The organism is Pseudonocardia sp. DxW (assembly GCF_058448985.1).
Window position 1 is genome coordinate 1 of record NZ_JBZFLK010000002.1, and the last position, 55,315, is coordinate 55,315.

57 protein-coding genes and 1 pseudogene (1 of these 58 cut by a window edge) are annotated in these 55,315 nt (G+C 72.9%); 34 read left to right on the forward strand and 24 right to left on the reverse strand.

The genetic code is table 11. The annotated features are described in order from the left end of the window. Positions 1–223: helix-turn-helix domain-containing protein (locus ACVJO7_RS02825; RefSeq protein WP_491671579.1), on the reverse strand; the 223-nt coding region annotated here is incomplete at its 3' end. 275 nt (positions 224–498) lie between these two features. Here ACVJO7_RS02825 and ACVJO7_RS02830 point away from each other — a divergent pair. The 3 genes from ACVJO7_RS02830 to ACVJO7_RS02840 are packed head-to-tail and all read left to right on the forward strand — an operon-like array spanning position 499 to position 2,062. Next, positions 499–1,041, forward strand: a complete 543-nt coding sequence (locus ACVJO7_RS02830) for a recombinase family protein (protein WP_491671580.1) — start codon at positions 499–501, stop codon at positions 1,039–1,041. Continuing rightward, positions 978–1,790 (forward strand): recombinase family protein, encoded by an 813-nt coding sequence (locus ACVJO7_RS02835; protein ID WP_491671924.1) that lies wholly within the window; start codon positions 978–980, stop codon positions 1,788–1,790. The genes ACVJO7_RS02830 and ACVJO7_RS02835 overlap by 64 nt, the downstream gene beginning before the upstream one ends. Then, a complete protein-coding gene (locus ACVJO7_RS02840; RefSeq protein ID WP_491671581.1) occupies positions 1,787–2,062 on the forward strand; it encodes a hypothetical protein in 276 nt (91 codons plus the stop codon). Before ACVJO7_RS02835 ends, ACVJO7_RS02840 begins: the two co-directional genes overlap by 4 nt. 60 nt (positions 2,063–2,122) lie before the next feature. On the opposite strand, the gene ACVJO7_RS02845 is transcribed toward ACVJO7_RS02840, so the two are convergent. From ACVJO7_RS02845 to ACVJO7_RS02860, 4 genes are all read right to left on the reverse strand, one after another. After that, positions 2,123–2,560, reverse strand: a complete 438-nt coding sequence (locus ACVJO7_RS02845) for a PIN-like domain-containing protein (RefSeq protein ID WP_491671582.1) — start codon at positions 2,558–2,560, stop codon at positions 2,123–2,125. 4 nt (positions 2,561–2,564) lie between these two features. Further along, positions 2,565–3,281: a DUF433 domain-containing protein gene (locus tag ACVJO7_RS02850; protein WP_491671583.1), complete on the reverse strand. Its 717-nt coding sequence runs from the start codon at positions 3,279–3,281 to the stop codon at positions 2,565–2,567. A 156-nt stretch (positions 3,282–3,437) separates the two neighbouring features. Next, positions 3,438–3,884, reverse strand: a complete 447-nt coding sequence (locus ACVJO7_RS02855; protein WP_491671584.1) for an SEC-C metal-binding domain-containing protein — start codon at positions 3,882–3,884, stop codon at positions 3,438–3,440. Beyond that, the gene (locus tag ACVJO7_RS02860; protein ID WP_491671585.1) at positions 3,881–4,411 is read right to left on the reverse strand and encodes a hypothetical protein; all 531 of its coding nucleotides are present in this window, start codon (positions 4,409–4,411) and stop codon (positions 3,881–3,883) included. Before ACVJO7_RS02860 ends, ACVJO7_RS02855 begins: the two co-directional genes overlap by 4 nt. Before the next feature lie 153 nt (positions 4,412–4,564). On the opposite strand from ACVJO7_RS02860, the gene ACVJO7_RS02865 reads away from it, so the two are divergent. Together ACVJO7_RS02865 and ACVJO7_RS02870 are read left to right on the forward strand one after the other, a co-directional pair. Beyond that, positions 4,565–4,876, forward strand: coding sequence for a hypothetical protein (locus tag ACVJO7_RS02865; RefSeq protein ID WP_491671586.1), 312 nt, complete (start codon positions 4,565–4,567; stop codon positions 4,874–4,876). 393 nt (positions 4,877–5,269) lie between these two features. Next, positions 5,270–5,653: a TOTE conflict system archaeo-eukaryotic primase domain-containing protein gene (locus tag ACVJO7_RS02870; protein ID WP_491671925.1), complete on the forward strand. Its 384-nt coding sequence runs from the start codon at positions 5,270–5,272 to the stop codon at positions 5,651–5,653. Between the two features lie 95 nt (positions 5,654–5,748). Here ACVJO7_RS02870 and ACVJO7_RS02875 read toward each other — a convergent pair. Beyond that, positions 5,749–6,330, reverse strand: a pseudogene (locus tag ACVJO7_RS02875) (transposase); the annotation flags it as partial. A 112-nt stretch (positions 6,331–6,442) separates the two neighbouring features. Between ACVJO7_RS02875 and istA the strand changes: the two are divergent. Beyond that, positions 6,443–7,999 carry an IS21 family transposase gene (gene istA, locus ACVJO7_RS02880; protein WP_491671587.1) on the forward strand — a complete coding sequence of 519 codons (1,557 nt, stop codon included), beginning with the start codon at positions 6,443–6,445 and terminating at the stop codon, positions 7,997–7,999. Continuing rightward, the gene (istB, locus tag ACVJO7_RS02885; protein ID WP_491671588.1) at positions 7,996–8,781 is read left to right on the forward strand and encodes an IS21-like element helper ATPase IstB; all 786 of its coding nucleotides are present in this window, start codon (positions 7,996–7,998) and stop codon (positions 8,779–8,781) included. Before istA ends, istB begins: the two co-directional genes overlap by 4 nt. Here the strand turns inward: istB and ACVJO7_RS02890 are convergent. From ACVJO7_RS02890 to ACVJO7_RS02915, 6 genes are all read right to left on the reverse strand, one after another. Continuing rightward, the gene (locus tag ACVJO7_RS02890) at positions 8,765–9,199 is read right to left on the reverse strand and encodes a transposase (protein ID WP_491671926.1); all 435 of its coding nucleotides are present in this window, start codon (positions 9,197–9,199) and stop codon (positions 8,765–8,767) included. The two genes, istB and ACVJO7_RS02890, sit on opposite strands and share 17 nt — an antisense overlap. Before the next feature lie 157 nt (positions 9,200–9,356). Continuing rightward, positions 9,357–10,502 (reverse strand): acyl-CoA dehydrogenase family protein, encoded by a 1,146-nt coding sequence (locus ACVJO7_RS02895; RefSeq protein WP_491671589.1) that lies wholly within the window; start codon positions 10,500–10,502, stop codon positions 9,357–9,359. A gap of 82 nt (positions 10,503–10,584) precedes the next feature. Continuing rightward, positions 10,585–11,151 (reverse strand): TetR/AcrR family transcriptional regulator, encoded by a 567-nt coding sequence (locus tag ACVJO7_RS02900; RefSeq protein ID WP_491671590.1) that lies wholly within the window; start codon positions 11,149–11,151, stop codon positions 10,585–10,587. A 129-nt stretch (positions 11,152–11,280) separates the two neighbouring features. Next, entirely contained in the window at positions 11,281–11,913 is a 633-nt protein-coding gene (locus ACVJO7_RS02905) for a TetR/AcrR family transcriptional regulator (RefSeq protein ID WP_491671591.1), read from the reverse strand. 399 nt (positions 11,914–12,312) lie between these two features. Beyond that, entirely contained in the window at positions 12,313–13,239 is a 927-nt protein-coding gene (locus tag ACVJO7_RS02910; RefSeq protein ID WP_491671592.1) for an ABC transporter ATP-binding protein, read from the reverse strand. A 28-nt stretch (positions 13,240–13,267) separates the two neighbouring features. After that, positions 13,268–13,720 (reverse strand): universal stress protein, encoded by a 453-nt coding sequence (locus ACVJO7_RS02915; protein ID WP_491671593.1) that lies wholly within the window; start codon positions 13,718–13,720, stop codon positions 13,268–13,270. Positions 13,721–13,996: 276 nt separating this feature from the next. On the opposite strand from ACVJO7_RS02915, the gene ACVJO7_RS02920 reads away from it, so the two are divergent. The 3 genes from ACVJO7_RS02920 to ACVJO7_RS02930 are packed head-to-tail and all read left to right on the forward strand — an operon-like array spanning position 13,997 to position 17,622. Next, positions 13,997–15,496 carry an aldehyde dehydrogenase family protein gene (locus ACVJO7_RS02920; RefSeq protein WP_491671594.1) on the forward strand — a complete coding sequence of 500 codons (1,500 nt, stop codon included), beginning with the start codon at positions 13,997–13,999 and terminating at the stop codon, positions 15,494–15,496. A gap of 52 nt (positions 15,497–15,548) precedes the next feature. Continuing rightward, a complete protein-coding gene (locus tag ACVJO7_RS02925) occupies positions 15,549–15,959 on the forward strand; it encodes an SCP2 sterol-binding domain-containing protein (RefSeq protein ID WP_491671595.1) in 411 nt (136 codons plus the stop codon). 31 nt (positions 15,960–15,990) lie between these two features. Further along, complete coding sequence (locus ACVJO7_RS02930) at positions 15,991–17,622, forward strand: long-chain fatty acid--CoA ligase (protein ID WP_491671596.1); 1,632 nt, start codon at positions 15,991–15,993, stop codon at positions 17,620–17,622. 88 nt (positions 17,623–17,710) lie between these two features. On the opposite strand, the gene ACVJO7_RS02935 is transcribed toward ACVJO7_RS02930, so the two are convergent. Next, positions 17,711–18,076, reverse strand: coding sequence for a hypothetical protein (locus tag ACVJO7_RS02935; protein WP_491671597.1), 366 nt, complete (start codon positions 18,074–18,076; stop codon positions 17,711–17,713). A 125-nt stretch (positions 18,077–18,201) separates the two neighbouring features. On the opposite strand from ACVJO7_RS02935, the gene ACVJO7_RS02940 reads away from it, so the two are divergent. From ACVJO7_RS02940 to ACVJO7_RS03005, 14 genes are all read left to right on the forward strand, one after another. Continuing rightward, positions 18,202–19,395, forward strand: coding sequence for a sensor histidine kinase (locus ACVJO7_RS02940; protein ID WP_491671598.1), 1,194 nt, complete (start codon positions 18,202–18,204; stop codon positions 19,393–19,395). A gap of 188 nt (positions 19,396–19,583) precedes the next feature. Further along, positions 19,584–20,438 carry an MlaE family ABC transporter permease gene (locus ACVJO7_RS02945; RefSeq protein ID WP_491671599.1) on the forward strand — a complete coding sequence of 285 codons (855 nt, stop codon included), beginning with the start codon at positions 19,584–19,586 and terminating at the stop codon, positions 20,436–20,438. Positions 20,439–20,451: 13 nt separating this feature from the next. Further along, positions 20,452–21,312 carry an ABC transporter permease gene (locus ACVJO7_RS02950; RefSeq protein WP_491671600.1) on the forward strand — a complete coding sequence of 287 codons (861 nt, stop codon included), beginning with the start codon at positions 20,452–20,454 and terminating at the stop codon, positions 21,310–21,312. A 51-nt stretch (positions 21,313–21,363) separates the two neighbouring features. Then, the gene (locus ACVJO7_RS02955) at positions 21,364–22,200 is read left to right on the forward strand and encodes an ABC transporter ATP-binding protein (RefSeq protein ID WP_491671601.1); all 837 of its coding nucleotides are present in this window, start codon (positions 21,364–21,366) and stop codon (positions 22,198–22,200) included. 1 nt (position 22,201) lies between these two features. Continuing rightward, the gene (locus tag ACVJO7_RS02960) at positions 22,202–23,434 is read left to right on the forward strand and encodes an MlaD family protein (protein WP_491671602.1); all 1,233 of its coding nucleotides are present in this window, start codon (positions 22,202–22,204) and stop codon (positions 23,432–23,434) included. Positions 23,435–23,442: 8 nt separating this feature from the next. Further along, positions 23,443–24,801, forward strand: coding sequence for an MlaD family protein (locus tag ACVJO7_RS02965; protein ID WP_491671603.1), 1,359 nt, complete (start codon positions 23,443–23,445; stop codon positions 24,799–24,801). Beyond that, positions 24,798–26,096 carry an MlaD family protein gene (locus ACVJO7_RS02970; protein WP_491671604.1) on the forward strand — a complete coding sequence of 433 codons (1,299 nt, stop codon included), beginning with the start codon at positions 24,798–24,800 and terminating at the stop codon, positions 26,094–26,096. Before ACVJO7_RS02965 ends, ACVJO7_RS02970 begins: the two co-directional genes overlap by 4 nt. Further along, positions 26,096–27,412, forward strand: a complete 1,317-nt coding sequence (locus ACVJO7_RS02975; RefSeq protein WP_491671605.1) for an MlaD family protein — start codon at positions 26,096–26,098, stop codon at positions 27,410–27,412. The genes ACVJO7_RS02970 and ACVJO7_RS02975 overlap by 1 nt, the downstream gene beginning before the upstream one ends. Next, on the forward strand, positions 27,409–28,671 hold the full coding sequence (locus ACVJO7_RS02980; RefSeq protein ID WP_491671606.1) for an MlaD family protein: 1,263 nt from the start codon (positions 27,409–27,411) through the stop codon (positions 28,669–28,671). Before ACVJO7_RS02975 ends, ACVJO7_RS02980 begins: the two co-directional genes overlap by 4 nt. Before the next feature lie 9 nt (positions 28,672–28,680). Continuing rightward, the gene (locus ACVJO7_RS02985; RefSeq protein WP_491671607.1) at positions 28,681–29,991 is read left to right on the forward strand and encodes an MlaD family protein; all 1,311 of its coding nucleotides are present in this window, start codon (positions 28,681–28,683) and stop codon (positions 29,989–29,991) included. Between the two features lie 96 nt (positions 29,992–30,087). After that, positions 30,088–32,442, forward strand: coding sequence for an RND transporter family protein (locus ACVJO7_RS02990; RefSeq protein ID WP_491671608.1), 2,355 nt, complete (start codon positions 30,088–30,090; stop codon positions 32,440–32,442). Further along, positions 32,442–33,839, forward strand: a complete 1,398-nt coding sequence (locus ACVJO7_RS02995; protein ID WP_491671609.1) for a peptidylprolyl isomerase — start codon at positions 32,442–32,444, stop codon at positions 33,837–33,839. Before ACVJO7_RS02990 ends, ACVJO7_RS02995 begins: the two co-directional genes overlap by 1 nt. Beyond that, positions 33,836–34,054, forward strand: a complete 219-nt coding sequence (locus tag ACVJO7_RS03000) for a hypothetical protein (RefSeq protein ID WP_491671610.1) — start codon at positions 33,836–33,838, stop codon at positions 34,052–34,054. Before ACVJO7_RS02995 ends, ACVJO7_RS03000 begins: the two co-directional genes overlap by 4 nt. A gap of 82 nt (positions 34,055–34,136) precedes the next feature. Next, the gene (locus ACVJO7_RS03005; protein ID WP_491671611.1) at positions 34,137–34,838 is read left to right on the forward strand and encodes a response regulator; all 702 of its coding nucleotides are present in this window, start codon (positions 34,137–34,139) and stop codon (positions 34,836–34,838) included. 11 nt (positions 34,839–34,849) lie between these two features. Here the strand turns inward: ACVJO7_RS03005 and ACVJO7_RS03010 are convergent, their stop codons facing one another. Both ACVJO7_RS03010 and ACVJO7_RS03015 read right to left on the reverse strand, forming a co-directional pair. After that, positions 34,850–36,130 carry a sensor histidine kinase gene (locus ACVJO7_RS03010; RefSeq protein WP_491671612.1) on the reverse strand — a complete coding sequence of 427 codons (1,281 nt, stop codon included), beginning with the start codon at positions 36,128–36,130 and terminating at the stop codon, positions 34,850–34,852. Beyond that, the gene (locus ACVJO7_RS03015; protein WP_491671613.1) at positions 36,120–36,572 is read right to left on the reverse strand and encodes a hypothetical protein; all 453 of its coding nucleotides are present in this window, start codon (positions 36,570–36,572) and stop codon (positions 36,120–36,122) included. Before ACVJO7_RS03015 ends, ACVJO7_RS03010 begins: the two co-directional genes overlap by 11 nt. A 152-nt stretch (positions 36,573–36,724) precedes the next feature. Between ACVJO7_RS03015 and ACVJO7_RS03020 the strand changes: the two genes are divergently transcribed. Both ACVJO7_RS03020 and ACVJO7_RS03025 read left to right on the forward strand, forming a co-directional pair. Continuing rightward, the gene (locus tag ACVJO7_RS03020; RefSeq protein ID WP_491671614.1) at positions 36,725–37,831 is read left to right on the forward strand and encodes an NDMA-dependent alcohol dehydrogenase; all 1,107 of its coding nucleotides are present in this window, start codon (positions 36,725–36,727) and stop codon (positions 37,829–37,831) included. A 44-nt stretch (positions 37,832–37,875) separates the two neighbouring features. Then, complete coding sequence (locus ACVJO7_RS03025) at positions 37,876–38,868, forward strand: R2-like ligand-binding oxidase (protein WP_491671615.1); 993 nt, start codon at positions 37,876–37,878, stop codon at positions 38,866–38,868. A gap of 147 nt (positions 38,869–39,015) precedes the next feature. Here ACVJO7_RS03025 and nusB read toward each other — a convergent pair whose 3' ends face one another. After that, positions 39,016–39,435 carry a transcription antitermination factor NusB gene (gene nusB, locus ACVJO7_RS03030; protein ID WP_491671616.1) on the reverse strand — a complete coding sequence of 140 codons (420 nt, stop codon included), beginning with the start codon at positions 39,433–39,435 and terminating at the stop codon, positions 39,016–39,018. 1 nt (position 39,436) lies between these two features. Next, positions 39,437–39,997 carry an elongation factor P gene (gene efp, locus ACVJO7_RS03035; RefSeq protein ID WP_344028320.1) on the reverse strand — a complete coding sequence of 187 codons (561 nt, stop codon included), beginning with the start codon at positions 39,995–39,997 and terminating at the stop codon, positions 39,437–39,439. A 202-nt stretch (positions 39,998–40,199) separates the two neighbouring features. Between efp and ACVJO7_RS03040 the strand changes: the two genes are divergently transcribed. Genes ACVJO7_RS03040 through ACVJO7_RS03060 form a run of 5 tightly spaced genes read left to right on the forward strand, consistent with a single transcriptional unit; the run spans position 40,200 to position 45,925 of the window. Then, the gene (locus ACVJO7_RS03040; protein WP_491671927.1) at positions 40,200–40,904 is read left to right on the forward strand and encodes a response regulator; all 705 of its coding nucleotides are present in this window, start codon (positions 40,200–40,202) and stop codon (positions 40,902–40,904) included. Then, a complete protein-coding gene (locus ACVJO7_RS03045; RefSeq protein ID WP_491671617.1) occupies positions 40,885–43,005 on the forward strand; it encodes a sensor histidine kinase in 2,121 nt (706 codons plus the stop codon). Before ACVJO7_RS03040 ends, ACVJO7_RS03045 begins: the two co-directional genes overlap by 20 nt. A gap of 39 nt (positions 43,006–43,044) precedes the next feature. Then, the gene (locus ACVJO7_RS03050) at positions 43,045–43,830 is read left to right on the forward strand and encodes a CPBP family intramembrane glutamic endopeptidase (protein ID WP_491671618.1); all 786 of its coding nucleotides are present in this window, start codon (positions 43,045–43,047) and stop codon (positions 43,828–43,830) included. Then, positions 43,824–44,714 (forward strand): ABC transporter ATP-binding protein, encoded by an 891-nt coding sequence (locus ACVJO7_RS03055; protein ID WP_491671928.1) that lies wholly within the window; start codon positions 43,824–43,826, stop codon positions 44,712–44,714. Before ACVJO7_RS03050 ends, ACVJO7_RS03055 begins: the two co-directional genes overlap by 7 nt. Continuing rightward, entirely contained in the window at positions 44,714–45,925 is a 1,212-nt protein-coding gene (locus ACVJO7_RS03060) for an ABC transporter permease (protein ID WP_491671619.1), read from the forward strand. Before ACVJO7_RS03055 ends, ACVJO7_RS03060 begins: the two co-directional genes overlap by 1 nt. A gap of 18 nt (positions 45,926–45,943) precedes the next feature. Here ACVJO7_RS03060 and ACVJO7_RS03065 read toward each other — a convergent pair whose 3' ends face one another. The 5 genes from ACVJO7_RS03065 to ACVJO7_RS03085 form a co-directional block, all read right to left on the reverse strand. Then, complete coding sequence (locus ACVJO7_RS03065; protein WP_491671620.1) at positions 45,944–46,927, reverse strand: ABC transporter substrate-binding protein; 984 nt, start codon at positions 46,925–46,927, stop codon at positions 45,944–45,946. 16 nt (positions 46,928–46,943) lie between these two features. Continuing rightward, a complete protein-coding gene (locus ACVJO7_RS03070; protein ID WP_344028308.1) occupies positions 46,944–47,729 on the reverse strand; it encodes an ABC transporter ATP-binding protein in 786 nt (261 codons plus the stop codon). Positions 47,730–47,748: 19 nt separating this feature from the next. Beyond that, positions 47,749–48,534, reverse strand: a complete 786-nt coding sequence (locus ACVJO7_RS03075) for an ABC transporter permease (protein WP_344028305.1) — start codon at positions 48,532–48,534, stop codon at positions 47,749–47,751. Then, the gene (locus tag ACVJO7_RS03080) at positions 48,531–49,382 is read right to left on the reverse strand and encodes an ABC transporter permease (RefSeq protein ID WP_491671621.1); all 852 of its coding nucleotides are present in this window, start codon (positions 49,380–49,382) and stop codon (positions 48,531–48,533) included. Before ACVJO7_RS03080 ends, ACVJO7_RS03075 begins: the two co-directional genes overlap by 4 nt. 246 nt (positions 49,383–49,628) lie before the next feature. Then, on the reverse strand, positions 49,629–50,708 hold the full coding sequence (locus tag ACVJO7_RS03085) for a M24 family metallopeptidase (protein WP_491671622.1): 1,080 nt from the start codon (positions 50,706–50,708) through the stop codon (positions 49,629–49,631). A 31-nt stretch (positions 50,709–50,739) separates the two neighbouring features. Here ACVJO7_RS03085 and ACVJO7_RS03090 point away from each other — a divergent pair, with 31 nt between their 5' ends. Beyond that, positions 50,740–51,456 (forward strand): MBL fold metallo-hydrolase, encoded by a 717-nt coding sequence (locus tag ACVJO7_RS03090; RefSeq protein ID WP_491671623.1) that lies wholly within the window; start codon positions 50,740–50,742, stop codon positions 51,454–51,456. A gap of 3 nt (positions 51,457–51,459) precedes the next feature. On the opposite strand, the gene ACVJO7_RS03095 is transcribed toward ACVJO7_RS03090, so the two are convergent. After that, a complete protein-coding gene (locus ACVJO7_RS03095; protein WP_491671624.1) occupies positions 51,460–52,494 on the reverse strand; it encodes a YihY/virulence factor BrkB family protein in 1,035 nt (344 codons plus the stop codon). Positions 52,495–52,585: 91 nt separating this feature from the next. Between ACVJO7_RS03095 and ACVJO7_RS03100 the strand changes: the two genes are divergently transcribed. Both ACVJO7_RS03100 and ACVJO7_RS03105 read left to right on the forward strand, forming a co-directional pair. After that, positions 52,586–53,803 (forward strand): AI-2E family transporter, encoded by a 1,218-nt coding sequence (locus tag ACVJO7_RS03100; RefSeq protein WP_491671625.1) that lies wholly within the window; start codon positions 52,586–52,588, stop codon positions 53,801–53,803. Between the two features lie 18 nt (positions 53,804–53,821). Further along, positions 53,822–54,427 (forward strand): HdeD family acid-resistance protein, encoded by a 606-nt coding sequence (locus tag ACVJO7_RS03105; protein WP_491671626.1) that lies wholly within the window; start codon positions 53,822–53,824, stop codon positions 54,425–54,427. A gap of 134 nt (positions 54,428–54,561) precedes the next feature. Here the strand turns inward: ACVJO7_RS03105 and aroB are convergent, their stop codons facing one another. Continuing rightward, a protein-coding gene (gene aroB, locus ACVJO7_RS03110) for a 3-dehydroquinate synthase (RefSeq protein ID WP_491671627.1) crosses the window boundary here: on the reverse strand, positions 54,562–55,315 show its 3' portion. 380 nt of this gene lie beyond the right edge of the window; 754 of the gene's 1,134 nt are visible here — the last part of the coding sequence; the start codon falls outside the window, past its right edge; it ends in the stop codon at positions 54,562–54,564.

Here is a 55,315-nt window from a genome sequence, read left to right on the forward strand (position 1 = left end):
CCGCGAGCAGGGCGAGTGCCTCCCGCACGTACCGGTAGACCGTCGACGTGCCGATCTCGAACCCACAGGCGAGGTCGGCATAGGTCTCGCCCTTGCGCAGATTGGCCACAACCAGCAGGGCCTGGCGGCCGGCGGAGAGCTTGCGCCAGCGGGCCGCCCGCTGGTTGTGGTGCGCGCGCAGCACGTCGGCAAGCAGGCCGAGCGCGCGGCTGGACACGGTCATCCCGGACGGGTAGGACAACACTCTGAAGCTCCTGGTCAGGCGGATTGATCTAGGCAATCGCCCGTCTACCAGGAGCTTCACTCATTCGAGGTCACGCCACGCCGCATGCCAGCTGACCTGCTCGTCCATCAGGTTGGCATAGGCTCACTGAGCAACGACGCCGAAACATCGATCACGAGACAGGCCCCTCGACCGAGGACAACCAGGACCCGGCGACGTCGCGTGGCTGGCGGTTGGGCAACGCGCAGAAGTTCGTGGAGCCGTTCGGTGGCCGGATGAGTGCTGAGTTCTTCGACGTCGGACAGTCGCGCTCGGTGCCCTGGGACCGACGCCGGGATGCGTCCCGGCTGCTCGCGGCCTTGAAGAACCCGGGACGGACCTGGAACGCGGTCGTGGTGGGGGAGGGCACCCGGTGTTGGTTCGGGAACCAGTTCTCGCTCATCGCGCCGCGGTTCGCCGCCTACGGGGTGGACCTGTGGGTGCCGGAGCTGGGTGGGAAGTTCGATCCGCGCAACGCCTCGCACACGATGTTGATGAACGTGCTCGGCGGGATGTCGGAGTCCGAGCGTCAGCACGTGCAGGCCCGGGTACGAGCGGCGATGGACACGCAGGTCGTCAACGAGGGACGGCATCAGGGTGGCCGGGCCCCGTACGGCTACGTGACCGCTGATGGTGGCCCGCATCCGAACCCGCGCAAGGCGCCGAGGGGTTCCGGCTGCGGGTGCTCACGGTCGACGAGCCGTCGGCCGAGGTGGTGCGGAGGATCTTCGCGGCCTACCTCGACGGTCTCGGTGAGCGCGCCATCGCGACGACGCTGAACCGGGACGGTGTGCCGTGTCCGTCGGCCCGGCGCCCGGAGCAGAACCGGCACCGACTCGCGGACGGTTGGCAGGGCAGCACCGTGCGGGCGATCCTCGACAACCCCCGCTACACCGGATACGCCATCTTCGGACGCTGGGCGCGGCACGAGACCCTGCTCGACCCCGACGACGTCGCGGCCGGACATGTGACCCGGTCCCGGCGGGCGCCGGCGGATCGGATCGTGCGTTCCCGGCGGCCGGCGCATCCGGCGATCGTGTCGGTGGAGACGTTCACGGCGGTGCAGATGAAGCGGCGCGGCAAGAGCGCTGGGGGACTGGCGTCGGCCCGGCGCAGCGAACGCGGCCCGCGCCCGGCGCCCAAGAACACCTACCTCCTGCGTGGCCCGGTCCGGTGCGGGGCGTGCTCGCGTCGGATGCAGGGAGAGGCGGTCCGGAGCCGCCTGTACTACCGGTGCACGTCGCGGACGATGGCGCCTGGTGCCGCCGCGCTGGCCGCTCATCCACCGACGGTGAACCTGCGTGAGGACCACGTCGTCCCGGTCATCAACAAGTGGATCGGAGGATTGTTCGCACCGCACAACCTCGATGCCACGGTGAATTCCCTGGTGGCGACCAGAGGCCCGGTGTCCCGTCGGCGGATGTCGCGGAGGCGAAGGACCGTCGGGCGGATGCCAATCGGCGCATCCGCCGGTTTCAGGACGCGATCGGGTCCGGGGCCGATCCGGCTGCGGTGGTGGAGGCGTTGAACACCGCGCAGGCCGATCGTGTCGCGGCACAGGCGAAGATCGGCGCGGCGGCGCGGTCGCGCACGGTGCTCGACCGGGCCGAGGTGTACGCGATGATCGACTCACTCGGCGACGTCGGCGGAGTGCTTGCCGGAGCAGACCCGACGAGCGTTGCGCGGCTGTACCGGGAACTCGACCTGTCGGTGCGCTATGAGCCGGAAGAGCGGGCCGGCATCCTGACGACCCGCCCCGTGTGGACAGTGAGTGTGTCCGAGGACCGAGTTGCACCATAACCCCACCGTCTTGCACCGCGCTGACCTGCTGCTTTCCGAGTAGATCAACCTGTCTCGGTGCTACCGGCCGCCGGGCAACGGATAGGCGAGTCGGAGGCGGGTCAGGCCGTTCGGGGAGATGGACACCACGTATGGGCCTCGGGCGCGAACAGCCATCCGGAGAAGGCGTTGCTCTGCGTCCAGGAGCAGTGCAGCCATCGCCGGCCCGGTGAGGTCGGCCCGGGCGAGGGCGAACACCCGGGCGTCGTGCATGTAGATGGCCCTGGCCTCAGCGACATTGCGAGCGACGGCTCGGTCCTTGCACAGCAGGATCTCTCCCCGGACGGCTGCGTCCGAGATCCACTCCTCGTCGCCGACGGCTTGGCTCCGATCCGTGCCGTACCGCTCGTCCATCGTGGTGAGGGACCATCCCCGGGCTCGTAGGGTGGTCGGCACGATCTGTGACCCGAGGCCGCGGTCGAGGAAGAACCGCGGTTCGTCGACGGCCGCAGTCGGCATCAGATCACATCCGCGTGGCGACCAGCGCCCGGACCTCGTCGGTGGTCAGGGCGTAGTCCGCCGCGACCTGCGCGGCGGGTTCACCCGCGGCAAGCCGGGACACGACGTCGGCGACACGCAGGCCGCGCCGGGCGATGGTCGGCCTTCCCGAGTTGATCCGGGGGTCGATGGTGACCTCCACCTGCTCGTATCGGGGCAACCGGATGAGCTCCACGTAGCCGTTTCGGTACGAGATCGTCTGCAGATAACGGCTCACGAGTGGGGCGAAGACCCGCTGTTGGTTGCGGACCACGACCAGGTCGCCGATGTCGTCCACGACCCGATCGTCGGTAGCAGCGGACTGCCGGCTGAAGTCGTAGAGGATCTCCGCGCCGTCGGTCTTGAGGCGCTCGCTCGCCAATGCTGCGGGAAGCCCGATGTGTTCGTCGAGCCATTGGATCGCCGGGCGGATCCGCTGCATCGGGACGCCTGCCGCTCGAAATGCCGCGAGTACGTATGCCTCGGCGAGGCCGAGGAAGGGGACTGATGGCGCCCGCCCGCTGCCGCTGCGCGTGGTGGTGATCATCGGGAACGCTTCGACGACCCCGCCGAGGGTCTTGTAGGCGTATCCGCGCGCCCAGTTGCGCAGGGTCTCTGGGCGCACGTCGATGATCTGCGCAGCCTGCGGCTGCGTGTAGAGCGGGATCCGGTACTCCTCCGCTTCATCCGCCACGATCGTCATGCTGCCTCCTCCTTCCACACACTATCGGGGCTTACCGGGGTCGCCGAGGACATACGAGCGGCCGCGGGCACTCAAGTGCCGTCGTTCGATCCCCGGGCGGAGTCACCGGAGGATGGGCAGGCTGATCGATCAGCGACGGCCACCTGCGCGACGGCCTCAAGTCCTGATGTTGCCGACGACCAGGGTGCCGAGCCCGTACCGGCGGCAGCACTGCTTGTACTTGCGTCCCGAGCCGCACCAGCACGGCGCGGTTCGTGCCGGCGGCCACGCCGTCATCGGGGTCGTGACGGTGCGCAGGTCCGGGTAGGCGTTGAGGTCGTCGTCACCGGGTTTCGTGACCTTCCGCGCGGCGAGGAAGGTCACTAAACTGGACACGTCTCCAGGTAGCTGTTGGAAGCGCAGTCCCTCCTGGTCCAGGAACGCGCGGTGCTGCTCGACACGGCGGCGGTGCTCGTCCCACGTCGCGCCCACGCGAGCGGCCAGGTGCGGCCATCGCGCTACCAGGATGCGGAACTGCTCCTCGGGCCAGAACACCGAGAGGGCCGCTGTCGCGTACTGGTAGGTGCCGTCGCTGCCGGCGGGGGACCAGCCTGCCTCACTCATCGCATCGACCATCCGTGACCGAACAGTGGTTCCCAACCCGGCAGGGCATCGACGAGGTCGGCGACCGGAAGGTGCACCGCCAGAGCGCGGCACTGCCGCACGATCTGCTCTGCTCGCTCGTCCGCGAAGTCGGGCGAGTACTCGAGCAGGGACTCCGAGCCGCCGTCCCGGCATCGGTACAGGCCATGCAGGATGCCCACCGCCACCTCCGTGGCGGCGACCGTCATGCCCAGCCGTGCGTGCCGCTGCAGATCGTCGAGGAACGGCTGCAGCAGTTCGTCGAGGATCTCGGCGGCGGCGTCCACCGGATGCAAGTAGCCGATACCCGGTCGGTGTCCCGCCCGGCCGTTGAGTTCGTCGATCTCCACGAATCGCAGCGCTGACTCCACGCCGTCGGCGACCCCGGTCGGGTCCACCTGTGAGAGCCGCCGGGTTGCGAGCTCCTCGGCTTGCCCTCGCAGTTCGGGTCGCGCGGTGAGCAGAGCGTCGAGCAGCTCAGCCTTCTCCACCGGGGACAGGGCGTTCACTGCCGGTGATCGTGCTGGCACGGATCCTCCACCCGCTGTGGCTCGACTGCGGCGGTCGGTTCTCGCGGCGACCTTCCGCGGGCCGCGACGATACCGAGGCCGGTGCTCGCGCCACCCCACCGGGCACCGGTCCGCGGTCGGTACCCTCCCGCGATGAGCGGACTCAGTGTGGCCGAGCTCGACGCGCTGATCGCGGAGGCCACCGTCGACTGCTACGACGAGCACGAGCAGGTCACCGGCCTCTACAGCGTGATGGTCGACGAGCTCGCCGTGCCGTTCCAGACGACCGTGCTTGGAGTCGCAGTCACCGTCGAGGACCTCGATCTGACTGGTCGTGGGCACATCCTCGCCCGCTGCTCGCGCGGCGGGATCCGTCAGGCGATCCTGGTGTTGGACCTCCCGCTGCCGACGCCGCCTCCGCCCGGTGCCCAGTGGATCGAGGCGTACCGGCGCTGGGCAAGGTGATCCGCCGCCGGACGCGGCCTGGTCGTCGGCCTTCCGGAGGGCTGATCCCCGGGCGACCGCGGGTCGGCGTGTGTGGTCGGCACGGTGTGGAGCACGGTCGCCCCGCTGCGGTTCTTGTGTCAAGGTTCAGCGGCTGTCGAAGATGTGGAGGCCGGTGCGGGTGGTGCTGGCGAGCCAGGGTGCTGGACGGCGCGGGGTGTCGACCCGGGCGCATTTTGAACGGCTCGGGTACGCCGGGCCGTGACGAGCTCAGCATCGTCCTCGCCCGAGGCCGAGGTAGCGGCGTTGCGCGCGGAGAACGCGCGGCTGCGACGGCTGCTGGACCTGACGCCCGAGCAGGCGCGCCTTCCCGCTGCCGCGCAGACGGGGCTGTTCCTCGACCAGCCCGGTCCGGTGACGGCGTCGTCGACCGGGCCGGACAAGGTCCGGTTCTTCCGCACGCTGTTCGCCGCCCGCACCGACGTGTACGCGATCAGGTGGGACAACGCGCGGACGGGCCGTTCGGGGTGGTCGCCTGCGGTCGAGCCCGCGTTCCGCGTAATTCGGCTTGTCTGGAGACCTTGGCGGTGTGAAGCCCGAGGTCAGGGCGGTGCGGTCGGCTGCCGGGCCGTGAATCGCCTAGAGAAACGTGGTGGTGAGCGGGCCAGCCGGAAGGTGTGCTCGAGATCGAATCGGCGCAGGAACGCCTGCCAGCACCGGTCGATCTCTGCGGTGGTGGCGTCGGTGGTCGAGGACCACAGCCACACCGGCTTCGGGTCACGGTCCCCGGGCAGGTGATCGACGTGCAGTCGGATCAGGGTGCCCTCGATGACCGGTAGGGCGCCGTCGTGGTCCAGCCAGCACCCACGGTGGGTGAGCCGGGGATGGACCCGGTCCCAGCTGGAGGCGGTCGCGGTCCGGTAGCGGGTGGTCTCGGTGATCGTGGTGTGCGCCGGCTCGGGCCAGGTGGCCGGGGTACTCAGGGCGAACTCCGGTCCATGCTTGGGCGGACGACCGACGGTGCCGGGGAGCCGGGGCGGCTTGGGCAGGCGCAGTACCCGGTCGGAGCGGATCCGGCCGAGGACGTCGACGGGGAGATCGGCCAGGACGAACGCCAACCGGGTCACGTCGTAGCCGGAGTCCATCACGATCAGCATGTTCGGGTCGCCCTCGTGCCAGTGCCCGGCCGTGGTCAGCCGGGTGATGACAGCGCGCAGCTGCCGGGCAGTCACCGCGGTGGCGTCATCGGCGGGCCCGAGCCGGACCGCATCCAGCAGGGCGGTCCAGCAGGTGCGGCCGGGCTCCAGCGCGGCGACGAAGGAGTACGGCCAGCCCGGGATCATCTGGGCCTGGCCCTTCCCGCGGCCGTAGACGTGACAGAACAACCTCTCGGCGCTGGTCGGTGCGTCCGAGCGCAGCCACGGGCTGACGTCCACCGCGAGCACGAGCCGCCCGTCTGACAGCGGCCAGTCCAAACTCCCCGTAGGCGGCCATTTACCGCCCCGGTGACGGCCAGTGTTCTCCCCGCTGGCGGCCAGATATCTCCCCGGTGATCAAGCATCCGATGCCGGTGGCGAGGGTCTGCCGGTGAAGCGAGACGAGGAGATCATGGAGATCTTGGAGGCGTTCGACCTCACGGGGAGTTACCGCGCCGCCGCGGAGTTGGCGGGCTGTGATCACCACACCGTCGCCCGGTATGTCGCGCTGCGCGAGGCCGGTCAGCCACCGGTGGCCCGGGAGCACCGGGCCCGGCCGATCGACGAGTACCTGGACAAGATCGAGGAGTTGGTCGTGCGCTCGGACGGGCGTGTGCGGGCCGACGTGGTGCACGAGCGGATCGCGGCGATGGGCTTCACCGGCGGTGAGCGCACCACGCGGCGCACCGTCGCGGAGGTCAAGGCCCGGCTCCGCGCGGGGCAGCGCCGGGTGTTCCGGCCATGGGTGGTCGAGCCGGGTCTGTGGCTGCAGTGGGACTGGGCCGAGGGTCCGCGGGTGAACGGGCGCCGCACGTCTCTGTGGTGCGCGTGGTTGGCGTGGTCGAGGTTCCGGGTTGTGCTCGCGGTCTGGGACCGCACCCTGCCGACGATTGTGGCCTGCATGGACATCACCCTGCGCCGCCTGGGCGGGGTCCCGACTTACGCGCTGACCGACAACGAGCGCACCGTCTCGGTCGATCATGTCGCCGGGATCGCGGTGCGGCACCCGGAGATCGTCGCGGTCGGACGGCACTACGGGATGACGATCCGCACGTGTGTGCCGGCGGACCCGCAGTCCAAGGGCGGGTCGGAGGCGACGGTGCGGATCGCGAAGGCCGACCTGGTCCCCACGGCGGCGAACCTGCTGCAGGAGTACCGCACGTTCTCCCAGCTGGAGACGGCGTGTCGGGAGTTCTGCGAGCAGGTCAACACGCGGGCGCACCGGGAGACCCGTCGCGCTCCGGTCGAGGCGCTGGCCGAGGAACGCACGCGGCTGCATCCGCTGCCGGGCCAGCCGTTCACGGTCGCGTTCGGGACGACGCGGCGGGTGAACTGGGATGCCACCGTCTCGGTCGAGGGGGTGCGCTACTCCGTCCCGCACCAGCTGGTCGACACCCGGGTCTGGGTGAGGTTCCACGGCGATGACCTGGTGATCACCGCCGTCGGCGAGACCGGGCCGGGTGAGGTCGCCCGCCACGCCCGCTCGACACCAGGCACTCCCTCGATCCGGGCGGAGCACTACCCGCCGCCCACCGCCGCAGCGAACGCCGCCGGGGAACGCACTCCGCGGGCGGGCAGCGCCGCGGAGACCGAGTTCCTCGCGCTGGGCCCGGGCGCGACGTCCTGGCTGGTCGAGGCCGCCGGCGCCGGGGCCAGAGGGGTCCGGCGGAAGATGGCCGAAGCGGTCGCGCTGGCCAAGCTGCACCCACCCGGCGAGGTCGATCGCGCGCTCGGGACGGCGGCGGTCGCGGGCCGGTTCGCCGAGAACGACGTGCTGCGCATCCTGGCCCACCAGGCCGGGCGCGATATCAACAAGCCGACGGTTCGGGCGAGTGAGACCCACAGCCTGCAACCCGGCACCTCGGCCTGGTCCGGGTTCGGGCTCACCGCGCCACCCGATCCCGATCCGGACCCGGCAGGGCTCGACCCGGCAGGGGAACCGTCATGAGCACCGGATCCGTCGCAGCCTCGGGCGGGGACCCGCTCGCCGAGGCCGTCGCGCTCACTCGGCGGCTCAAGCTGCCCCACATCCGCCGTCACCTCGTCGAGCTCGTCCCGACCGCGCGGGCACAGCGCTGGGACCACGCCGAGCTCGTCCGGGTCCTGCTCGCCGAGGAGGCCGCCGGCCGTGACGCCACGAACCTGCGCACCCGCCGCCAGCGAGCGGGGTTCCCGGCCGGCAAGACGTTGCACGACTGGGACGCCGCCGCGTCCTGCATCCCGCGCCCCACCCAGGACGCGCTGACCTCGCTGGAGTGGGTGGGGCGGCGGGAGAACGTGTGCATCTGCGGGCCGTCCGGGACCGGGAAGTCCCACTTCTGCGAGGCGCTCGGTCAGGCCGCGGTCGAGGCCGGGATGACAGTGGCCTGGTTCACCATCGAAGACCTCGGCGCACTCGTGCGCCGCCACCGCGCCGACGACAGCATCACCCGCGCACTGGCCAGGCTGATCCGCACCGACCTGATCATCGTCGACGACATCGGGCTGCTGCCCGTCTCCCCGGACGCCGCGGAGGGGTTCTATCGGCTCGTCGACGCCGCCTACGAACGACGATCCCTCGCGGTCAGCTCGAACCTTCATCCGTCGGGGTTCGACGAGATCATGCCCAAGACCCTGGCCACCGCCACGGTCGACCGGCTCCTGCACCACGCCCACATCGTCGTCACCGACGGTGACAGCTACCGGCTCGCACAAGCCACCTCCGGCAAGGGAGTCACCGCCTTGAACTGACCGAGCACGACCGAGGGCGGGGACTTATCTGGCCGCCGTCGGGGAGAAACATCTGGCCACCAGTGGGGAGAACTTCTGGCCGCCAGCGGGGAGATCCAACTGGCCATTGACACCCGTCGACCGTTCTGGGCAGCGGCAGACAGGCCAGAGACCGGCGGATCCGCTCCGGTTCCACATGGCCGTGGTTGAGCGCGTCGTACATCGCGCCGTGCCCCCGGCGGTGCTCGGCCACCAAGGTCAGATCGACCAGCGAGCGGACCGGACCGTCGAGGCACAGCACCGCGTCGGTCAGCTCGAACAACGCATCCGCGCGCGCGGTCAACGACATGTAGAACTCCTGCCGGAACCGGGCAAGATCACCCCGCCGAGCCGGGGTGTCGTCGTCACCCCTGATCCCGGCCCGCGCGACACTGACCATCGCGGCCACCGCTCTCGTCTTCGACGTTCTGTGGAAGGAACCCGAAGAGGATCAAGCGGTGGCCGCGCCGTGTCGCGACGACACGCCGCACGAGCAGCGCAAACCGGATTGCCTCGCCGTGCGAGGTTAAAGATCAAGCTGAGCACCTGCCGCCGGCTCAGGGCGCGAAGCTGCGGCCGAGCAGGTGCCGGGCGACGACCAACTTGGCGACCTGCGCGGTCCCGTCGGCGATCTCGAACGCCATCACGTCGCGCAGGCGCTGCCCCTGCGGGCTGTCGCTGCCCCAGCCGGCGTGCCCGAAGGTCAGCAGCGCCTGGTGCACGGCCTCGCCCGCCGTCTTCGGCGCGAACCACTTGGCCATGTTCGCCGCGACCGAGTGCTCCAGTCCCTGGTCCTTGCGCCACAGCGCCTCGTAGCAGATGTGTCGGGCCCCGGCCAGCCGCGTGGCCTGTTCGACCAGCGGGAAGGCGACGCCCTGGTTGCGCCCGATGGGACCGCCGAACGCCTCCCGGGTCCGGGCGTACTCGAGTGCGTCGTCAAGCGCGGCCTGGGCGACCCCGACGCACATCAGGCCGATGACCGCGCGGGAGTAGTCGAACCCCTGCATCACCGAGACGAAGCCGGCACCCTCCTCGCCGATCAGGTCGTCGCGCCCCACCGGCAGGCCGTCGAAGTGCAGCGAGGCACGTCCGACGGCCCGGCCGCCGTGGTCGTCGAGAGCGGTGCGGGCCACCCGCTCGTCGTTCAGGTGCACGTAGAACGCGCTGATGCCGCGGGCGCCCTCGCCGCCGGTGCGGGCGAAGACCACGCCGGTGTCGGCGAGCATCCCCATCGAGATGGAGGTCTTCTCCCCGGCCAGCCGCCACCCGTCGCCCTCGGGCACCGCGCGCAGCGACAGGTTGGCAGCGTCCGAACCGTGCTCCGGTTCGGTGAGCAGCAGCGCGGAGAGCGCCGAGCCGTCGGCGATCGGCGGCAGCCAGCGGGCCAGCTGATCCTCGCGGGCGCTGTGCACGAGGATGTCGGCGTTCAGCGCCGCGACCAGCAGGACGTAGCAGGCGTTGACGTCCGCCCGCGAGATCTCCTCCGCGGCCATGCCGGTCGTGACCGCGTCGGCCTCCTGGCCGCCGAAGCGCTCCGGGACCCGCATCCCGGTCAGACCGACCGCTGCCATCTCCTTGGGCAACGTGGGCCGCATCCGGCCGGCCCGGTCGTCGGACCGGTAGTGCGGTGCGAGGTGTCGCCCGGCGAACGCGGCGAGCTCGCGGCGGAACGCCTCCTGGTCGTCGCTGAAGGCGTAGTGCATGGGCGCTCCCGAGGTCGCGTCGCTCGTCGAGGGGTCTTCCTGATGAGGATCGCCGCACGCCGCCGCTGCGCCGGGGCCGAGCTCAGCCGGCCGCGTCCCTGGTGAGCTGTTCGGCCGGTCCGGCCAGCACGACCGCCGCGGCGGCCGCGCTCAGCAGGCGTTCGACGCTCTCGTCGTCCAGCTCCACGGGCATGTGGGCGGCGGAGTTGAGCAGGGACAGCGTGGCGGTGACCACCCCGCGGGCCGGCGCCGCGCCGAGGCCGGGCCGGACCGCGAGCAGGGCGTCGGTCCAGATGGTCTCGTAGTCCCGCTGCCTGCGGCGCAGTGCGCGGAGCGCGATCGGTGACAGCGACCTGTGCTCCCTGGCGTAGACCGCGACCAGGCGGCGGTGGCGGGCGGCGAAGCTCGCGTGCATCGCGATCAGCTCAGGCAGTTCGCGCTCGGCACCGCCCGAGCGGGCGGCCCGGCGGGCCCCGGTCAACAGCTCGGACATGGCCGTGCTGCACAGGTCCTGGAGGATCGCCTGCTTGTTCTGGAAATGGCGGTAGATCGCCGGTCCGGTCACTCCGGCGGCTGCGCCGATGTCGTCGATGCCGACCGCGTGATAGCCCTGTCGCGCGAAGAGCTCCGTCGCGACCTCGAGCAACACGGCCCGCCGGAACCCCGCCAATCCCACGCACCTCCGCTCCACCCCGACCCGACCGAGCGGGGTCATGGTAGCCGTCGGTGCCGTCGGGCTCGTGATCCGTCGGCGACGGACGGCGCGGTCGGAGCTCGGTCACGCCGGGTCGAGGAACCGCACGACCACGGTGGCGATCTCGTCGGCGACGTGATCGGCGGGGTGGAGAGGCACCACGATGTGGCTGATCGCCAGCCGGGTCGCCACCTCGGCGGCAGCGGCGGCTCCGGCGGGGTCGAGTTCCGGCCAGCGGCGCAGCAGGAACGCTGCGGCACGGTCGCGGGCGATCTGGATGAGCGGCTCGCTCTCGGTGGTCAGCAGCGGGAGGAGTTCCTCGTTGCCCTGGCCGGTGAGGACGACCTTGAGGAGGGGGTCCGCCGTGGCGGTGTCGAGGGTGCGGCGAACCGCTGCCACCCATGCGGCATGCAGGTCGTCCTCGCTTCCCAGCGCGGCCTCGACGCTGCGCAGGAACCGCTCGGTCAGCCGGAGCACCAACGCTGCGACGAGGCCACGCTTGCTGCCGAACTCGTTGTACAGGGTCTGGCGGCTGGCGCCGACGGTGTCGGCGAGGTCCTGCAGCCGCAGTCCCCGGTATCCCTCGGCGAGCAGTTGCCGGGTCGCCTCGTCCAGGACCTCGTCCCGCCAGAGGTTCCGGGCGCGCTGGATGAGGCCGGCCACTCTGCTTATCCTGGACACGTCGGGCGGAGATGTCAACGTACTGGACGCGATCATGGTCCGGATCTGGGATCGGGGCGGTCTCCCGTGACGGACCGAGCGGGTGCGGCCCGGACAACCCCGGCGTCGACGTCGATGCCGCTCACTTCGAGCGTGTGGGTGTGACGCCGTGCCGCGCCTCCTGCCGTGCGACGCGACGACGGAAGGACGCCGATGGAGGCGGGCCCGTGGCGGGCCCCCGCGGTTCCGCCGGCTCCGGGCGGTTCCGCCGGCGTCGCGCGACGGCTTCCCCGGCCCGAGGTTCTCGTGGCCCGCGACCGCTACGCCGTGCTGGCCGACGCCTGGTCCGCAACGGCCGCCGCCGCGCTCGGGGCCCCGGTAGGTCCGTCGACGTCCGGATCGTGCCCGGGCCCCGCCCACGCCACGGTCGGGGAGGACCGGGTCACGGCAAGGGGGTCACGGGAAGGAGAAGGAGCCGGTCGCCCGTGCGACCAGCACCGCGGCGAGGATGAGCGCCATCGCCACGACGCCTGTCATCAGGACGTGCGGATCGAAGGTGAACTCCAGGACGCGGCCCGAGCGCCGCTCGTCATCCGACGGCAAGGGCGGGCCGAGCCAGTCCAGCTGGTGGAAGCGGCGGTCGAACTCCTCCGCGTCGTCGACGCCGGCGAGGAGCTCGCCGACCGGCCCGTTGGCCACGATGCGGCCGTGGGCCAGCACGGCCAGGCGACCGTCGAGCGCCTTGGCGAGCGCGATGTCGTGCGTGGTGACGAGCATGGTGGCACCGGTGCGCCGCTGGGCCGTTCGGATCGCTTCGACCGCCCGCGCGGCGGTGGGCGCGTCGAGCCCGAGGTCGACGTCGTCGAGCACGATGAGCGGTCGGCCGCCGGCCATCGCGGCACCCAGTGCGATGCGCCGCCGCATCCGGGCGGAGAGCTCCGCGGGCAGCCGGTCGGCGTGCCCGTCGAGCCCCAGGGTCCGCAGCCACCACGTGACCGTCGCGTGCACGAACTCGTCGTCCGCCGCACTCAGCCGCAGCGGCGCGGCGACGTTGTCGTACACCGTCAGCGACCCGAACACCGACGTCTCGAACAGCGTGGAGCCGCCCAGCAGCACGCCCGTCGCCTCGCGCATCGCCGCCAGCTGCTTCGGGTCGAGGTCCCAGACCGACCGGCCGCCGACGAGGACGGTGCCGGAGTCCGGGGGGAGGAGACCGACGAGGTGGCGAACCAGGGTCGTCTTGCCCGCGCCGGAGGGACCCATCAGGACGGTGATCTCTCCGGCGGGGAACTCCGCGCGCAGACGATGGTGCACGATCTCGCCGCCGAGGCGGGTGCAGACGCCCTCGAACCGGATGTCCGGCGGGGTGCGGTGGTCGGACACGTGCGCGGCTTCGCCGCGGTCGCCGCGGCTAGTCCGACGTGTGGACGATCAGGACGTCGCAGCCCGCCGTGCGGGCGACGTGCGACGGCACCGATCCCAGCACCCGGCCGCTGAGCGTGTTCAGCCCGCGGTTGCCCACCACGAGCAGGTCGGCCGCGTGGTCGGCGACCGCCTTGCGCAGGACGTCCACCGGAGCGCCGTCGACCGGTTGGGTGCGGATCTCCCGCGCACCGGCCTGCTTCGCCGCGTCCGCGGCGACGGCGAGGGTCTCCTCGGCGGGGGTGGAGCCGCGGACGAGGAACGCCTCCTCGCCCAGCGCCTCCTCCGCGCCGACCTGCTCCTCGCGGGTCGACGGCGTGTACGCCGAGACGATCACCAGCGTGGCTCCCGCGTCCGCCGCCACCTGCGCCGCCCGCCGCACCGCCAGCGCTGCCGTCGCGGACCCGTCGGTACCCACCACGATCGAGCGGTATCCGGTCATGCCGATCCTCCGTCACCTTGCCCAGGACGTGTTCGTCACTGTCCGCGAGCGGAGGCTACCGTGTGTCATTTACATGGGCCATACGGGTCAGCCGATCAACCCCAGCGATAGGCCACACGGCCCAACGGGCCCGTCAGGTGCCCGGCCCGGCGGCCCTCGGGGATATCGGCCCGCACGGGCCACCGATGGCCCGCGCCGTCCGTCCACCAGCATCCCGGCATCGGGCAGACTTCGCGGCGTTGTTGTCCCGGTCACAATGTAGTGAGGAGCAAGTCGATGACCTCTGCGGTGTCCGACGCGATCGACGGCGTGCGGGACGTGCTGTCGCGGGCAACCGAGAGCATCGTCATCGCGGGCAAACCGGGGCCCGCCGCGGACGGCCGGCTCATCGAGACCCACGATCCGGCCACCGGCGAGGTGGTGGCCTCCATCGCGGCGGGCGGTGCTGCCGACGTCGAGCGGGCGGTGTCCGCGGCGTCGCGGGCGGCCGGGTCGTGGCAGGTCCTCAGCGCCGCGGGGCGGGCCCGTGCCCTGTTCGACGTGGCCGCACTGATCGAGGAGCACGCCGACGAGCTCGCCACCCTGGAGACGCTCGACAACGGCAAGCCCCTCACCGAGTCGATGTTCCTCGATGTCGGCATCGCCGCCGAGATCTGGCGCTACTACGCCGGCTGGTGCACGAAGATCGGCGGGCAGACGCTGCCGGTCTCGCCCCCGGTGGGCAACTCCTTCGCCTACACCCGTCGCGAGCCGCTCGGCGTGGTCGGGCTGATCGTGCCCTGGAACTTCCCGCTGCTGATCGCCTCCTGGAAGCTGGCCCCGGCCCTGGCCGCGGGGAACACCGTCGTGCTGAAGCCCTCGGAGCTGACGTCGCTGAGCGCGCTGCGGCTGGTGGAGCTGATCACCGAGGCCGGGCTGCCCCCCGGCGTCGTCAACCTGGTCACCGGATACGGGCACGAGGCCGGTCAGGCGCTCATCGAGCACCCCGACGTCGCGAAGATCTCCTTCACCGGGTCCACCGCGACCGGGCAGCGGATCGTGACGGCCAGCGCGGCGAGCCTGAAGAAGCTGACCCTCGAGCTGGGCGGCAAGTCCGCGAACATCGTCTTCCCGGACGCCGACCTGGAGGGCGCTGCCCAGGGGGCGCTCACCGGCATCTTCCTCAACCAGGGGCAGGTGTGCTGCGCGGGGTCGCGGCTGTTCGTCCACCGCAGCGTGCACGACGACCTGCTCACCGAGCTGGAGACCGCGGCCAGGGCGATCCAGCTCGGGCACGGCCTGGCCGACGGGACCGAGATGGGACCGCTGATCTCGGGCGGCCAGCGCGACCGGGTGGAGGGGTTCGTCCGGTCCGGGAGCGACCAGGGCGCGACGCTCGTGTGCGGGGGGGACCGGCCGGGCGGCGAGCTCGCGTCCGGCAACTTCCTGAATCCCGCGATCTTCAGCGACGTGCGTGACGACATGCGCATCGCCCGGGAGGAGATCTTCGGGCCGGTGCTGACCGTGCTCCCCTTCGACGACGAGGCCGAGGTCGTCCGCCGCGCCAACGACAGCGAGTACGGCCTCGCCGCGGGCCTGTGGACCTCGGACGTCACGCGCGCGCACCGGGTGGCCCACCAGCTCCAGGCGGGCACCGTGTGGATCAACCAGTACAACATGCTGGATCCGGCAGCCCCGTTCGGCGGCTACAAGGCCTCCGGCTACGGGCGGGACCTCGGCGAGGAGTCGCTGCTCGGCTTCACCCAGACCAAGTCGGTGTGGGTCAGCCTCGACTGAGGCCGACCCTCACCGGCGACGCACACCGTTCCACCACAGGAGGAGAAAGCACATGGGCGTGTTCACCGACGAGTCCGAGGTCTACACCTACCTCGGCGGCATCTTCGAGCTGGCGACCAAGAAGGACGGGCTGGCCGACAAGCTCGCCGGGTCCGGGGTGGTCCTGCGGATCCACTACACCGACCCCGAGGCGACCATCACGGTCGACATGCCGAACAAGGAGGTCGAGACCGGCACCGCCAGCACCAAGGAGCCCAACGTCGAGCTGTTCATGACCGCCGACACCGGCAACCGGTTCTGGCTCGGCAAGGTCAACCTCTCGGTGGCGATGGCCCGCGGCACGGTGCGCGCGAAGGGCCCGGTGCCGAAGCTGCTCAAGCTGATCCCGACCGCCAAGGAGCTCTTCCCGGAGTACGAGAAGATGCTCACCGAGGCGGGTCGCGACGACCTCGTCAACGCCTGACCGGACCGGGTTCGACGAGAACGGAGACGCCGTGCTCAGCACGATGCAGAGCTACGCCCTCACGGTCGGGTCCGTGCTGCGGCACGCGGCCACCGTCCACGGGGCCCGAGAGACGATCACCGCCGTCGCGCCGGGGCGGCGGCGGACCAGCTATGCCGAGCTCGGCGAGCGCGCGGCGCGTCTGGCGAACGCGCTGCGCGGGTTCGGGGTCGACGGCGACCAGCGGGTCGCGACGTTCCAGTGGAGCAACCAGGAGCACCTCGACGGGTACGCCGCCATCCCCTCGATGGGGGCGGTACTGCACACCCTCAACCTGCGGCTGCCCCCGCACCAGCTGTCCTACATCGCCAACCACGCCGAGGACAGCGTGCTGATCGTGGACGACACGCTGGTGCCGCTCCTGGCCCGCGCGCTGCCCGACATGGCGACCGTGCACACGGTCCTCGTGACCGGATCCGGCGACCTCGCGCCGCTGGAGGGCTACGGCAAGGAGGTGCTGCGCTACGACGAGGTACTCGCCGCGCAGTCGCCCGTCTTCGACTGGCCCGACGTCGACGAGAACTCCGCGGCGGCGATGTGCTATACGTCTGGCACGACCGGCAACCCGAAGGGCGTCGTCTACAGCCATCGTTCGATGTGGCTGCACTCCCAGGCGGCCTGCACGAGGAACGCCCTCGGCGTCAGCTACGACGACACGATCCTGGCGATCGTGCCGATGTTCCACGCCAACGCCTGGGGCCTGCCCTACGCGGCCATGATGGCGGGCGCGCAGCTGCTGCTGCCCGGTCCCTTCCTGCAGGCCGCGCCCCTGGTGGAGATGATCGAGTCCGAGCGGCCGACGATGTCGGGCGCCGTACCCACCATCTGGAACGACATCCTCAACCACCTCCGGGACAACCCCGGCCACGACATCAGCTCGCTGAAGTTCGTGGCGTGCGGCGGCTCCGCCGTCCCGCGTTCGCTGATGCAGGCCTTCGACGAGCTCGGCGTGCGGATCGTCCAGGCGTGGGGGATGACCGAGACCTCGCCGCTGGCCTCGGTCGCCCTGCCTCCGGCGACAGCGACCCCCGAGGAGGCGATGCACCTGCGCGGCACCCAGGGACGGGTCGTCGCGGGCGTCGAGGCCCGGATCGTCGACGACGAGGGCACGGCGCTGCCGCACGACGGCAAGTCGGTGGGGGAGCTCGAGGTCAGGGGCCCCTGGGTGACGGCCGCCTACCACGGTGGCGAGGACCCCGAGAAGTTCCACGACGGCTGGCTCCGCACGGGTGACGTCGGCTTGATCGACCCCCGGCAGTTCATCACGCTGACCGACCGGGCCAAGGACGTCATCAAGTCCGGGGGGGAGTGGATCTCGTCGGTCGAGCTCGAGAACGAGCTGATCGGCCACCCGGACGTCCAGTCGGCGGCGGTCATCGGGGTACCGGACGAGAAGTGGCAGGAGCGCCCGCTCGCGGCGGTCGTCCGGCGTCCCGGCTCCACGGTCGGCCCGGAGGAGCTGCGGCAGTACCTGTCGGACAAGGTCGCCAAGTGGTGGCTGCCCGAGCGGTTCAGCTTCATCGACGAGGTGCCGCTGACGGGGACGGGCAAGTACGACAAGAAGGTTCTGCGCAAGCGGTACAGCGACGGCGAGCTGGCGGTCGAGGGCCACGTCGAGGGCTGAGCGCCCGAGTGCGCCGCCACCCGGAGCGGGTGGCGGCGCACTCGTCGGTGCGGTGCCCGATCAGCCGGGCCCGTCCAGGAGGACCGGATCAGGCGGGCGCGGAGCGGTCGCGCCGGCGTCCGGCGACGTACCCGGCGGCGGCTCCGACGACGACCGCCGCTCCGGCGGCCGACACGATCTGGGCGGGCTCGAGGCCGGTGCCCGCGGGCGGGAACCAGAACACGAGCGGCAGGACCAGCAGGAAGCTGCCGAAGGCGGCGCAGCCGCCGTGCACGTGCGGGAGCCCCGCGTCGCCGACCCGGCTCCCCGCCGCGGCGAAGGCGACGACCGAGACCAGCAACAACCACAACGGTCCGAGCACCGGCACGGCCTGGCCGAGGGGTGTCATCAAGCCGCCCAGCAGCAGAACCGACAGGCCGGTCGACGCGGCACGGACCGCCGTCGGCACGTCCACGGGAGCCGCGCCCGGCCCGTGTGGGGCGGCACCCGCTGTGTTCCTCACCATACCGAGTCTACAGTGGTGATCGACAACGGCGTGCGGGAGCCCGCCGAAGGGGTCCTTGCCGAAGTGGGGGAGTGATGGCACCGACGCACTCGACCGACGCGGGTCGGGGCATCGACCGCATCGAGCTCACCCGTATGTTCCTCTCCGCCACCGAGCCGACGGACGTGCTGGACGTCGTGGCCCGCGTCGTGTGCGAACGCACCGGCTTCCGCCGGTCGGTCATCCTCGACATCGACCCGGTCCGAGGTGTGGTGCGCGGTCGCTCGAGCCACGGCGTGGATCGTGAGAAGGTGGCGGCGGCTGGTGGGCCGGTCGGGGACTACCGGATCCTGGCTGAGCCCGCCGCCGCCCACCCGATCCGCATCCCGGCCCACGAGGTGGGCACACACGTGCCGCAGCACTGCCTGGACCTGTTCGACGTGCACGGTCCGATCGTCGCCCAGCAGCTGCGCAGTGACCGGCTCGGGTTGCTCGGCGTGGTCTTCTGCGACGGCGGCCCGAGGTCGACGTTCCGGGCCGGCCCCGAGGACCTGGCGACGCTGGCGGAGCTCTCCGAGGTCGCGGCGCTCGCGTTCCAGCAGGCGTTGCTGCTGCGGAGGTCGGTGTCGCTGCAGGAGCTGCGGGAGCGGTCCCGCATCGCGGCAGCGCTGCACGACGGGGTCACCCAGCAGCTGTTCGCGGCCACGCTGGAGGTGGCCGAGCTGCGCGCCGTCGCCGACCTCGACGACGGGGCGGTGGCCGTCGTCGACCGGATGGCCGACCGGCTCGGGACCGCGCTGCGGCAACTCCGGGCGGCACTGGTGGAGATCGCGAGCGGTGGCGTCCCGGACGATCAGGGGTCGCAGCGGCCCGGAGAACCGGTGGTGGACCGGCTGCGCGGTCTGCTGGGTGGGATCAACGCGGCCGGCGGTCCCCTTCCCGACCTGGACGTGTCGGGTGAGGGACCCGAGCCGGACCTCACCCTCGCCGACCTGCTCGTCCGGGCCGTCCGTGAAGGCGTCGCCAACGCCGGTCACCACGGACGAGCCACCCAGGTCGCCGTGCACCTTCGCCGTGGTGGCTCCTGGTGGACGGTGGAGATCGACGACGACGGGACGGGGGACGTCGCCGAGGTGCAGCGGATCCTGCGGTCCGTCCCGGGACGCTCCTTCGGGCTCCCGAGCCTGGCCAAGGAGTGCGCGCGCCTGGGCGGGCGGATCTGGGTCAGCCGCGCCCCCCGGCTCCGTGGGCTTCGTCTGGGCGTCGCGGTCCCGCTCGCCGCGGGCTGAACGACGGGCGGCCCCCCGGATGGGGGGAGCTAGTTCCCCCCATCCGTCGCCGTATCCCCCCCATCGCTCGCCCGTTGGGCCATTCGGGCGATCGTAACCGTGGATCACGGTTCTTGATCGCGAACCTGCGGCGGGTTCCGCCCCCCACTCGCGATGCCTCCATCTGATCGTCAGGAAGGACGACAACCGTGAGTTCCCCTACGGTCGTTCCGGTTCCCCGGGAATCAGCACGACGCAGAATCTCCCTCCCGCGCAACCCGTTCAAGGGGCTGGAAGGCCCGCTGGTGCAGGCCGGCGAGATGACCCGGCTCCTGCTCCAGGTGCTCTGGATGGCGGTCCGGCACCCCCTGGGCTACTGGGGCGAGGTGCGCGACCAGATGTTCGACATCCTCAAGCTGTGCTGGATCCCGATGGCGGTGTCGTGCACGGCTTTCGGCCTGGGAGCCCCCGGCCTGCAGGGCGGCAACCTGTTCAGCCTCTTCGGTATCCCGGAGCGGCTCGGCTCGTTCTTCGTCATGGCGAGCGTGCGGGAGTTCGCACCGTGGGTGAACGCCATGGTCGTCGCCGGTGTCGTCGGGACGGCGATCACCGCGGACATCGGCGCACGCCGCATCCGTGAGGAGATCGACGCCATGGAGGTCCTCGGCGTCGACCCCATCCGCACCCTGGTCCTGCCGCGGGTGGTGGCGCTGTTCTTCATGACCGGCCTGCTCGACCTGGCCGCCATCCTGTTCGGCCTGCTCGGTGGGTACATCGCGGCGGTCCCGATCCTCGGGGCGAACCCCGCGGCGTTCGCCGACAGCCTCTTCGCGAACCTGTCGACGACCGACGTCTGGGGAAGCGTCGTCAAGACCGCCCTCTTCGGCCTGATCATCGGCGTCGTGTGCTGCTACAAGGGCCTCAAGGCCAGCGGCGGGCCGATCGGCGTCGGCAACGCGGTGAACCAGGCCGTCGTCATCGCCTTCGCCGCGATCTGGATCTTCAACATGGTGTTCACCACGATCCTGCTCGGGCTGAACCCCGACATCCAGGTCTACAAGTAGAGGAGCGCGTGCCATGACCAGCACGATGGACCGTCCCGGCCCCGGGCGCGCCGCCTCCGGCCCGACCGAGCAGGGCCCGAAGGTCAGCCTCGGCGGGCAGAAGGTGAAGGACGCCCTCGCCACGGGCGGTGAGATCGCCCGGTTCTCGACGCGGATCATCCGCGACCTGCCCGACGTCCGGCACTACGCGTCGGAGGTCTTCCGGCAGTCCGGCGTCCTGATCATCTCCAGCGGCCTGATCATCTGGCTGATGATGTTCGTCATCGGGTACCAGTGCGGCCTGGAGGCGAACTACACGCTCAAGCAGATCGGCGCGCCGCTCTACTCGGGCATCTTCTCGGCATGGTGCGCCATCCGCGAGATGGGTCCGTACATGTGGGGCTACATCCTGGCGGCGAAGGTCGGCTGCGGCCTCGTCGCGGAGCTGGGCTCCATGCGCATCTCGGACGAGATCGACGCGATGGAGGTCATGGGCGTCCGGTCCCGCAGCTACCTGGTGGGTACCCGGATCCTCGCCACCTGGATCGCGATGCCGTTCCTCTACGTGGTCGGCCTCGGCATCATGTACATCGCCGAGTACCTGACCGTCGTCATCCAGCTGGGCGGGGTGTCGGAGGGTGGCTACTCGTTCATCTTCTGGCTCTACCAGAACCCCCTCGACTTCCTCTATTCGCTGACGAAAGTCATGGCGATGGGCACGGTCATCATCTTCGTCGGCTGCTTCTACGGCTACAACGCCAGCGGCGGGCCGGTCGGAGTCGGCCGGAACACCGCGAAGTCGATGATGCTCAACATGGTCCTCATCCACGTCGTCGGCGTTCTCGGGACCCAGTTGTTCTGGGGACTGTCGGCCAACGCGCCCATCGCCAACTGATTCCGTTCCACCCACACCAGGGGCGACGTCGCCCCGAACCGGAGGATCTCGATGCACCCGCGACCCGAACCAGTCGGTGTCCACGGTCCCGCCGGCCGGCACGGCCCGCGGGGCGTCCAGCACCAGGCCGACGGGCCGGCGCCGATGTCGGTACGCAACCTGCACAAGGCGTTCGGGTCGTTCAAGATCCTCCGGGGCCTGAACCTGGAGTTCCATGACAACGCGATCACCACGATCCTGGGACCGTCCGGCACGGGCAAGAGCGTCCTCATCAAGCACCTGGTCGGGCTCCTGGAGCCCGACCAGGGCGAGGTCGTCATCTTCGGCCAGGACATGTGGCGGATCAGCGAGCGTGAGCGCTACGAACTGCGCAAGCGGTTCGGTGTCCTCTTCCAGGACGGCGCTCTCTTCGGGTCGATGAACATCTACGACAACACGGCCTTCCCGCTGCGCAAGCACACCGACAAGTCGGAGAAGGAGATCCGCGACATCGTGATGTCCAACCTCGTCGAGGTCGGACTCGAGGCGGCGGTCTCCAAGTACCCGAGCGAGGTGTCGGGTGGCATGCGCAAGCGCGCCGGCTTCGCCAGGGCACTGGTGATGAACCCCGACATCGTGCTGTTCGACGAGCCGGACTCGGGCCTCGACCCCGTGCGCACCAGCCTGCTCTGCGACCTGATCCTCAAGATCCACGCCGAGCACGGCGGCTGCTACATGATCGTGACCCACGACATCCGCTCGGCGCGGAAGGTCAGCGACTACGTCGGGTTGATCTGGAAGGGCGAGGTCATCCACTACGGCGATGCCGCCGGGGCCTTCGGGTCCGACGACCCGTTCGTCAGGCAGTTCCTCGCCGGGGACTCCGCCGGACCGCTGGGGATGGACTGACATGCGGCGGATCCTCGCCGCGGTCGTGGGCGCGCTCCTGCTGCTGGCCACCACGGCCGCCGGAGTCATCACCTTCAACGGGCCCTACCGGGTCGAGGTCGTCCTCGACAACGCGGCCAATCTCATCGAGGGCAGCCTCGTCAAGGTCAACGGCTTCGACGCGGGCCGCATCGAGGCCCTCGACGTCGTCGACGGGCGCGCCCGCCTGACCCTCGTCCTCGACCGTGAGTTCGCACCGCTGCACGACGGCGCCACCGTGACGGTGATCTGGAAGGCGCTGCTCGGCGAGCGGCTGGTCAACCTCACCGACGGGCCGGCGTCCAACGCCGAGATCCCGTCGGGCGGCATGATCACCGGCGCCCAGCCGGCCCCCGTGGAGCTCGACACGGTCCTCGCGGCGCTCGACGAGCCGACCCGGGAGGAGGTCAACGCGCTGATCCGCAGCCTCGAGGAGACACTGGACGGCAGCGAACCGGACCTCAACGCCACGCTGCGCACCGCCGGCCCGGCGGTCGGCGCCCTCGGCGACGTCCTGCGCGGTCTGGGCACCGACGGGGAGGCCGTCCGGCAGCTGGTCACCCGGCTGAACGAGACGATGGAGATCCTCGCGCGCCGCGACGGCGAGGTCTCGCGCGTGGTGGACCAGCTTGGCGGTGCCGTCGATCGGATCGTCGATCAGCGTGAGGCGCTCGGCGGCACCCTGACCGAGCTCCCCGGCACGCTGCGCCAGGCGCGGACGACGCTGGACGGCGTGCCCGGCACGGTCGAGGAGGTGACCCCGCTGCTCGACGCGCTGGCGCCCGCCACCGAGCGCCTGCCCGGGGTCGCGGCCGACCTGCGCCCGCTGCTCGCCGACCTCCGCCCGGCCGTCGCCGACCTGCGGCCCACGCTCGACTCGGCGTCGGAGTTGCTGCAGCTCACCCCGGGGCTGCTCGACAGCGGCTCGGTGACGGTGCCCGCGCTCGACGAGACGTTCACCGGTCTCACCCCGGCGCTGGACTTCCTGCGGCCCTACTCCCCGGAGCTCGCCGGCTTCCTGACGAACTGGAACTCGGCGAACGGCAACTTCGACCGCAACGGGCACTACGCCCGGATCTACGTCACCGCGGGTGCCGAGAACGTGAACGTCAACCCGGGCGTCCTCCCCCCTGGCACCACCAAGAACCTGGCTCCGCTGCCCGGAGAGCTGGTCGACCAGCCGTGGACGGACGCCTTCGGAGAGGGAATGCGATGAGGTCGTCCATGAGCAGGGCATTCGCGGTCGCCGTCGTCGCCGCGTTCGGCGCGACCGGCGCGATGAGCGGCCTCGCAGCGGAGAACCCGGCGAACCGCGGCATCGTCGTGGTGGCCGAGTTCGCCTCGGCCGGGCCGCTCCTCACGGGCAACGAGGTCAAGGTCGACGGCGTGGTCGTCGGCTCGGTCGGGGACACCGTCGTCGACGGCGACCACGCCGACGTGCTGCTGGAGCTCGACCCGGCCGCGATGCCGCTCTACCGGGACGCCCGGGCGACGATCCGCCCGATCAGCCTCCTCGGCGAGCGCTACGTCGACCTCGAACGTGGCACGCCGGGAACGGCGGAGATGGCCGACGGCGGGACGATCCCGCGCGAGCGCACGGCCACCAACGTCGACCTCGACGAGATCCTCAACACCATCGACGAACCGACGGGCGAGTCGCTCGCCTTCCTCGTCACGACCCTCGGCGACGGCCTGCGGGACAACGGCGGCAACGTCGACGCGGCGCTGCGGGCCCTGACCCCGGCGCTGCGCGACACCGAGGGGCTCACCTCTGTGCTGGAGGACCAGAACGCCCTGCTCGGTTCGCTGGTCGACCAGGTGGAGCCGGTGGCGGGCGCGCTCGCCACGGACGACGGGCAGTCGCTCGACCGCCTCGTCGCCGCGGCCGACCGGCTGCTCGCGGCGAGCAGCCGTCAGCAGGAGCAGCTCGACCAGACCCTGGCGGAGCTTCCCGGAGCGCTGCGCTCGGCCCGCACCACCCTCGGCGAGCTCGCCGGCACCGCCCAGGAGACGACGCCGACGCTGCGCTCGCTGCGTCCGGTGACCGAGGACCTGTCCGAGATCTCCCGCGAGCTGATGACGTTCGCCGACTCCCTCGACCCGGCGCTGGCCCAGGCCCAGCCGGTGCTCGAGGAGGCCCGGTCGCTGCTGGAGCAGGCGCAGCCGGTGGCCGCGGACCTCCGTGCAGGTTCGCCGGACCTCCGGTCCGCCTCCGCGTCGGCGCGCCCGCTGGTGGAGGACCTGACCGCCAATCTCGACAACGTCCTCGACTTCGTCCGGTACTGGGCACTGACCACCAACGGTCACGACGGGATCTCCCACTACTTCCGGGCGCACATCATCGTGAACCAGGACACGGCCACCAGCCTCCTGCCCGCCGACGTACCGGTGCCGCCGCTGTTCGGCACCCCGCCGCCGATCGGCGGCGCGCAGCCGGGCAGCGACGTCCCGGGTACCCCCACCAGCCCGCCGGTCGGCGGGTCCCTGCTGCGGGCGCCGGGACCCGATGACGACGGCGCCACCGGACTCGACCCAGAACAGGAGCGCGGCATGCTCGGATCGCTGCTGGGGGGTGGGTCGTGAGAGGTCTGCTGAAGGCGTTCCACTCGCGCTCGTCGGCCCTGTTCATCGGGCTCGCGGTGGTGATCCTCTTCGTCGCGTCGGTGATCTTCGCGTTCTCGGCGCAGTACGGCATCCCCGGCGCCACGGTGACCATGGTCCGCGCCTCGTTCGACGACGTGGGCGCTCTGCGCCGCGGCGACGACGTGCGGATCGCGAGCGCGCGGGTCGGCACCGTCGACGACATCGAGTACTCCGAGGCCCTCGGCGCCGTCGCGGTCCTCAAGCTGGACGGCGAACGGCCGATCTACCGCAACTCCAGCGCGGCCACCGCCTCGGTCGGCGCCCGCTCCGCGCTCGGGCAGAAGTTCGTCGACCTCGACCCGGGCACGCCCGACGCCGGGCTCCTCGGCGCCGACGAGGTGATCCCGAAGCGGGTGACCCGCGGTGCGCAGGAGGTCAGCGACCTGTTCAACGTGTTCGACCCGGTCACCCGTACCGCGCTCGGGTCGACCCTTCGCGAGCTCGGCGGTGGCCTCGCGGGCCGCTCCGAGGATCTGGCCGACGCCTTCCGGACCGCACCCGACCTGCTGCCCGACCTGGGCACGGTGTCCCGGTCCCTGAGCGCCGAGGACGGCACCGACCTCGTCGGGCTGCTGCAGTCGGCGGAAACCCTCGCCGGCCGCTTCGCGGGCCGCGAACAGGAGATCGCCTCCCTCATGACGAACCTCAGCACCACGCTCGACGCGGTGGCCGTGGACGGGGCCGCGCCGTTCGAACAGACGCTGCAGCAGGCCCCCGGCACGCTGCGCGACGTCCGCGGCGCGCTGGACACGCTCAACGGGCCGCTCGCCGACACCCGCCTCGCCGTGACCGACCTGCGGCCCGGAGCCGAGGCGCTCGGTGCGGCCACCCCGGACGTGCGCGGAGTCCTGCGCGAGGCCGTCACCCCGCTGGACCGGGTGCCCGGGGTCAGCGACGTCGCCGAGCCCGCGGTCGTCGACCTCACCGGGCTGATGTCCGACGCGAGGCCGCTCACCCCGCGGCTGGTGCAGACCCTGCGCGATGCCGCGCCCCTGCTCGCCGACGTGGCACCGTTCTCCCCGGAGATCTCGCACTTCTTCACCAACGCGACGAGCGCTCTGAGCGGCGGGGACGCGGCCGGGCACTGGCTGCGGTTCTTCCCGATCGTCTCGGCCGAGACGGCGTCCGGAATCCTGCCGGTCGAGGACCCCACCGTCGCCCGCAACGGCGACCCCGAGCCCGGCGAGCTCGAGACCGACCGCAAGCCGCTGCCACTGCTGGGAGAGCGCAACTGATGGCCGCCATCGACTCGCTGCGGCGCCGCAGGCCGCTGTCCCCGCTGGGGATCGGGATCGTCGTCGTGATCGTCCTGCTGGTTCTCGGGGTCGCGCTGTTCGCCAAGGCGCAGATCCTGACGACGCTGAGCCCGGGCGACACGATCCGGGCGAACTTCGCCGAGGACTACCGGATGCGGCCGTACCAGACCGTCGTCAAGATCGCCGGGGTTCCGGTGGGCCTCGTCACCGGCGTCGAGCGGGCCGACGACGGCTCCGCGCTGATCTCCATGAAGCTGGACCCGGGGGAGAAGGACAAGCTCGGCTCGGCTCCGTCGGCGGCGATCCGCCCGACCACCCTGCTCGGGGGCAACTACTACCTGGAACTCGAGCCCGGTGGTGACCGCGGCCCTCTGCGGGGCGACATCCCCCTGGCGCTCACCGAGCTCCCGGTGGAGCTCGACAAGGTGGCGCTGGCGCTGCAGCCCGACGCGCTCGCCGGTCTGCAGAACACCACGGGGTACCTGGACGAGACGCTGTCGTCGGGCGGGTCGGAGGCGTTGCGCGATCTCGCGCGGACCGCGCCCGGCACGCTGGGCCCGGCCGCGGGCGTGCTGAGCTCCGCGCTCGGCACCCGGCCCGAGACCGACCTGACCGAGCTGGTGCAGGGTCTGGAGTCCGCGTCCCGCGCCCTGTCGGAGACCAACGGCCAGCTCGACGACGTCGTGATCGGCCTCGACTCGCTGTCCGGGGTGCTCGACCGGCGCGGCGGGGACATCGCCGAGTCGCTGCGGGGCATGCCGGAGACCCTGCGGATCGCCACCACCGGTCTGCAGGACCTCGACGGCACGCTGGCCGAGCTGCGCGACACGGCCGGTCCCGCCCTGCCGATCGTCGAGGAGCTCGACGACCTCCTCGAGAGCGCCGACCCGGTGCTGGCGGAGGCCCGCCCCGCCGTCGCCGACCTCCGCGCGCTGCTCGTCGACGCCCGCCCGCTGGTGGACGGTCTGATCCCGGCGACAGAGGAACTGACGACGGTGCTGGACAACCTGGAAGGTCCGGTTCTCGACCGGGTCAACGGTCCCGTGCTCGACACGGTGAACTCGGGCTTCACCGGCACCGGTCCCTACGAGGGCGGTGGTGGGGAGAACCCGCTCTACACCGAGCTCGGCTACATGGTGACCAACCTCGACAGCGCCTCGGCGCTCACCGACGAGAACGGCGCCGTCATCGGCTTCAACCCCGGCGTGAACGGCGGCAGCGTCGCCGGCCTGCCCGGGGTCAGCGTGGAGCAGCTGTTCGCCAACCTCGCTCAGTTCCAGGAGATCCAGCGATGAGCACAACCAGTCGGGCGCCGGGACGGCTCGCCGTTCTGTGGGCGCGCACGCGCAGCGAGCCCGGCCTGTTCCGCAACGTCGCCATCATGGCGGCCCTGGTCGTACTGGGCACGGCCGTCGGTGGCTACATCCTGAGCCAGCAGCGGTTCAACCCACCGTGGCAGGCCGACCTGATCTTCGACGCCACGTTCGAGGCGACCCCGGCGATCAGCCCGGGCAACGGGCAGGAGGTGCGGATCGCCGGCGTCGCGGTCGGGGACATCCGGGAGGCGTCGGTGTCCGACGACGGCAACGCGGTGCTCACCCTGGCCGTCTCGGAGGACTACCCGGTCTACGACAACGCCCGCGTCGTGCTCCGGCCGAAGAGCCCGCTCAACGAGATGTACGTGGAGATCGACCCGGGCGGTCCGCCCGGGGTGCCGCTGGAGGACGGGGACGTGCTCCCGGTCGGGCGGTCGACGGCGCCGGTGCAGATCGACGCCGTGACCGGGCACCTGGACGACAACGCCCGCTACGCGCTGACCAGCCTCCTCTCGGAGTCCGACACGGCACTGGCCAACGCGCCGTCGACCCTGCCGGACGGGTTGCGAGGCGCCGACGCGGTGCTGACCGACCTGCAGCCGGTCGTCGCCGAGCTCGACACCCGGCGGGAACGGATCGCCAGCCTGGTCACCGCACTGAGCCGGATCTCCTCGGCGCTGGGGCGCGACGACGAGCGGATCTCCCGGCTGGCCGACAGCCTGCAGACCACGCTGACGACGGTGGCCGGGCAGAGCGGGCCCCTCGAGGACGCCCTCGGGCAGCTGCCCGACCTCAACACCCAGCTGCGCGCCGCCACCCTCGGGGTGACGGAGCTCGCCGGGGAGCTCGACCCGGCTCTCGTCGAGATCCGGGAGGCGTCCGACGTGCTGCCGGACGCGCTGTCGCGTACCGACGACTCGGTCGAGCAGCTGGACACGACCCTCGACGTGCTGACCCCGGTCCTCTCCTCGGCGCGGCCGGTGGTGGGTGACCTGCGGCCGGTGGTGAGCGACCTCGACGCCGCGCTCGACGACCTGGTCCCCGTCTCCGAGCGCCTGGAGCCGGTGACCGCGGGCCTGGTCCCGTACCTCACCGACCTGCAGGCCTTCGTCTACAACACGAACTCGGTGGTCAGCCTGCGCGACGCCAACCGCGGGATCCTGCGCGGCCTGCTGCAGGTGTCGCCGACATCGCTCCCGCTCCCGCTCCAGGGTCTCGCGACCCCGACCCCCCGTTAGGTACCGACGATGCGCATCCCTCTCGCCCTGGTGCCGATCCTGCGCACGGTCGTCGTCGCGGGCTTCGTCGCCGCCACCGCCGCGGTGTTCGCGTTCCTCTGGACGAACGCGGGTGGTTCCCTCCCGCTCGTCACCCAGGCCGGGTACCGGGTGACCCTGGCCATGGACGACGTCGACAACCTCGTGCCGCAGTCCGACGTGCGGCAGGCCGGCGTGGTGATCGGCCGGGTGCAGGACGTCGAGGTCGAGGACGGGTCGGCGGTGGTCACCCTCGACCTCGACGAGGAGGCGGCCCCGCTGCACGAGGGTGCCGTCGTCACCATCCGGAACAAGACCCTGGTCGAGGAGACCTACGCCGACGTCACCGACGGCACCGGGCCGGAACTGGCCGACGGCGCGATCCTGCCGGAGGGCTCGGGACGCCCGAGCGTGCAGCTCGACGACGTGCTGACCAGCCTCGACCAGCCCACCCGCGAGTCACTCAGCAGCACCATCCAGTCGGCGTCGCTCACCACCGACGGGGCTCGGGAGGAGATCGCGGACGCGGTCGCCGGGCTCGGCGCGCTGGGGCGTGAGGGCGGCGACGCCCTGGACGCCCTCGCCGCCCAGTCCGAGGACCTCGCCCAGGTGACCGGGAACACCACCCGGCTGCTGCGGGCCCTCGACGTCGGGCAGGGGCGGATCACCGACCTGGTACGGGACGCCGACCGCATCACCCAGGTCGTGACGGACAACCGGGCGGACCTGGAGGCCGTGCTGCGCGAGCTCCCCGGGGTGCTGACCTCGGCGCAGAACGCCAGTGGCTCGCTGACGACACTGGCCGGTTCGCTGGCCCCGGTGGCGGCGAACCTGGAGGCCGCCGCACCGGACGTCGCCGCCGCGCTCCGGGAGCTCCCGGAAACCTCCGCGGACCTGCGCGGCCTGCTGCCGTCGTTGGACACCGCGCTCGAGCGCGCGCCGGACACCCTCGTGCGGGTGGAGGGGTTCAGCGACGCCACCCGTGAGCTGATCCCGACCTTGCAGGTCAACCTGTCCGACCTCAACCCGACGCTCGGGTACCTGCGGCCCTACGGCAAGGACACGGCCCTGTGGTTCGCGGGTCTCTCGCAGACCCTGGGTGTGTCGGCCGACGGCAACGGCACCGCCCTGCGGGCGTTCGTGGTGGTCAACGAGAAGTCGGTCAACCAGCCGCTGGACACCCAGTTCGGCCCGCTGGAGAAGTACAACCCGTACCCCGAGGCGGGCGCCAACTCCGACCCGCGTCGCAGCTTCGAGGGCCCCTACCCGAGGATCGAGGAGGAGCCGGTCCCGGAGAACTGACGGCGATGTCGTACGCGGGGGAGGTCCGGGGGATCCCCGGGCCTCCCCGGCGTGTGTGTGAGGAGAGGGAGCGATGACCGAGTCGAGGTGCACGGCGTGACCGGCGACGACGAGACGCCCGGCCGCCCCCGGTCCACGTTCCCCACCGCCGTCGCGCGCGGCGTCGCGTCCCGTGTCGTGCGGCGGCGGGCCGTGGCGGTGCTGCTGCTGATCGGTGTGGTCGCGGCCGTGCTCGGCGGGCTGCTCCGGCTGCGGGTCGACACGGGTGTCGAGTCGTTCGTCGCCGCCGACGACCCGGCGGCCCGCGCCCTCGCCGAGGTCGGGTCCTCGTTCGGCGGTGACCCCGTGGTGGTGCTGTTGGAGTCCGCCGAGCCGCGGTCGCTGCTCTCCGCCGACTCGCTCCCGGCCCTGCTGCAGCTGGAAGGCGCGCTGTCGCGCACCCCGGACGTCGCCTCGGTCTACGGTCCGGCGACCGTGCTCAACCAGGTGGCGGCGCGGGCCCAGGAGCTGCTCGCCGAGCTGTCGGGCTACCGCGACGGCGTCCGGGCGGCCGCCGCCGAGGAGGCCGCGTCGAGCGGCGCGTCCCCCGCAGCGGCGGAGGAGGCCGCCCGGCGGGCCGTGGCGGAGTTCGACCAGCGCTACGGCGCCCTCATCGTCCAGGGACTCCCGGCCGGGCTCCCGACGCTGCGCAACCAGCAGTTCGTCGACTCGGTGATCTTCGACGAGGCGGGGGAGCCCCGGCCTCGATGGCGCTTCGTGGCGCCCGAGGCGTCCGCCGCGGTCGTGCTGGTCCGGCCGCGCCAGGACCTCGAGCAGTCCGGGCTGGAACGCCTCGTCGCCGATGTCCGGGCGACGGTCGACGCCTCGGGACTCGACGTCGAGCGGGTCACCGTGTCGGGCGTGCCGACCGTCGCCGCGGCGCTGGGCGAGCGGGTGCGGACCGAGGTGCCCCTGCTCGGCACGGTGGCGCTGTTCGCCGTCGGCGCATGGTTCCTGGCGATGCGATGGACCGGCCTGCGGCACCGCGCCCTGCCGCTCGTGGCCACCGCGGTGGCCACGTCGCTCACACTGAGCGCGTTCGGCTGGGCCGACCGGCCGCTCTCGCTCGGGGTCATCGCGTTCCTGCCCGTGCTCATCGGGGTGGGCAGCGACTTCACGACCTACCTGGCCACCGGCACATCGCGCCGGCTGGTCCTGGTCGTCGGCGCGGCCACGGCGGCGAGCTTCGGCGCGCTCGCCGCGAGCCCGATCCCGACCGTCGCGGACCTGGGGGTGACCCTCGCCGTCGGGATCGCGGTCGCGGTGCTCACCGGCCTGGCCGTCACCTGGCGGCAGCGCGCCGGGCTGCCGGCACCGGCGGCGGTCCCGCCCGAGCCCGCCGGATCGGGCCCGTCCGTGGCACCGCGCCGCCGGCCGTGGGCGCGCGTCGCGGCCGGGGTTCTCGCCGTGTCCCTCGCCGCGCTGGGCTGGGCGGGGCTCGGCGACCTCCCCCTGCGCGCGGACCTCCAGGGGTTCGCGGGCGGGCTGCCCGTCCTCGACGACGCCGACCGCGTCGAGGACGTGCTGGGATCCAGCGGGGAGTTCACGATCGCACTCTCCGGCGGCGGCGTCGCGACCCCGGAGGCGCTCGCCTGGATGCGTGCCGCGGACGAGGCCGTGATCACCGCGGAGGGCGACCGGCTGCGTCGGATCATCTCGCCCCCGGCCCTGCTCGGGTTCCTCGGCGCGGAGCCCACCGACGGCCAGCTGGAGTCCGCCCTGCGGCTGCTTCCCCGGTACCTGACCAGCAGCGTCGTCAACTCGGACCGGTCGCTGGCCGTGATGACCTACGGGACCCGGCTGGACGACGCGGAGCAGCTGCTCGACCTGCGCGAGTCGGTGCGCTCGGTGCTCCCGCCGCCGCCCCGTGGCATGGAGGTGGCCGTGACGGGCCTGCCCATGGTCGCGGTCGGCTCGTACGAGCAGATCTCCGCCGACCGGTACCTGTCCAACCTCGCCGGGATCGTGGTGGCCGGGCTGGTGCTCGCGATCGGCCTGCGCCGGCGTGCCGACGCGCTGCTGGCGGTCGCCGCAGCGGCGCTGGCGACGGGTCTCGGGCTGCTCGCCGTGTGGATCAGCGGTATCGGGCTGACCCCGGTCACGGTGGCCATCGGATCGTTGACGGCCGCCGTCGGCTGCGAGTTCACGGTGCTGTCGGCGGAGGCGGCACGGCGGGGCGACCGGTCCCTGCGTCGCGCGGTCGTCCTCGCGGCCGCCGCGTCCGCCACGGGCTACGCCGTGCTCGTCCTCTCCCAGCTGTCCGTCGTGGCGGAGTTCGGGGTGCTCCTGGCGCTGTCGGTCGGGGTCGCCTACGGGTCTGCCGTGTTCGTCGTCTGGGCGACCCGAACCCCGGGAGCCCTGCCCGCGTTGAGCAGGGTGGACCGTGACGAGCGTCTCGTGGGAGTGCGATGATGGGCAAGCAGGCTGGCGCGGAGGTCGACGAGGACGCGCGCGACGTGGTCGGTGCGGGCGCGACCCGGTCGTCGTCCGACGGCGCCGGCTCCCCGGCCGGGGCCGCGCGGGAGCGGGCCGAGCCCGCCGGGGCGGCGCCGGCGGACGGTGCCGTTCCGGAACCCGACGCCGCCATGGACGACGGCGCAGCGGCGGGCCGGCCGATCGACGACGATGCCGGTTCCGACGGCGCCGGTTCCGAGGATGCCGGAACCGGCGAGCCCGGGACTGCGGAGCGGGCCGACGCGGACCCGGCCCCGGTCGACCTCGCGGCGGACCCGGTCGACCCCGCCGCGGCGGACGGTGCCGGGGTCCGTCGCCGGCTGCGGCTGCCCGTCAGTGGCGGACGCCTGGTCGCGGCGGTGGTCGTCGTGGCGCTGCTGGTCGCGGCGTCGGGCGTGTTCTGGTGGCGGGCCACGGCCTTGCCTGCCGATGCCGCCTACCGCCTCGACGGGCGGGTCGTCACGGTCGACGAGCTCGACCAGCGGCTCGTCGCCCTGCGCGCGCTGTACGGGGTGGAGGCCCCGGACGACCCGGCGGCGGCGGACGGATTCCGCCGGGACCTCGCCCGGTCGGTCGTGCTGAGCGACATCCTCGACCGCGAGGCGGCTGACCGCGCGATCGTGGTGGCCGACAAGCAGGTCACGGACACCCGGGACCGCTACATCGAGGAGCAGTTCGGTGCGGGGGGCCGTGAGGCCTACGTGCAGGCGCTGGCCAACGTCGGGACGTCCGACGCCGCGGTGCTCGACGAGATCCGCCGCCAACTGACGGTCGGCCGGCTGATGGAAGCGGTCGTCGGTCGGATCGAGATCAGCGACGACGAGCTGCGCGCGGCGTACGAGGAGCGGCAGGGCCGGCTCGGCACGCCCGAGCGGCGGACCCTGCGCAACATCGTCGTCGAGACCGAGCAGGAAGCCCGGCTCGTCGTCGACGAGCTCCGGGCGGGCACGCCCTTCGAGCAGGTGGCCGCGGCCCGCAGCCGGGACGCGAGCACGCGGGAGTCGGGCGGGCTGCTCGGTGAGCTCGGCCGCGCGGAGCTCGAGGGGCCGGTCGGCGAGGCGGCGTTCGCCGTCGCGCCGGGGGAGCTGTACGGGCCGGTGCAGGGCCAGTTCGGCTGGAACGTCGGGCGGGTGGACGCCGTGACCCCGTTCGTGCCCGCCGGGTTCGACCAGGTGGCCGAGGGTCTGCGGCAGGCGCTGGAGGTGGAACGGGGGATCGCGGTGTGGCGGGACTGGATCGCCGACCGGCTCCGCGACGCCGACGTGGACTACGCCGAGGAGTACCGTCCTGCCGACCCGGACGCGCCGCCGCCGTTCGGTGCGCCGGCCGCTCCCGCGCCGGCCGCTCCGCGATGACCGCCGCCGTCGACCTGGTGGCGTCGGTGGTGCTCGGCGGCATGGTGTTCCTGGTCGGGCTGTGGGGCAGGCGCAACGCCGACTCGCTCCTGCCGCCCACCCTCCCGGAGCGGGACAGGGCACGCCGGGCCTCCGTCCACCGACGGGGGGCGCGGGCGTGCCAGGTCGTCGGCGTGCTGCTCGTCGGTGCCGGACTGCTGTCCGTGCTGTGGTGAGATCCGTGCCGGTGGACGAACCGGTGCGGCCGCGCCGGCCGAACCACGCGTCATGGTGGTGGACCGGAGCGGCGGGGTCACCGTGATCAGGCCTGGGCAGCGCCGGGCGAGCGACCCGGCGCGCATCCACTTCGAGGAGGGCCGCCTCTCCGCGGTTCTCGTCGACGACCACGAGCTCGTGCTCGAGGGGCTCGAGCGGACGCTCGCCCGGGACGCGATCGACGTCGTCGGCGCCTTCCTCGACGGGCAGGGCGCGCTGGACTACCTGTCCGGCGCGACCGCGGGCCCCACGCGGGTCGACCTCGCCATCGTCGACCTGCGGCTGGGGGATCGCTCCGGCCTGAGCCTGGTCGAGCAGGTGCGCAGCCTGCGCCCTGATGTCCGGGTCGCGATGTTGACGAGCTTCGAGGACCGGTCGGCCGCGGTATCGGCCGTGCGGGCCGGCGCCACCGGGTTCTTTCTCAAGGACTCCTCCTGCGGTGAGTTGTCGGCCGGCCTGCGCAGGGTGGCCGAAGGACACCTCGTCATCGACTCCCGGCTCGCGGCAGCCGTGCTGAACGGTGAGCGCGACCGCCGCCTCACCGAGCACGAGCTGTCGATCGTGGAGCTCGTGGCCGAGGGGATGACGAACCGCCAGATCGGCGCCGAGCTCCACCTGTCGGCCTACACCGTCAAGGAGTACCTCTCCCGGGTGATGCGCAAGCTCGGGACCACGACCCGCGCCGAGACCGTCGTGCGTGCCGTGCGGGAGGGCCTGCTGCCGGACCGCGAGCCGGGTGTGTGAGGACGTCAGGCTCACCAGGCCGGGAGGACCAGGCGCGCGACGAGTCCGCCCCCGTCGCGGGCGGACAGGGTCAGCTTGCCCCCCATCGTCGCGGTCAGCTCGCTGACGATCCACAGCCCCAGGCCCGATGTGCCGCGTCGGTCCCCCATGCTGACGTACTTATGGGTGACCAGACCCAGCTGGTCCTCCGACAGGCCCGGACCCCTGTCCCGGACCTCGACGACCAGATCCTTGCCCTGTCGGTCGAACTCCAGCTCCACCACCGCCGAGCCGCTGTGCCGTGCGGCGTTCTCGGCGAGGTTGCCGATCAGCCTGCGCAGTCGCTGAGGGTCCCCGTGCACCGTGAGGGCCGACGGCCGCACCACGATGGCCTGCCGCTCCGGTGGGAGTCCGGCCGCGGTGAGTGCGGCGACCGCCAGGTCGTGCGGCCGGATCATGCGGTTGCGGGCGGGTCCCAGCGCGGGGCCGTCGATGCGCGCGACGTCGGACACCCCGTCGAGCATCTCCTCGAGGTGCTCGACGTTCGCCCTGATGAGGTCGAGCGTGGGACTCGGTGCGTCCTGCGCCGCGGCTCGCGCGAGCGCGCCGAGCGACACGGCCGGCGCGCGGAACTCGTGCACGATCACCCGCAGACCGTCGAGGCGGGCCTGATGGGATTCCAGCAGCCGCCTGCGCAGGTCACGCTCCTCCACCAGCGCGTCGCGCTCGGCGATCGTCTCGGCCTGTGCTCGGGCCACGGCCCGGTACTGGCGGTCCAGGCGGCGGACGAATACCCCTGCCAACGCTGCCACGGCCGCAAGGTAGAAGGTCCACCACAGACCGGTCACGACGCGATCGACGGGGGGCACGGCCGGGGTGCTCCCGAGGACGCACGCCGCGGTGTACGCGGCGCCCACCAGCAGCGCGAAGGTCTCGCTGCGGCGGCGCTCGGTGCGCAGGCTGTTCGCGATGACGACCAGGGGCAGCACCGCGACGGCCAGGCTCGACGCGCCGCCGGTGAGGCCGACGGCCAGCAGCGACAGCACCGCGTCGGTCCCCGAGACGATCACCGGACGGGGACCGGTGCGACCCACGACGCGGGCCGCCGCGAGCAGCAGCGCGTAGAGCGCGGCGACGGCGACGAGGGCCAGGACGACGCCCAGCGGGGCCCGCCTGCTGACGTCGGTCTGCACGGCGAGCACGCCGAGGGACGCGACGACCCCGACCCGGATCGCCAGGACGATCAGGTCGTCCGGCCGGTCCCGGTCCGGCGGTGTCGGGCCCGGAACGGCGCCCGCGGGGTCAGCGGGCATCCGGCGCGGCGAGGAAGCGGTGCGCGCTCGGCAGGACGGAGGCCACCGCGGCGACGAGGACGAACACGGCGACGGCGTGCAGGCGGCCGTCCCAGGCGAGCACGACGCCGGTGACGATACCGAGCCCGACGAGGGCGAACCTGGCCCACCCGCGGCCGGCGAGCAGCGCGGCGGTCAACGCGATGGTCGCGACCGCCGCGACGATCGCGATGGCGGGCGTGGAGGCGAGCGCGGGCGGCCCGCTGACGACGTCGGGGCCGAGCTGTCCGGCGATGCGGTCGGCCTCGGGTTCGCGGCGGTTGGCCGCCAGCGCGTCCGTCGCGGCATAGACGTCGACGACCACGACCCCCAGCCATGCGGTCGCGGCGAACCAGAGGCTGGCGGGGATGCCCCGGGTCGGTTGCTGGCGAGGCGGAACGGCCCCGCCGCTGGGCGATGTCATGCTCAGAGGGTAGGGCCGCCGTCCCCGGACGGCACCGCCCGGCCCGGGGTCGGGCTGGCCCAGTCGGGCCATCGTTGGCGCGAGCGGCCCGATGACTCGCCGAGAGATCGTTGTGACGATGTGCACAGCATCTCGACGGTGAGGAGTTGTCGATGAAGACGAAGGCAGCGGTGCTCTGGGGACTGGGCCAGAAGTGGGAGGTCGAGGAGATCGACCTCGAGCCGCCCGGCCCCGGTGAGGTCCTGGTCAAGCTGACCGCGAGCGGCCTGTGCCACTCCGACGAGCACCTCGTCACGGGCGACCTGCCGTTCCCGCTGCCCGTGGTGGGCGGCCACGAGGGCGCGGGCACGATCGTCGAGCTGGGGGCCGGGGTCGAGGACCTCGAGGTCGACGACCCGGTCGTGCTGACCTTCCTGCCGTCCTGCGGGCGTTGCTCCTACTGTGCTCGGGGCATGACCAACCTCTGTGACCTGGGCGCGGCGGTGATGATGGGCCCGCAGCTCGACGGGGGCTACCGCTTCCACGCCCGTGGCGAGGACATCGGGCAGATGTGCCTGCTCGGCACGTTCTCCGAGTACACCGTCGTGCCGGTCGCCTCGGTGGTGAAGGTCGACCAGGGCACGTCGCTGGACAAGGCCGCGCTCATCGGGTGCGGCGTCACCACCGGCTACGGGAGCGCGGTGCGCTCCGCCGAGGTGCGCGCCGGCGACACCGTGGTGGTGCTCGGGGCCGGTGGCATCGGCATGAACGCCATCCAGGGCGCGCGCATCGCGGGAGCCCGCTACATCGTCGCCGTCGACCCGGTGGAGTACAAGCGCCGGCGGGCCGTCGAGTTCGGGGCCACGCACGTCGCCGAGTCCGCCGACGCCGCCTGGGAGGTCGTCAGCGGCCTGACCCGCGGTCAGCTCGCCGACGCCTGCATCGTGACGACCGGTGTGGCCGAAGGGGCCGAGACCGGCTCGGCGCTGGCCCTGGTCGGCAAGCGCGGCCGGGTGGTCATCACGGCGATCGGTCACCCGGAGGAGTCGACGATCACCGCGTCGCTGCTGGAGATGACGCTCTACGAGAAGACGATCAAGGGGGCCCTCTACGGGTCGTCCAACGCCCAGCACGACATCCCACGCCTGCTGGAGCTCTACAACACCGGACAGCTCAAGCTCGACGAGCTGATCACTCGCGAGTACCGGCTCGAAGAGATCAACCAGGGATACGACGACATGCGGGCCGGGCTGAACATCCGCGGCCTGATCCGCTACTGACCATCGACACCGAACCCGCCCGACCCACCCGAAGGAGACCGGAGATGGCCATCGACCGGATCATCGAGCACAACAAGCGCAACGGCTGGGGCAGCCTGTCCCACAACGGCCTGCGCATGGAGTCGTTCTCGATGCGGCTGTTCCGCAAGGGCAACAAGAAGTTCTGGAATCCCGAGGACATCGACTTCTCCCGGGACCGGGCCGACTTCGAGGCGATGACCGAGGACGAGCAGCGGATGACGCTGGTGCTGGCCTCGCAGTTCATGGCCGGTGAGGAGTCCGTCACCCAGGACATGCAGCCCTTCGCCCACGCGATGGCGGCCGAGGGCCGGCTCGCCGACGAGGCCTACATCACGCAGTTCGTCTTCGAGGAGGCCAAGCACATGCAGGCCTTCCGGTTGTGGTTCGACGCCATCGGTCAGAGCGCCGATCTGCACAACCACGTCGAGTACAGCCCTGCCTACGACACGATCTTCAAGCAGGAGCTGCCGAAGTCGATGTTCGCCCTCATGGAGGACCCGACGCCGGCGAACCAGATCCGGGCGTCGGTGACCTACAACCACGTCGTCGAGGGCACACTCGCGCTCACCGGCTACTACGCCTGGGCCAAGGTGTGTGCGAGCCGCGACATCCTTCCCGGCATGCAGCGCCTCGTGAAGCTCATCGGCGACGACGAGCGCCGCCACATGGCGTGGGGGACGTTCACCTGTCGCCGCCACGTCGCCGCCGACGACCGCAACTGGGACGTCGTCGACGAGCGCATGCAGGAGCTCCTGCCGCCCGCGCTGCAGCTCATCGTCGCCCTCTTCGACCAGTACGAGAGCGAGGGCAAGCCCGCGCCGTTCGGTATCTCGATCGACGAGATGAGCGACTACGCGCTGGACAAGGTGAACCGCCGGATGGAGTCCATCGAGAGCGCTCGCGGACGCGACGTCTTCGACATCGACGAGGACTACTCGCCGATGGAGATGGAGGATCGCTTCGGCGACGAGGACGAGCGCCAGATCAAGGCCACGCTGGTCGGCGCGAGCGCCTGACGACCGCGGCGGGGGGGGGGGGGGGGGGGGGGGGGGGCGGGCCCCCCCCCCCCCCCCCCCCCCCCCCCCCCCGACCGGTACCTGGCATGACGACGGCCCGCACCCCCTCGTGGAGAGGGGATGCGGGCCGTCGTCGTGCGCGGGGTCCTACAGCGTGGCGCGCAGGTGCTCGGCGATGTCGGAGATCTGGCCGAGCACGCCGTTGACGTAGCGCGGCGAGTCGTCGGTGGACAGCGTGCGGGCCAGCTCGACGGCCTCGGTGATCGCCACCGGGTCGTCGACGTCGTCCACCCAGAGCAGCTCGTAGACGCCGATCCGGAGCAGCCCGCGGTCGACGGCGGGCATCCGGTCGACGCTCCAGCCCTCGGCGTGCTCGGCGATCAGCTGGTCGATCCGCTCCAGGTGGGTGGCGACGCCCTCCACCAGCTTCCCGGCGTACTCCTGCACCGGGGGCGCGTCGTCGGTCTCCCGGCGGGCAACGAGCACCTCCAGCGGCGCCTCGGCGCGCGCCTCGGCCTCGAACAGGATGTCCAGGGCCCGTTTACGGGCCTTGGTGCGTGCGCGCACCTCAGCTCACGCGGCCGAGGTAGCGGCCGTCCCGGGTGTCGACCTTGACCCGGGTGCCGCTCTCCAGGAACAGCGGCACCTGGATCTCGGCGCCGGTCTCCAGGGTCGCCGGCTTGGTGCCGCCGGTCGAGCGGTCGCCCTGCAGGCCCGGGTCGGTGTGCGAGATGACGAGCTCCACCGAGGTGGGCAGCTCGACGAACAGCGGCTCGCCCTCGTGCAGCGACACCTGGGCGGAGGCGTTCTCCAGCAGGTACCGCGCGGCGTCGCCGACGGCCTTCTCCGAGATCGGGATCTGGTCGAAGGTGTCGCTGTCCATGAACACGAAGTCGGCGCCGTCGCGGTACAGGTAGGTCATGTCGCGGCGGTCCACGGTCGCGGTGTCGACCTTGGTACCGGCGTTGAAGGTCTTGTCGACGACCTTGCCGGACATCACGTTCTTCAGCGTGGTGCGCACGAACGCACCGCCCTTGCCGGGCTTGACGTGCTGGAACGCCGTCACGGTCCACAGCTGGCCCTCGAGGTTCAGCACCAGGCCGTTCTTCAGGTCGTTCGTGGTCGCCACGTGCGCGCTCTCCTGATCGGGTGTCGGGGTCTGGCTGTCGGCACCGGGCGGCGAGTCACGCCGGACGAGCGGTGCGCCGGGCGCACCCACCCACGCGGGCGGTGCGCACCTGACGGACGAGGATACCGGCCGGGGCCACCTGCGAGGATGCCGGGTGGAGCTCGCGGGTGCGCGGGCGGTGCGCGGACGGACGGGGGTGCGGATGACGGTCCGGGTGGTGGTGGCCGACGACCAGGCGGTGGTCCGGGCCGGGCTGCGGACGGTGCTGGCGGCGGCGCCGGACATCGACGTCGTCGGGGAGGCGACCGACGGCGCCGCGGCGGCCGAGCTGGCCGAGTCGCTGCGCCCGGACGTCGTGCTGATGGACGTCCGGATGCCGGGGACCGACGGGATCGAGGGCACCCGGCGGATCCGGGCGCTGCGCGACCCGGCGATCCGGGTGCTGGTGGTCACCACGTTCGACCTGGACCGGCACGTCTACGACGCGCTGCGGGCAGGCGCGTCCGGGTTCGTGCTGAAGGACGTCGAGCCGGAGGACCTGCAGGTCGCGGTGCGCACCGTGCACGCAGGGCACGAGCTGTTCGCCCCGTCGGTGACGCGCCGGCTGGTCGGCTCGTTCGTACCGGCCCCCGCGGAGCCGGACACCGGACCCGCCGGGACGCTCACCGAGCGGGAGCGCGAGGTCCTCGCCCTGGTCGCGGCCGGCCTGTCCAACGCCGAGATCGCCGACCGGCTGGTGCTCGGCGGGACGACGGTGAAGACGCACGTGTCGAACCTGCTCGGCAAGCTGGGCCTGCGGGACCGGGTGCAGCTGGTGGTGTTCGCCTACGAGCACGGCCTGATCGGGAACGGCCCCGGGGACACCGGCGGCGGCGCGGGACGTGCGGGTGACCCGGGCCAGCGCTGATCCGGAGCCGGTGCCCGGGACCCGGGCCGGCGACCTCGCGCTGGCGGCGCTGGTGCTGCTGCTCGGCGCGCAGGAGCTCGTCTCGCTGTTCTCCGGCGATCCACTGGTCCGCGGGGTGCTGGCCGATCCGGCGGTCGCGGTCGTCGTCGGATCGGTGCTCGCCGCGGCGCAGGCCGCGACGATGCTGCTGCGCCGGCAGCGCCCGCGGGGCGCCTACCTGCTGATGGCCGCCCTGATGGCCGCGCAGCTCACCCTGGTCGGCGCGTTCGGCGTGTTCGGGTGGGGGTTCCTCGCGTTCGCCGTCGCGCGCTCGCCCGGGCGGGCCGCCGGCTGGCTGGTCCTTCCGCTGCCGGTCGCCCTCGCGATCCCCGCACTCGTCCGTTCCCGGGGGCTGCCGACCTCGCAGGAGATCGGCGAGCAGGTCGGGGCGGTCGTCGGGATGGGGCTCAACGCGGCGGCGCTGGTGCTGATCGGGGCGGTCACCGGGCGGTGGACGCGGGCCGCGGCCCGGCGGGCCGCCGAGCAGCGCCGGGAGACCGGGCGGCACCGGCGGGCGGCGGCGCTGGACGCCGAGCGGGCCCGGATCGCCGAGGAGATCGGCAGCGGGGTGCTGGCCGGGCTGCACCGGCTGGTCGACCGGGCGGCCCGGTTCGGCGACGCCACGCCCGGGCGGGCCGGGGTGACCGAGACCGAGCTGCGGGAGCTGCGCGGGCAGGCGCGGGCGGTGCTCGCCGCGATGCGCCGGGTGCTGGGGGTGCTGCGCTCCCCCGGCGACCCCGGCGACCCCGGCGACCCCGGCGACCCCGGAGACTCCGGGGACTCCGGGGACTCCGGGGACTCCGGCGCGACCGGTGGGCTCCGTGGCCGGGTCCCCCCGCTGCCGGACCGGGCCGGGCTGCTCACCCTGGGCGCGTTCCTCGCCGTCGCGGCGTTGTTCGCGACGGTGCCGGCGACGCTGCCCGCCGGGCTGACCGGCGACGCCCAGGTCGACCTGTTCCTGGGCCTGCTGCGGCTGCCCCTCACCGATCCGGCCGCCGCGCTCGTCGTCGCCGTGCAGTTCGCCGCGATCGCCTGGTGGCGGACCGCCCCGGTGCCCGCCCTGCTGGTGTCGGGTGCCGGATCGTTCGCGGCGGGCGGCCTGGGCGGGGCCAACCTGTTCGCCGAGATGGCCTGGAGCCTGCTCGTGTGGGGCGCCGCGACCCGGGCACCGGTGCTCCGCTCCGGGACCGCCACCGTCGTCTCGTCCGCGCAGGTCGCGATCGGCGGGGCGCTGTTCGGCACCTGGGAGCGGCTGGGCCCCGGCACGGCGACGGCGCTGTCGTTCCTCGCCGTCGTCCCGTTGTGGCTGGCCGGGGTGCTGGTCGGCAGGCACCGGCGGGCGACCGAGCAGCTGCGCCGGGAACGCGCCGACGCCGAGGACCGCGACGCCGTCGGCCGGGAGCGGCTGCGGATGGCCCGCGAGCTGCACGACGTCGTCGCCCACCACGTGTCCGCGATCGCCGTGCAGGCCGGGGCGGCCCGGATGGCGGCCGACCCGGCGGTGCGGGCCGAGGCGCTCGCGCACATCGCCGAGTCCGGCGGGCGGATCGCCGAGGTGCTGCCGGAGCTGGCCGGTTCCACCCCGGACCCGCACGGGCTGGTCCTCGACCCGGACGGCGTCGACCGGCTGCTGGCCCCGTCCCGGGAGGCGGGCCTGCCGGTGCACGCTGAGGTGAGCGGGAACCCGGCGGACCCGCCGGGTGACGCCGAGCTGTTCGCCCAGCGGATCGTCACCGAGGCGCTCACCAACGTGCTCCGGCACGCCGGCCGCTCGGCCACCACGGTGCGGATCGGGCACGGTCCCGCGGAGGTGACCGTCGAGGTCGCCGACGGCGGCCCGGTGACCGGGCACCGGCCCGACGACGCCGGTTCCGGGCTGGGGCTGGTCGGCATGCGGGAGCGGGTGGCGCTGCTCGGCGGCGAGCTGTCCGCCGGGCCGGACGGCCCGGGCTGGACGGTCCGGGCCACGCTCCCCCGCGGCCGGCTCGTCCCCGGGGACGAGACCGGCGGGCCGGTGATCTCGTCCGCGGCGCCGACGCGGGCGGACGGCGCCGGGCCCTAGCGTCGGAGGCCACCGACAGCGGTGTGCGAGGGGGCCACGATGACCGACGACGGGACGACCACGGCGGAGCCGTCCGCCACGGACCAGCCGGCGGGACAGCCGGCGGAGCAGCCGGGTGCCGCCGGCCCGCGGATCGGCGCCGGCCCGCCCGGCCGCCCGGCGCTGGGCTGGACCGAGCTGCTCACCGGCGCCGTGCTGTACCTGGTGCTGAGCATCGCCGGCGGCGCGGCCCTGTTCGTGGGCGGCGGCGGGGTGCCGGGGGCGGTGCCGCTGCTGGCGGTCACCGGCGCCGCGACGCTGGTCGCGGCGCTGGCCGTGCTCGCGATGCGGGTCCGGTGGCTGCCCGCGATCGGGTTGCGCCGCACCACCGTCGGCTGGCTGCTGGTGGCCGCCGCGGCCGGGCTGGTCGCGCGCGTGCTGGCCGGCCTGCTCGGCTACGGCTACCAGCAGGTCACCGGGGACATGTCGAACCCGCAGGAGTTCCTCGGTGACGCGCTCGGCGGTGGCGGTCCGCTGGTGTTCGCCGGGGTGCTGCTGACCGGGGCGCTGCTCGTCCCGTTCGCCGAGGAGCTGCTGTTCCGCGGGATCGGGTACGGCGCGCTGCGCCGCTACGGGGTGTGGGTCGCGGTGCCCGCCAGCTCGGCGGTGTTCGCGCTCGCGCACGGGATCAACGTGGTGCTGGTGGTCGCGCTGCTGCTCGGCGTGGTCTGCGCGCTGCTCTACGAGCGGTCCCGCTCGGTGTGGCCCGCGGTCGTCGCGCACGTCGTGTTCAACGCCTCCGGGTTCGTCATCGCCGGGCTGTTCCTGGGCGGGGCCGGATCGTGACCCTCGAGATCGACGCGCTGCACAAGCGCTACGGCCGGACCGTCGCGCTCGACGGCGTCTCCTTCGACGTGCGCCCGGGCGAGATCCTCGGCTTCGTCGGCTCCAACGGGGCCGGCAAGACGACGACCATGCGGATCGTGCTCGGCGTGCTCGCCGCCGACGCCGGGCAGGTCCGGCTCGCCGACCGGCCGGTCGACCTGCAGGTGCGCCGCACGATCGGGTACATGCCCGAGGAGCGCGGGCTGTACCCGAAGATGACGGTCGGCGAGCAGCTCGCCTACCTGGCCGAGCTGCACGGCGTCGACCGGCCCGGCGCCCGGCGCGCCGCGGCGCACTGGGCGGACCGCCTCGGTGTCGCCGACCGGCTGGGCAGCACGGTGGACGCGCTCAGCCTGGGCAACCAGCAGCGCGTCCAGCTGGCGGCCGCGCTGGTGCACGATCCGGCGGTGCTGGTGCTCGACGAGCCGTTCTCCGGGCTCGATCCGGTCGCCGTCGACGTGATGAGCGAGGTGCTGCGGGAGAAGGCCCGCACCGGCGTGCCGGTGCTGTTCTCCAGCCACCAGCTCGATCTGGTGCAGCGGCTCTGCGACCGGGTCGGGATCATCGCGGCCGGCCGGATGCGCACCGTCGGGTCGGTCGGCGAGGTGCGCCGCAGCGGCGGGGTCCGGCTGGAGGTGCACGCCCCCGCCGCGCCGCCCGGCTGGGCCGACCGGGTGCCCGGGGTGCGGGTCGAGAACGCCACCGGCGGGCGGACCACGCTGGTCCTCGACGAGGGCGCCGACGACCAGCAGGTGCTCGCCGCGGCGCTCGCCACCGGCCCGGTGCACGGCTTCACCGTGCACGTCCCGTCGCTGAGCGACCTGTACCGCGAGGTGGTGGCCTGATGGACGCCCCGCCCCCGTCCGCCCGCCGCGCGGTGCGGCTGGTCGCGCGCCGCGAGTTCCGCGCCCAGGTGGTCAAGCGCAGCTTCGTCGTCAGCAACCTGATCGTGCTGCTGGTGATCGCCGGCGGGATCATCGCGTTCGCGGTGTTCTCCGGCTCCGGCGAACCGGAGCGGTCCACGGTCGGTGTCGTCGGCGACGCACCGCTCGGTGCCGCCGTCGCCACCGCCGCCGACCGGGCCGGCGTCCCGGTCGAGATCAGTCCGCTCGGCTCCGCCGACGAGGGCCGGGCCGCCGTGCAGGCCGGTGACCTGGACGTCGCGCTGGTCCCCGGCGACGGCGACGGCGGCGCCGTCGCCGTCGTCGACTCCGAACTCCCGTCCGGGCTCGGCGCCGTGCTGGACGCCGCGCTCGCCGGGCAGGCCCGGGACGCCGCCCTGGCCGGGCTGGGCGTCGGCCCGGAGACCCTGGCGCAGCGGACCGGGCCGGCCGTGCTCACCGTCGACGCCCTGGACCCACCCGATCCGGAGGCGGGCCAGCGGACCGCGCTGAGCGTCGCCGCGCTGTTCCTGATGTTCGGCCAGATCCTCGGCTTCGGCACCTACGTGGCGATGGGCGTCGTCGAGGAGAAGTCCAGCCGGGTCGTGGAGCTGCTGCTGTCCACCATCCGGCCGCTGCACCTGCTCTGGGGCAAGATCATCGGGATCGGCGCGGTGGGGCTGCTGCAGCTCGCGGCCTACGGCGTCGTCGGGCTGGCAGCCGGGCTCGGGACCGGGCTGCTGACGCTGACCGCGACCGCCGTCGGGGTGTTCGCGAGCGTGCTGGGCTGGTTCGTGCTCGGGTTCGCGTTCTACGCGGTGCTGTACGCGGCGGCCGGCTCGATGGTGTCCCGGCAGGAGGACATCAACTCCACGACCACACCGCTGATGCTGAGCCTGTTCCTGATGTACGGCGCCGCCTTCTACCACCTGGGCTCGCCGGACTCGCCGTTGACGACGGTGCTGGCGTGGATCCCGCCGTTCCCGGCGATCCTGATGCCGCTGCGGATCGCCGACGGATCGGCGACCACCGTCCAGATCGTGACGACGGTGCTGCTGATGCTGGCCTCGACCGCGGCGCTCGGGTGGCTCGCGGCGCGGGTGTTCCACCGCTCGGTGCTGCGGACCGGATCGAGGGTGCCGTGGCGGGAGGCACTCGGGCGGGCCGCGGACTGACCCGCCCGGGTGCCCGGCTCAGCCGCAGATCAGCTCGTCGGCGGTGGGGGCCTCCTCGACCACCCCGTACTGCGCCATGAAGCCCATCTGCTCGTCGATCGCCGCCCGGTCCAGCTCGGAGGTGAACACCGGCAGCCGCATCCGCTCGGCGAGCTCGGCCGGGATCTGGGTGAAGGTCGGGATGGTGGCGCGGACGGCGTCCGGGTTGTCCCGGGCGTGGTCGAGCGAGCGCTCCATCGCCCGGGTGAACCGCTCGACGGTGTCCGGCTCGCCCTGCACGAACTGGCGGCTCGCCGCGTAGGCGCCGTTCGGGTACTCCGGTGCCAGCGCCGACTGCGGCGCGAACACCACCTCGCCGCCCTGGTCGAGCACGGTCGTCACGAACGGCTCCGCGGTGTACGCCGCCGCGACCCGGCCGCCGGCGATCGCCGCGGGCACCTCGGGGAACGGCACCTCGATGAACTCGACGGACGCCGGATCGACGCCCTCCCGGTCGAGTGCGGCGCGGATCAGCACCTCGGCGACGCCGCCGAGCGCGTTGATCCCGACCGGGCTCCCGACGAGGTCCTGCGGGGAGGAGATGGTGTTGCCGGGCCCGGCGACCATGACCTGCCAGTCGTCCTCGGCCGTGGTGCCGGTGGCGTCGCTCGCGGTGAGCACGCACACCGGGACGTTGCGACCGGCCGCGACGCCGGCCGAGATGTAGCCGACGAAGCCGACGTCGTAGTCGCCGGAGACCAGCCCGGTCACGATCTCGTTGCCGCCCTGCAGCACCGTCGGCTCGATCTGCAGGCCCTCCTCGGCGAAGAAGCCCTGCTCCATCCCGAGGTACATCCCGGCCGCGTTGGCGATGGGCAGGGTGCCGACCCGGACGGTCGTCGGGCCCTCCGGGTCGGCACCGCCACTGTCACCCCCACCACAGCCGGTCGCGACGAGCGCGACCACCGCGGCGAGTGCGGCGACCGCGCGGACGCGGGCGCCTCTCCGGCGTGGCTCTCCCATGATCACTCTCTTCCGGTCAGGCGGACGTCGGTTCGGGGCTGGTGGGGCGTTTGATCGAGCGCCAGACGTGGCCGCGCAGCCGGGTGAACTCGGCCAGCTCCTTGGTGCCGACCTGGTCGCGCGGGCGGGGCAGGCCGACGTCGACGATCTCGGCGACCTCGGTCGGCGACGGGGTCAGCACCACGACCCGGTCGCTGAGGTAGACGGCCTCGTCGATGTCGTGGGTCACCAGCAGCACGGTGATGCCGTAGCGGGCCCGCAGGTCGAGGACGAGATCCTCCAGGTCGGCCCGGGTCTGCGCGTCCACCGAGGCGAACGGCTCGTCCATCAGCAGGATCTCCGGCTGGTAGGCGAGCGCCCTGGCGATCGCCACCCGCTGCTGCATGCCGCCGGAGAGCTGCCACGGGTACTTCGGGCCCGCACCGGCCAGGCCGACCGAGCCGAGGGTGTCGGCGACCAGGTCGGCGAGCGCGTCGGCGGCGAGCCTGCGGTGCCTGAGCGGGAACGCGACGTTCTGCTCGACCGTCATCCACGGGTAGAGCGAGCGGGAGTAGTCCTGGAAGACCAGCGCCATCTTCTCCGGCGGGCCGTCCACCGGCTCGCCGTCCAGGGTGATCGTGCCGCCGGTCTGCGGCAGCAGCCCGGCGACGCACTTGAGCAGGGTGGTCTTGCCCGCGCCGGACGGGCCGACGATCGTCACGAGCTCCTGCTCGGTCACCGCGAAGGACACGTCGCCGACCGCCTCGAACGCCGATCGGGTGCCCTCGCCGTAGACCATCCGCAGGTGTTCGACGTGCAGCATGGAGGTGCCTCCCGGGAGGTCAGGCCGAGCCGGCCCGCGCGCCGCGGTGCCACCGCAGCGCGCGCCGCTCGACGAGCAGGAACAGGCCGTTGAGGGCGTAGCCGAGCAGGGCGAGCAGGAAGATCCCGGACCACATCTCGGTGATCGCGTAGGTGCGCTGGGACTGCAGCACGAAGTAGCCGATGCCCTCGGTGCTGGCGACCATCTCCGAGACCACCATCATGATCACGGCGATGGACAGGCTGACCCGGGCACCGGCGAAGATCTGCGGCGACGCGGAGGGCAGCACGACCCGGCGCAGGTACTCGCCGCGCGGGATCCGGTAGCTGCGCGCCGTCTCGCGCAGCGTGGGATCGACCCCGGCGACGCCGTCGACGGTGTTCAGCAGGATCGGCCAGAAGCAGACGAACGCGATCAGCGCGACCTTCATCGTGGAGCCGACGCCGAGCACCAGGATCCCGGCCGGGATCAGCACCGGCGGCGGGACCGCCCGCAGGAACTGCACGACCGGATCGCACATCCGCCGCGCGGTGTCGGACAGGCCCAGCGCCACCCCGGTCCCGACCGCCGCGACGACCGCGATCAGGTAGCCGGCGAACAGCCGGGACAGGCTGGGGACGACGTCGCTGCCGACCCGGTCGAACAGCCAGGTGTCGCCGAACGCCCGCAGGATGTCGGTCAGCGGCGGGAAGTAGAACGACTCGCTGCCCAGCGACGCCACCGCCCAGGCCACCAGCAGCAGCACCGGGACGGTCACCTCGAGCCCCAGCCCGAGCGTCCGCGTCGAACGGGTCGGCGCGCTCATCGGTTCTGCTCACGGTGCGACGGGTGCCAGGCCAGCAGCCGGGACTCGATCCGGGCCAGCCCGGCGTTGAGCCCCCAGCCGATCAGCCCGGTCACGATGATCAGGGCGTACATGGTGTCCACGGCGGCGCTCTGCCGGGCGATGTTGATCTCCTGCCCGAGCCCGGGTGCGCCCAGCACCAGCTCGGCGGTGACGACCAGGATCAGTGCCACCGCCGAGGAGATCCGCACCCCGGTGACGACGTAGGGCAGCGCACTGGGCAGGGTCACCCGCAGCAGCCGCTCCCGGCGGGACACCCCGAACGAGCGCGCGGTCTCGGTGGCGACCGGATCGACGTCGCGCACCCCGTAGAGGGTCTGCAGCAGGATCGGCCAGGTGGCCGCCCAGGCGGCGAGGAAGACCTTGCTCTCCAGGCCCGCGCCGAAGACCAGCACGGCGAGCGGGATCAGCGCGACCGACGGGATCGGGCGAAGGAACTCCACGATCGAGCGGCTGGCCATGAACAGCAGGAACACCGAGCCGATCAGGATGCCCAGCGGGAGTGCGAGCACCAGCGCGAGCCCGAGGCCCAGCGCCCAGCCCTGCAGGGTCTGGGCGACCGGGATCCAGAGCCCGGCGCCGTCGCCGAGCAGCCGGCCCAGTGCCGCGAACATCGCCGACGCGGGCGGCAGGAACCGGTCGTCGACCAGACCGGCGCGCGGGGCGAGCTCGAAGATCCCGATCGCGACGGCGACCCCGGCGAGCGGGAGCAGCCGGCGGCCGGACGCAGATCCGGTGGGTCGGGCGGGGGGCGGGTCGGTGTCGCTGCTCTCCGGCGCTGCGGTGGGCCGGGCCGCGGCTCGTGCCACGCTGCTCCTTCTGCGGGTCGCGGCCGCGGTCGGCGGCCTCGTCCGGTCACGGCGCCGTCCGGGCCACCCCCGCTCCGCACCGTTCGGGTCCGCCCGGCCGGACCGCGGCGGCTGACATGATCGGACCCTACGAGCGGCGCGCGCAGACCCGCGCCGGACGGTTGACGGCACGACGGCGGCGGCCCGTCACGGCCGGGCCGGGACGGATGACGTAGATCGGCGGCGCGGCCCGCGCCGGACCCGGTGTCAGACCTCGACGAGCTCGCGCGGCAGCGTGGTCAGCGGCTCGGCCGGGCGGCCCGCGACGACGTGCAGCACGTCCTCGATCCGGACGCCGCCGCGGCCGTCCAGGTACACCCCCGGCTCCACGGTGACCAGCGTGCCCGCCGGGACCGTCCCGAGCCCGGTCCAGGTCAGCCACGGCGGTTCGTGCACGGCCAGGCCGATGCCGTGCCCGAGGCCGTGCGGGAACTCCTCGGCGTGCCCGGCGTCGGCGACGACCTCGCGGGCGGCGCCGTCGACGTCGGTGACGACGGCGCCCTCGGCCAGCGCGGCCCGCCCGGCGGTCGCGGCCGCGTCGACCAGCGCGTGCAGCTCGCGCTGCCAGCCGGCGGCCGGGCCGAGGCAGAAGGTGCGGGTGGTGTCGGAGTGGTAGCCGTCCAGCGCCGCCCCGAAGTCGATCTTCACGAGGTCGCCGCGGCGCAGCTCGGCGGCGGTCGGCCGGTGGTGCGGGACCGCCGAGTTCGGCCCGGCGGCGAGGATCGTCGCGAACGCCGGCCCGTCCGCCCCGAGCCGGCGCATCCGGTCCTCCAGGTCCGCCGCCACCTCCCGCTCGGTCCGGCCCGGGGCCAGCCCGCCCGCGTCGAGCAGCCCGCGCAGCGCGGCATCGGCCAGCTCGCAGGCCCGCCGGACGGCGTCCACCTCGGCGGTGTCCTTGACCGCGCGCAGCCCGCCGACCAGGCCCGGGGCGCGGAGCAGCCGGCGGCCGGGCGCCGCGTCCCGCACGGCGGCCAGACCGTCGACGGTCAGCACGGCGGAGTCGTAGCCCAGGGTCGCGCCGGCGGGCACCCGGGCGGCCGCCGCAGGGGCGCTCGGCCGGTCGATCACCAGCTCCAGGTCCGGGCTCTGCGCACCGGCCTGGGCCCGGTAGCGGCCGTCGGTGCACAGCAGGTCCCCCGCCGGGTCCGCGGCGATCACGGCGGCGGCGTTCGAGCCGGTGAACCCGGTCAGGTACCGGACGTCGAGCAGGTCGGTGACCAGCAGCGCGTCCAGCCCGGCGGCGCGCAGGACGGTGCGGAGGCGGTCGCGCCGGTCGGGGTGGCTCATGCGCCCGACCCTATGTCCTAGGGTCGGGCGCATGGGCCTGTACTTCCGCCAGCTGCTCTCCGGCCAGGACTACGCCGTCGGCGACCCGGTGGCCACCCAGATGGTCAACTTCTCGTACCTGATCGGGGACCGGGAGTCCGGGGAGGCCGTCGTCGTCGATCCGGCGTACTCCCCCGACGAGCTGCTCGCCACGCTCGACGCCGACGGCATGCGGCTCACCGGGGTGCTGGCCACCCACCACCATCCCGACCACGTCGGCGGGTCGATGATGGGCTTCGACCTGGTCGGGCTGGCCGAGCTGCTCGGCAGGCACCCGGTTCCGGTGCACGTGCAGCGGGCCGAGGCCGACTACGTGACCCGGGTGACCGGCCTGTCCGCGACCGATCTCACCCCGCACGACCACGACGACGTGCTGGAGATCGGCGCGCTGCGGATCCGGCTGCTGCACACCCCGGGACACACCCCGGGCAGCCAGTGCTTCCTGGTCCAGGACCCGGACGGGGACCGGCTCGTCGCCGGGGACACCCTGTTCCTGCAGGGCTGCGGGCGCACCGACTTCCCGGGCGGCGACGCCGCGCAGATGTACCACTCGCTGCAGCAGCTGGCCTCGCTGAAGGGCAACCCGACCGTCTACCCCGGGCACCGCTACACCGACGCGCCCAGCGCACCGCTCGACGACGTGCAGCGCACCAACATGGTGTACCGGGCGACGTCGGCGGAGCAGTTCGTGGCGGCCTTCGGCGGCTGAGCGCTACCGGACCCGCCGCGTCCCGTCCCCGCTGCCGGCTGTGTTGCCGGCTGTGTTGCCGGCCGGGCTGCCGGCTGTGTTGCCGGCCGGGCTGCCGGACCCGGCCGGACCGGGTTCGGCGCGGGGCGCACCGCGCTCGATCACGATCTGGCCCGGCAGCGCGCCGTCGGAGTCGTCGGTGGCGACCCAGGCGGCCAGCATCACCAGCAGCCGGGACATCGCGAACAGGAAGAACAGCGTCGCGAGCACGGTGCCGAACACGGCGCCACCGGCCGTCGCCGAGACCGCCCCGACGGCCAGCGCGGTGCCCAGCTTCAGCAGCTCCAGCGCGACCGCGCCGGCGGCGGCGGGCCGCAGCACCCGGCACAGCGGGACCGGCCGGCGCGGCAGCCGGGCCAGCACGAAGCACAGCACCGCGGTGTCGACGACGAGCACCAGCGCTGCGCCGACCACCCGCAGCGCGATCCGGCCGCCGAGCGCGTCGCGCAGCCCGAACAGCTCCAGCGTGAGCCCGGCGAGCCCGGTGACGGCCAGCGTCACCCCGATCGACGAGAGCACCGCCGTGCCGAGCACCAGCAGCGCCCACAGGTCCCAGAACACCCGGCTCGGCGACACCATCCGCACCGCGGGCAGCCGGAACTGCGCGGACAGCGCCTCCCGCAGGTACGACGTCCAGGTGGTGCCCGCCCACAGCGCACCGAGCGCGCCGATCCCGACCAGCGAGCCGCGCTGCTCGGCCGCCGCCGCCAGCACCGGCTCGATCGCCGTCATCAGCCCGGGCGGGAACGCCGTCTCGACGGCGACCACCAGGTCCTCCGGTGACGTCGCCCGCCAGAACACCAGGACACCGACCGCGACGAACAGCACCATCGCCAGCGGGACGGCCGCGATCACCGTGTAGAACGCGACCGCGGCGGACAGGTGGTTGCCCCGCTGCAACCGGTAACGGTCGACGGCGCGGCGCGCGTGCCCGATCAGCGGCGACCGCTCGGGGAGGCGGCGCAGGCGCGCGATCGGATCCCGGATGTCCGCTCGCATCGGGCCATCCTCCACGACGCACCCCGGGCACCCGGCGAACAGGGCCGTAAGTCCGTTACCGGGGGCGGCCGCCGGGCGCTAGAAGATCACCATGCCCGAGAACGCCCCGCTCCCCCGCGCCGTCACCCTGCTGCTCGGGGCGGCCGCGGCCGTCGTGGCGGCCGCCGGGCTGCACGCCGCCGCCTGGCTGGTCGGGCCGGTGTTCCTGGCGCTGGTCGTGGTGATCGTGGTGTATCCGCTGCACGGCAGGCTGCGCCGCGCCGGGGTGCCCGGGTGGATCGCCACCACCGTGCTGCTGCTCGCGATCTACGGGCTGCTGCTGGTGCTGTCCGCGGTGCTGGTCGTCTCGATCGCCCGGCTGGTGACGGTGCTGCCCGGCTACGCCGCCGAGGCGAACCAGCTGGTCGCCGGGCTCACCGCGCGGGCCGCCGCGTTCGGCGTGGGCACCGAGCAGCTGCAGGCGATGGCGTCCTCGCTGGACGCCCGGCGGATCACCACGCTCGCCGCCGGGCTGCTGCTGCAGGTCGCCGGGCTGGCCGGGAACCTGATCTTCCTGTTCTCGCTGCTGCTGTTCCTGGGGATCGAGTCCACGGCCGCCTCGGCGCGGCTCGACGCCGTCGCCGCCGCCCGCCCGGCGGTCGCCACCGCGCTGCGCCGCTTCGCCGGCGGGACCCGGCGGTTCCTGGTCGTCACCACGGTGGTCGGCCTGGTGACCGGTGCGATCGACGCGGTGGTGCTGGCCGCGCTCGGGGTGCCGCTGGCGGTGCTGTGGGGGCTGCTGGTGTTCATCACCAACTACATCCCCTACATCGGGTTCTGGATCGGCTTCTTCCCGCCGGTGCTGCTGGCGCTGCTGGCCGGCGGGCCCGGATCGGCGCTCGCCGTGGCGGCGGTGTTCATCCTGGTCAACTTCGTGCTGACCTCGCTGGTGCAGCCCCGGTTCGTCGGCACCGCGGTGGGCCTGTCGGTGTCGGTCACGCTGGTCGCGCTGGTCTTCTGGGCCTGGCTGCTCGGGCCGCTCGGCGCGGTACTGGCGGTGCCGCTGACGCTGCTGGTGAAGCTGCTCCTGGTGGACGCGGACCCGCGGGCCCAGTGGCTGGACGCGCTGCTCGGCAGCACCCCGGCGGCGGCCGGGCCGGCGCCGGGCCCGCCCGCCGACGGGGCCGGGACGGGCGGGACTTTCGGCTCGATCGAGCCCGCTGCCGGGGAGGCACCATTCGACCAGCCGACGTCCGGCTCGACGACCGCGGACCCGCCCGCCGACGGCGGCCCGCAGGCCCCGGACGCACGACGAACCCTGGAATCCTGATCGGACGGAGAGCAAGACATGGCGGACACGGCCAACATCGAGGACGGGCCCGGCGCATCGGCGCCGGTGGCTCCGACCGCGGACGGCGCGGTCTCCAAGCGGGTGCGCGCGCTCGTCGTGCTGCGGGGCGTCCTGGTACTGGCGTTCGGGCTCGCGGTGCTGTTCACGCCGGGCCTGGCGCTGCTGGCGCTGATCTTCGTGTTCGCGGCGTACGCGCTGGTCGACGGCATCGCCGCGATCGTTCTCGGCATCCGGCACCGGGCCGAGCGCCCCGGCTGGGGCTGGACGATCGCGCAGGGCGTCGTCTCGGTCATCGCCGGTGTCGTCGCGTTCACGCTGCCCGCGTCGGCGGCGCTCGCGATCCTGTTCGTGATCGCCTTCTGGGCGATCATGGCCGGTGTCGTCACCGCGATCTCGGCGAACGAGGTCCGCAAGCACGGTGGACCGTGGGGCTGGATCGCGGTCCGGGCCGCACTGGACGTCGTGTTCGGTGTGCTGCTGCTGGTCTGGCCCGCCTCCGGGATCCTGGCGCTGCTGTGGCTGGTCGGCGCGTTCGCGGTGGCCACCGGGATCGTGCTGATCGTCCAGGCGTTCCGGTCGGAGACGCACCCGGCGATCGGCTGACCCGCGGCCGGGGGGTGTGCCGGGATCCCGTGGGGTCCCGGCACACCGCTGTGCACGCGGCCGGGCTGCGTCAGCGCAGTCTCAGCCGCTGATCGCGGCGGTGCCGCCTCAACCGCTGATCGCAGCGTGCCGCCTCAGCCGCTGATCGCGGTGTACGCGGCCTCCAGCAGCGCCGGGTCCGGGCCCTCCAGGCGGGCCGGCTTCGCCAGCCCGTCGAGCACGACGAACCGCAGTGTCCCGGCGCGGGACTTCTTGTCCCCGCGCATCGTCTCGATCAGCTCGGCCAGCACACCCGGCTGGTACGAGGTCGGCAGGCCGACCAGCTCCAGCACCTCGCGGTGCAGGTCGGCGGTGGCGTCGTCGAGGCGGCCCGCGGCGCGGGCGAGCTCCGCGGCGAAGACCAGGCCGACCGAGACGGCGTTGCCGTGCCGCCACCGGTAGCCCTCGCGCCGCTCCACGGCGTGCCCGAGGGTGTGGCCGTAGTTGAGGATCTCCCGCAGGTGCGACTCGCGCAGGTCCGCACCGACCACGTCGGCCTTCACCCGGATCGAGCGGCGCACCAGCTCGGCGAGCACCGGACCGGCCGGGTCGAGTGCGGCGACCGGATCGGCCCGCACCCGGTCGAGGATGACCGGATCGGCGATGAACCCGGCCTTCCAGACCTCGGCGGACCCGGCGACGAGCTCCTCGCGCGGCAGCGTGCGGAGCGTGTCGAGATCGACGAGCACCGCGGACGGCTCGTGGAACGCCCCGACCAGGTTCTTCCCGGCGGCGGTGTTGATGCCGGTCTTGCCACCGACGGCGGCGTCGACCATCGCGAGCAGCGTCGTCGGCACGTGCACGACGCGGACCCCGCGCATCCAGGTGGCGGCGACGAACCCGGCCAGG

Coding starts and splice junctions, on each gene's coding strand:
- ACVJO7_RS03060 (WP_491671619.1), top strand. CDS start 44,714: ATGGACGCCCCGCCCCCGTCCGCCCGCCGCGCGGTGCGGCTGGTCGCG.
- ACVJO7_RS03020 (WP_491671614.1), top strand. CDS start 36,725: ATGAAGACGAAGGCAGCGGTGCTCTGGGGACTGGGCCAGAAGTGGGAG.
- ACVJO7_RS03025 (WP_491671615.1), top strand. CDS start 37,876: ATGGCCATCGACCGGATCATCGAGCACAACAAGCGCAACGGCTGGGGC.
- ACVJO7_RS02905 (WP_491671591.1), bottom strand. CDS start 11,913: ATGATCGCGTCCAGTACGTTGACATCTCCGCCCGACGTGTCCAGGATA.
- ACVJO7_RS03100 (WP_491671625.1), top strand. CDS start 52,586: ATGCCCGAGAACGCCCCGCTCCCCCGCGCCGTCACCCTGCTGCTCGGG.
- ACVJO7_RS02920 (WP_491671594.1), top strand. CDS start 13,997: ATGACCTCTGCGGTGTCCGACGCGATCGACGGCGTGCGGGACGTGCTG.
- ACVJO7_RS02975 (WP_491671605.1), top strand. CDS start 26,096: ATGGCCGCCATCGACTCGCTGCGGCGCCGCAGGCCGCTGTCCCCGCTG.
- ACVJO7_RS02890 (WP_491671926.1), bottom strand. CDS start 9,199: ATGGTCAGTGTCGCGCGGGCCGGGATCAGGGGTGACGACGACACCCCG.
- ACVJO7_RS02995 (WP_491671609.1), top strand. CDS start 32,442: ATGGGCAAGCAGGCTGGCGCGGAGGTCGACGAGGACGCGCGCGACGTG.
- ACVJO7_RS02940 (WP_491671598.1), top strand. CDS start 18,202: ATGGCACCGACGCACTCGACCGACGCGGGTCGGGGCATCGACCGCATC.
- ACVJO7_RS03010 (WP_491671612.1), bottom strand. CDS start 36,130: ATGCCCGCTGACCCCGCGGGCGCCGTTCCGGGCCCGACACCGCCGGAC.
- ACVJO7_RS03040 (WP_491671927.1), top strand. CDS start 40,200: ATGACGGTCCGGGTGGTGGTGGCCGACGACCAGGCGGTGGTCCGGGCC.
- ACVJO7_RS03085 (WP_491671622.1), bottom strand. CDS start 50,708: ATGAGCCACCCCGACCGGCGCGACCGCCTCCGCACCGTCCTGCGCGCC.
- ACVJO7_RS03075 (WP_344028305.1), bottom strand. CDS start 48,534: ATGAGCGCGCCGACCCGTTCGACGCGGACGCTCGGGCTGGGGCTCGAG.
- ACVJO7_RS02985 (WP_491671607.1), top strand. CDS start 28,681: ATGCGCATCCCTCTCGCCCTGGTGCCGATCCTGCGCACGGTCGTCGTC.
- ACVJO7_RS03000 (WP_491671610.1), top strand. CDS start 33,836: ATGACCGCCGCCGTCGACCTGGTGGCGTCGGTGGTGCTCGGCGGCATG.
- ACVJO7_RS03070 (WP_344028308.1), bottom strand. CDS start 47,729: ATGCTGCACGTCGAACACCTGCGGATGGTCTACGGCGAGGGCACCCGA.
- ACVJO7_RS02980 (WP_491671606.1), top strand. CDS start 27,409: ATGAGCACAACCAGTCGGGCGCCGGGACGGCTCGCCGTTCTGTGGGCG.
- ACVJO7_RS02950 (WP_491671600.1), top strand. CDS start 20,452: ATGACCAGCACGATGGACCGTCCCGGCCCCGGGCGCGCCGCCTCCGGC.
- ACVJO7_RS02965 (WP_491671603.1), top strand. CDS start 23,443: ATGAGCAGGGCATTCGCGGTCGCCGTCGTCGCCGCGTTCGGCGCGACC.
- ACVJO7_RS02925 (WP_491671595.1), top strand. CDS start 15,549: ATGGGCGTGTTCACCGACGAGTCCGAGGTCTACACCTACCTCGGCGGC.
- ACVJO7_RS02855 (WP_491671584.1), bottom strand. CDS start 3,884: ATGAGTGAGGCAGGCTGGTCCCCCGCCGGCAGCGACGGCACCTACCAG.
- ACVJO7_RS03095 (WP_491671624.1), bottom strand. CDS start 52,494: ATGCGAGCGGACATCCGGGATCCGATCGCGCGCCTGCGCCGCCTCCCC.
- ACVJO7_RS02830 (WP_491671580.1), top strand. CDS start 499: ATGAGTGCTGAGTTCTTCGACGTCGGACAGTCGCGCTCGGTGCCCTGG.
- ACVJO7_RS02865 (WP_491671586.1), top strand. CDS start 4,565: ATGAGCGGACTCAGTGTGGCCGAGCTCGACGCGCTGATCGCGGAGGCC.
- ACVJO7_RS02895 (WP_491671589.1), bottom strand. CDS start 10,502: ATGCACTACGCCTTCAGCGACGACCAGGAGGCGTTCCGCCGCGAGCTC.
- ACVJO7_RS02845 (WP_491671582.1), bottom strand. CDS start 2,560: ATGCCGACTGCGGCCGTCGACGAACCGCGGTTCTTCCTCGACCGCGGC.
- istB (WP_491671588.1), top strand. CDS start 7,996: ATGAGCACCGGATCCGTCGCAGCCTCGGGCGGGGACCCGCTCGCCGAG.
- ACVJO7_RS03090 (WP_491671623.1), top strand. CDS start 50,740: ATGGGCCTGTACTTCCGCCAGCTGCTCTCCGGCCAGGACTACGCCGTC.
- ACVJO7_RS02955 (WP_491671601.1), top strand. CDS start 21,364: ATGCACCCGCGACCCGAACCAGTCGGTGTCCACGGTCCCGCCGGCCGG.
- ACVJO7_RS03050 (WP_491671618.1), top strand. CDS start 43,045: ATGACCGACGACGGGACGACCACGGCGGAGCCGTCCGCCACGGACCAG.
- ACVJO7_RS02915 (WP_491671593.1), bottom strand. CDS start 13,720: ATGACCGGATACCGCTCGATCGTGGTGGGTACCGACGGGTCCGCGACG.
- ACVJO7_RS03015 (WP_491671613.1), bottom strand. CDS start 36,572: ATGACATCGCCCAGCGGCGGGGCCGTTCCGCCTCGCCAGCAACCGACC.
- ACVJO7_RS03065 (WP_491671620.1), bottom strand. CDS start 46,927: ATGGGAGAGCCACGCCGGAGAGGCGCCCGCGTCCGCGCGGTCGCCGCA.
- ACVJO7_RS02960 (WP_491671602.1), top strand. CDS start 22,202: ATGCGGCGGATCCTCGCCGCGGTCGTGGGCGCGCTCCTGCTGCTGGCC.
- ACVJO7_RS02850 (WP_491671583.1), bottom strand. CDS start 3,281: ATGACGATCGTGGCGGATGAAGCGGAGGAGTACCGGATCCCGCTCTAC.
- ACVJO7_RS03105 (WP_491671626.1), top strand. CDS start 53,822: ATGGCGGACACGGCCAACATCGAGGACGGGCCCGGCGCATCGGCGCCG.